52 protein-coding genes and 11 pseudogenes (1 of these 63 running past the window's edge) are annotated in these 56646 nt (G+C 63.8%); 32 read left to right on the top strand and 31 right to left on the bottom strand.

What is annotated here, in order from left to right; all coding sequences use genetic code 11:
* From G6N07_RS05955 to G6N07_RS05945, 3 genes are all read right to left on the bottom strand, one after another.
* Positions 1–285, bottom strand: partial view of a nucleoside/nucleotide kinase family protein gene (locus tag G6N07_RS05955; protein WP_085189159.1) — the 5' portion only. The gene continues 363 nt to the left of window position 1, outside the view; only the first 285 of its 648 coding nucleotides appear in the window; it begins with the start codon at positions 283–285; the stop codon falls past the left edge of the window.
* Positions 286–491: 206 nt separating this feature from the next.
* Positions 492–707 carry a hypothetical protein gene (locus G6N07_RS05950; RefSeq protein WP_085189094.1) on the bottom strand — a complete coding sequence of 72 codons (216 nt, stop codon included), beginning with the start codon at positions 705–707 and terminating at the stop codon, positions 492–494.
* Positions 708–1030: 323 nt separating this feature from the next.
* Entirely contained in the window at positions 1031–1369 is a 339-nt protein-coding gene (locus G6N07_RS05945) for a rhodanese-like domain-containing protein (protein ID WP_085189096.1), read from the bottom strand.
* 234 nt (positions 1370–1603) lie between these two features.
* On the opposite strand from G6N07_RS05945, the gene G6N07_RS05940 reads away from it, so the two are divergent.
* The gene (locus tag G6N07_RS05940) at positions 1604–2008 is read left to right on the top strand and encodes a hypothetical protein (protein WP_235849618.1); all 405 of its coding nucleotides are present in this window, start codon (positions 1604–1606) and stop codon (positions 2006–2008) included.
* Between the two features lie 50 nt (positions 2009–2058).
* On the opposite strand, the gene G6N07_RS05935 is transcribed toward G6N07_RS05940, so the two are convergent.
* From G6N07_RS05935 to G6N07_RS05920, 4 genes are all read right to left on the bottom strand, one after another.
* The gene (locus tag G6N07_RS05935) at positions 2059–2832 is read right to left on the bottom strand and encodes a M56 family metallopeptidase (protein ID WP_235849619.1); all 774 of its coding nucleotides are present in this window, start codon (positions 2830–2832) and stop codon (positions 2059–2061) included.
* A gap of 146 nt (positions 2833–2978) precedes the next feature.
* Positions 2979–3392 carry a BlaI/MecI/CopY family transcriptional regulator gene (locus G6N07_RS05930; RefSeq protein ID WP_263858028.1) on the bottom strand — a complete coding sequence of 138 codons (414 nt, stop codon included), beginning with the start codon at positions 3390–3392 and terminating at the stop codon, positions 2979–2981.
* Between the two features lie 60 nt (positions 3393–3452).
* The gene (locus tag G6N07_RS05925) at positions 3453–4334 is read right to left on the bottom strand and encodes a cytochrome c biogenesis CcdA family protein (protein WP_085189102.1); all 882 of its coding nucleotides are present in this window, start codon (positions 4332–4334) and stop codon (positions 3453–3455) included.
* On the bottom strand, positions 4331–5065 hold the full coding sequence (locus G6N07_RS05920; protein ID WP_085189104.1) for a DsbA family protein: 735 nt from the start codon (positions 5063–5065) through the stop codon (positions 4331–4333). Before G6N07_RS05920 ends, G6N07_RS05925 begins: the two co-directional genes overlap by 4 nt.
* A 263-nt stretch (positions 5066–5328) precedes the next feature.
* On the opposite strand from G6N07_RS05920, the gene G6N07_RS05915 reads away from it, so the two are divergent.
* Positions 5329–6312 carry an esterase family protein gene (locus tag G6N07_RS05915; protein ID WP_085189106.1) on the top strand — a complete coding sequence of 328 codons (984 nt, stop codon included), beginning with the start codon at positions 5329–5331 and terminating at the stop codon, positions 6310–6312.
* 37 nt (positions 6313–6349) lie between these two features.
* On the opposite strand, the pseudogene G6N07_RS05910 reads toward G6N07_RS05915, so the two are convergent.
* The 4 genes and pseudogenes from G6N07_RS05910 to G6N07_RS05895 all read right to left on the bottom strand — a co-directional run.
* Positions 6350–6789: pseudogene (locus tag G6N07_RS05910) on the bottom strand (NlpC/P60 family protein); the annotation flags it as partial.
* A gap of 245 nt (positions 6790–7034) precedes the next feature.
* The gene (locus G6N07_RS05905; protein ID WP_085189108.1) at positions 7035–7868 is read right to left on the bottom strand and encodes a cytochrome c oxidase assembly protein; all 834 of its coding nucleotides are present in this window, start codon (positions 7866–7868) and stop codon (positions 7035–7037) included.
* Positions 7861–8430: a DUF2243 domain-containing protein gene (locus G6N07_RS05900; RefSeq protein ID WP_085189110.1), complete on the bottom strand. Its 570-nt coding sequence runs from the start codon at positions 8428–8430 to the stop codon at positions 7861–7863. Before G6N07_RS05900 ends, G6N07_RS05905 begins: the two co-directional genes overlap by 8 nt.
* Positions 8431–8528: 98 nt before the next feature.
* Positions 8529–9706 (bottom strand): annotated as a pseudogene (locus G6N07_RS05895) (IS3 family transposase).
* A gap of 300 nt (positions 9707–10006) precedes the next feature.
* On the opposite strand from G6N07_RS05895, the gene istA (G6N07_RS05890) reads away from it, so the two are divergent.
* From istA (G6N07_RS05890) to G6N07_RS05880, 4 genes and pseudogenes are all read left to right on the top strand, one after another.
* On the top strand, positions 10007–10978 hold the full coding sequence (gene istA / locus G6N07_RS05890) for an IS21 family transposase (protein ID WP_163784122.1): 972 nt from the start codon (positions 10007–10009) through the stop codon (positions 10976–10978).
* A pseudogene (locus G6N07_RS20930) lies at positions 10963–11100 on the top strand (Mu transposase domain-containing protein); the annotation flags it as partial. The gene istA (G6N07_RS05890) and the pseudogene G6N07_RS20930, both read left to right, overlap by 16 nt.
* 445 nt (positions 11101–11545) lie before the next feature.
* Positions 11546–12289: an ATP-binding protein gene (locus tag G6N07_RS05885; RefSeq protein ID WP_085192476.1), complete on the top strand. Its 744-nt coding sequence runs from the start codon at positions 11546–11548 to the stop codon at positions 12287–12289.
* A 183-nt stretch (positions 12290–12472) separates the two neighbouring features.
* Positions 12473–12985 (top strand): hypothetical protein, encoded by a 513-nt coding sequence (locus G6N07_RS05880; RefSeq protein ID WP_085192628.1) that lies wholly within the window; start codon positions 12473–12475, stop codon positions 12983–12985.
* On the opposite strand, the gene G6N07_RS05875 is transcribed toward G6N07_RS05880, so the two are convergent.
* Positions 12978–13733 (bottom strand): GntR family transcriptional regulator, encoded by a 756-nt coding sequence (locus tag G6N07_RS05875; protein WP_235849933.1) that lies wholly within the window; start codon positions 13731–13733, stop codon positions 12978–12980. The two genes, G6N07_RS05880 and G6N07_RS05875, sit on opposite strands and share 8 nt — an antisense overlap.
* Before the next feature lie 271 nt (positions 13734–14004).
* Between G6N07_RS05875 and G6N07_RS05870 the strand changes: the two genes are divergently transcribed.
* The 8 genes from G6N07_RS05870 (at position 14005) to G6N07_RS05835 (ending at position 23740) form a co-directional block, all read left to right on the top strand.
* Positions 14005–15204 carry an NAD(P)/FAD-dependent oxidoreductase gene (locus tag G6N07_RS05870; protein WP_197913017.1) on the top strand — a complete coding sequence of 400 codons (1200 nt, stop codon included), beginning with the start codon at positions 14005–14007 and terminating at the stop codon, positions 15202–15204.
* A gap of 264 nt (positions 15205–15468) precedes the next feature.
* Positions 15469–17193: an aa3-type cytochrome oxidase subunit I gene (gene ctaD, locus G6N07_RS05865; protein WP_085192643.1), complete on the top strand. Its 1725-nt coding sequence runs from the start codon at positions 15469–15471 to the stop codon at positions 17191–17193.
* A 293-nt stretch (positions 17194–17486) separates the two neighbouring features.
* Positions 17487–17666, top strand: coding sequence for a hypothetical protein (locus tag G6N07_RS05860; protein ID WP_085192631.1), 180 nt, complete (start codon positions 17487–17489; stop codon positions 17664–17666).
* A gap of 104 nt (positions 17667–17770) precedes the next feature.
* A complete protein-coding gene (locus G6N07_RS05855) occupies positions 17771–18544 on the top strand; it encodes a sulfite exporter TauE/SafE family protein (protein WP_085192632.1) in 774 nt (257 codons plus the stop codon).
* A gap of 49 nt (positions 18545–18593) precedes the next feature.
* Positions 18594–19940: an MBL fold metallo-hydrolase gene (locus G6N07_RS05850; RefSeq protein ID WP_085192633.1), complete on the top strand. Its 1347-nt coding sequence runs from the start codon at positions 18594–18596 to the stop codon at positions 19938–19940.
* A 42-nt stretch (positions 19941–19982) separates the two neighbouring features.
* Positions 19983–21221 (top strand): L,D-transpeptidase, encoded by a 1239-nt coding sequence (locus tag G6N07_RS05845; RefSeq protein WP_235849934.1) that lies wholly within the window; start codon positions 19983–19985, stop codon positions 21219–21221.
* Positions 21222–21353: 132 nt separating this feature from the next.
* The gene (locus G6N07_RS05840; protein WP_085192635.1) at positions 21354–22742 is read left to right on the top strand and encodes a cytochrome ubiquinol oxidase subunit I; all 1389 of its coding nucleotides are present in this window, start codon (positions 21354–21356) and stop codon (positions 22740–22742) included.
* Positions 22739–23740 carry a cytochrome d ubiquinol oxidase subunit II gene (locus G6N07_RS05835; protein WP_085192636.1) on the top strand — a complete coding sequence of 334 codons (1002 nt, stop codon included), beginning with the start codon at positions 22739–22741 and terminating at the stop codon, positions 23738–23740. Before G6N07_RS05840 ends, G6N07_RS05835 begins: the two co-directional genes overlap by 4 nt.
* Before the next feature lie 52 nt (positions 23741–23792).
* On the opposite strand, the gene G6N07_RS05830 is transcribed toward G6N07_RS05835, so the two are convergent.
* Both G6N07_RS05830 and G6N07_RS05825 read right to left on the bottom strand, forming a co-directional pair.
* Entirely contained in the window at positions 23793–24116 is a 324-nt protein-coding gene (locus G6N07_RS05830) for a hypothetical protein (RefSeq protein ID WP_099050299.1), read from the bottom strand.
* A 430-nt stretch (positions 24117–24546) separates the two neighbouring features.
* Positions 24547–25203: a peroxiredoxin gene (locus tag G6N07_RS05825; protein ID WP_085192637.1), complete on the bottom strand. Its 657-nt coding sequence runs from the start codon at positions 25201–25203 to the stop codon at positions 24547–24549.
* A 49-nt stretch (positions 25204–25252) separates the two neighbouring features.
* Between G6N07_RS05825 and G6N07_RS05820 the strand changes: the two genes are divergently transcribed.
* Together G6N07_RS05820 and G6N07_RS05815 are read left to right on the top strand one after the other, a co-directional pair.
* Positions 25253–25939, top strand: a complete 687-nt coding sequence (locus G6N07_RS05820; RefSeq protein WP_133055580.1) for a GntR family transcriptional regulator — start codon at positions 25253–25255, stop codon at positions 25937–25939.
* Positions 25940–26501: 562 nt separating this feature from the next.
* Positions 26502–27710, top strand: coding sequence for a Fic family protein (locus G6N07_RS05815; protein WP_085192639.1), 1209 nt, complete (start codon positions 26502–26504; stop codon positions 27708–27710).
* Positions 27711–28191: 481 nt separating this feature from the next.
* Here G6N07_RS05815 and G6N07_RS05810 read toward each other — a convergent pair whose 3' ends face one another.
* The 3 genes and pseudogenes from G6N07_RS05810 to G6N07_RS05800 form a co-directional block, all read right to left on the bottom strand.
* Complete coding sequence (locus G6N07_RS05810) at positions 28192–28524, bottom strand: hypothetical protein (protein ID WP_085192640.1); 333 nt, start codon at positions 28522–28524, stop codon at positions 28192–28194.
* Positions 28521–29198 (bottom strand): LppA family lipoprotein, encoded by a 678-nt coding sequence (locus tag G6N07_RS05805; protein WP_085192641.1) that lies wholly within the window; start codon positions 29196–29198, stop codon positions 28521–28523. Before G6N07_RS05805 ends, G6N07_RS05810 begins: the two co-directional genes overlap by 4 nt.
* Positions 29195–29971, bottom strand: a pseudogene (locus tag G6N07_RS05800) (alpha/beta hydrolase); the annotation flags it as partial. The gene G6N07_RS05805 and the pseudogene G6N07_RS05800, both read right to left, overlap by 4 nt.
* A 191-nt stretch (positions 29972–30162) precedes the next feature.
* Between G6N07_RS05800 and istA (G6N07_RS05795) the strand changes: the two are divergent.
* From istA (G6N07_RS05795) to G6N07_RS05780, 4 genes and pseudogenes are all read left to right on the top strand, one after another.
* Positions 30163–31785 (top strand): annotated as a pseudogene (gene istA, locus G6N07_RS05795) (IS21 family transposase).
* A gap of 1 nt (position 31786) precedes the next feature.
* A pseudogene (locus G6N07_RS05790) lies at positions 31787–32446 on the top strand (ATP-binding protein); the annotation flags it as partial.
* 57 nt (positions 32447–32503) lie between these two features.
* Positions 32504–33690, top strand: a protein-coding gene (locus G6N07_RS05785; RefSeq protein ID WP_372507551.1) for an IS3 family transposase whose coding sequence is annotated in 2 segments (ribosomal slippage) — positions 32504–32756 and positions 32756–33690 — 1188 coding nt in all. Because the reading frame shifts where the segments join, the coding sequence is not laid out codon by codon here.
* A 42-nt stretch (positions 33691–33732) separates the two neighbouring features.
* Positions 33733–33882, top strand: a pseudogene (locus tag G6N07_RS05780) (ATP-binding protein); the annotation flags it as partial.
* Between the two features lie 226 nt (positions 33883–34108).
* On the opposite strand, the gene G6N07_RS19875 reads toward G6N07_RS05780, so the two are convergent.
* Complete coding sequence (locus G6N07_RS19875; protein WP_085189708.1) at positions 34109–34684, bottom strand: CGNR zinc finger domain-containing protein; 576 nt, start codon at positions 34682–34684, stop codon at positions 34109–34111.
* 133 nt (positions 34685–34817) lie between these two features.
* On the opposite strand from G6N07_RS19875, the gene G6N07_RS05770 reads away from it, so the two are divergent.
* Positions 34818–35375: an HPP family protein gene (locus G6N07_RS05770; RefSeq protein WP_085189707.1), complete on the top strand. Its 558-nt coding sequence runs from the start codon at positions 34818–34820 to the stop codon at positions 35373–35375.
* 1197 nt (positions 35376–36572) lie between these two features.
* Here G6N07_RS05770 and G6N07_RS05765 read toward each other — a convergent pair.
* Together G6N07_RS05765 and G6N07_RS05760 are read right to left on the bottom strand one after the other, a co-directional pair.
* On the bottom strand, positions 36573–36884 hold the full coding sequence (locus G6N07_RS05765) for a hypothetical protein (RefSeq protein WP_085189705.1): 312 nt from the start codon (positions 36882–36884) through the stop codon (positions 36573–36575).
* Entirely contained in the window at positions 36881–37192 is a 312-nt protein-coding gene (locus tag G6N07_RS05760) for an AbrB/MazE/SpoVT family DNA-binding domain-containing protein (RefSeq protein WP_085189714.1), read from the bottom strand. Before G6N07_RS05760 ends, G6N07_RS05765 begins: the two co-directional genes overlap by 4 nt.
* Before the next feature lie 47 nt (positions 37193–37239).
* Between G6N07_RS05760 and vapB the strand changes: the two genes are divergently transcribed.
* From vapB to G6N07_RS05735, 6 genes are read left to right on the top strand one after another with little or no spacing between them, the layout of a single operon-like run.
* Positions 37240–37458 carry a type II toxin-antitoxin system VapB family antitoxin gene (gene vapB / locus G6N07_RS05755; protein ID WP_179959952.1) on the top strand — a complete coding sequence of 73 codons (219 nt, stop codon included), beginning with the start codon at positions 37240–37242 and terminating at the stop codon, positions 37456–37458.
* Positions 37449–37859, top strand: a complete 411-nt coding sequence (locus tag G6N07_RS05750; protein ID WP_085189703.1) for a PIN domain-containing protein — start codon at positions 37449–37451, stop codon at positions 37857–37859. Before vapB ends, G6N07_RS05750 begins: the two co-directional genes overlap by 10 nt.
* 57 nt (positions 37860–37916) lie before the next feature.
* Positions 37917–38450, top strand: coding sequence for a protein kinase domain-containing protein (locus G6N07_RS20775; RefSeq protein ID WP_275990277.1), 534 nt, complete (start codon positions 37917–37919; stop codon positions 38448–38450).
* Positions 38447–39133 (top strand): protein kinase domain-containing protein, encoded by a 687-nt coding sequence (locus tag G6N07_RS05745; protein WP_263858027.1) that lies wholly within the window; start codon positions 38447–38449, stop codon positions 39131–39133. Before G6N07_RS20775 ends, G6N07_RS05745 begins: the two co-directional genes overlap by 4 nt.
* Positions 39087–39380: a hypothetical protein gene (locus G6N07_RS05740; RefSeq protein ID WP_133055526.1), complete on the top strand. Its 294-nt coding sequence runs from the start codon at positions 39087–39089 to the stop codon at positions 39378–39380. The genes G6N07_RS05745 and G6N07_RS05740 overlap by 47 nt, the downstream gene beginning before the upstream one ends.
* 6 nt (positions 39381–39386) lie before the next feature.
* On the top strand, positions 39387–39779 hold the full coding sequence (locus tag G6N07_RS05735) for a transposase (protein ID WP_085189699.1): 393 nt from the start codon (positions 39387–39389) through the stop codon (positions 39777–39779).
* Between the two features lie 545 nt (positions 39780–40324).
* Here the strand turns inward: G6N07_RS05735 and G6N07_RS05730 are convergent.
* The 6 genes from G6N07_RS05730 to G6N07_RS05705 all read right to left on the bottom strand — a co-directional run bounded on the left by G6N07_RS05730 (position 40325) and on the right by G6N07_RS05705 (position 46885).
* A complete protein-coding gene (locus tag G6N07_RS05730) occupies positions 40325–41584 on the bottom strand; it encodes an ATP-grasp domain-containing protein (RefSeq protein ID WP_133055525.1) in 1260 nt (419 codons plus the stop codon).
* Entirely contained in the window at positions 41581–41886 is a 306-nt protein-coding gene (locus tag G6N07_RS20925) for a Rieske (2Fe-2S) protein (RefSeq protein ID WP_085189695.1), read from the bottom strand. The genes G6N07_RS05730 and G6N07_RS20925 overlap by 4 nt, the downstream gene beginning before the upstream one ends.
* The gene (locus tag G6N07_RS05720) at positions 41877–43247 is read right to left on the bottom strand and encodes an iron-containing redox enzyme family protein (protein ID WP_085189693.1); all 1371 of its coding nucleotides are present in this window, start codon (positions 43245–43247) and stop codon (positions 41877–41879) included. Before G6N07_RS05720 ends, G6N07_RS20925 begins: the two co-directional genes overlap by 10 nt.
* Before the next feature lie 12 nt (positions 43248–43259).
* Positions 43260–44183, bottom strand: coding sequence for a 50S ribosomal protein L11 methyltransferase (locus tag G6N07_RS05715; RefSeq protein WP_085189691.1), 924 nt, complete (start codon positions 44181–44183; stop codon positions 43260–43262).
* Entirely contained in the window at positions 44143–45426 is a 1284-nt protein-coding gene (locus tag G6N07_RS05710) for an MFS transporter (RefSeq protein WP_085189689.1), read from the bottom strand. Before G6N07_RS05710 ends, G6N07_RS05715 begins: the two co-directional genes overlap by 41 nt.
* A 373-nt stretch (positions 45427–45799) precedes the next feature.
* Positions 45800–46885, bottom strand: coding sequence for an integrase core domain-containing protein (locus tag G6N07_RS05705; RefSeq protein WP_244949047.1), 1086 nt, complete (start codon positions 46883–46885; stop codon positions 45800–45802).
* Between the two features lie 162 nt (positions 46886–47047).
* On the opposite strand from G6N07_RS05705, the pseudogene G6N07_RS05700 reads away from it, so the two are divergent.
* Positions 47048–48232, top strand: a pseudogene (locus G6N07_RS05700) (IS3 family transposase).
* Here G6N07_RS05700 and G6N07_RS05695 read toward each other — a convergent pair.
* The 5 genes and pseudogenes from G6N07_RS05695 to G6N07_RS20185 form a co-directional block, all read right to left on the bottom strand.
* Positions 48175–48516, bottom strand: coding sequence for a helix-turn-helix domain-containing protein (locus tag G6N07_RS05695; protein WP_179959951.1), 342 nt, complete (start codon positions 48514–48516; stop codon positions 48175–48177). The pseudogene G6N07_RS05700 and the gene G6N07_RS05695 sit on opposite strands and share 58 nt — an antisense overlap.
* An 86-nt stretch (positions 48517–48602) precedes the next feature.
* Positions 48603–49559, bottom strand: a pseudogene (locus G6N07_RS05690) (IS1380 family transposase); the annotation flags it as partial.
* 219 nt (positions 49560–49778) lie between these two features.
* On the bottom strand, positions 49779–51152 hold the full coding sequence (gene ltrA / locus G6N07_RS05685) for a group II intron reverse transcriptase/maturase (protein ID WP_085191955.1): 1374 nt from the start codon (positions 51150–51152) through the stop codon (positions 49779–49781).
* Between the two features lie 755 nt (positions 51153–51907).
* A complete protein-coding gene (locus G6N07_RS05680) occupies positions 51908–52696 on the bottom strand; it encodes an alpha/beta fold hydrolase (protein WP_085191956.1) in 789 nt (262 codons plus the stop codon).
* 53 nt (positions 52697–52749) lie between these two features.
* Positions 52750–53165, bottom strand: a pseudogene (locus G6N07_RS20185) (excinuclease ABC subunit UvrA); the annotation flags it as partial.
* Between the two features lie 520 nt (positions 53166–53685).
* Here G6N07_RS20185 and G6N07_RS21175 point away from each other — a divergent pair.
* The 4 genes and pseudogenes from G6N07_RS21175 to G6N07_RS05660 all read left to right on the top strand — a co-directional run.
* Positions 53686–53910: pseudogene (locus G6N07_RS21175) on the top strand (IS982 family transposase); the annotation flags it as partial.
* 402 nt (positions 53911–54312) lie between these two features.
* Complete coding sequence (locus G6N07_RS05670) at positions 54313–55287, top strand: fatty acid desaturase (protein WP_085191957.1); 975 nt, start codon at positions 54313–54315, stop codon at positions 55285–55287.
* Between the two features lie 17 nt (positions 55288–55304).
* Entirely contained in the window at positions 55305–55985 is a 681-nt protein-coding gene (locus G6N07_RS05665; RefSeq protein WP_085191958.1) for a B3/B4 domain-containing protein, read from the top strand.
* Positions 55982–56602, top strand: a complete 621-nt coding sequence (locus G6N07_RS05660) for a LysE/ArgO family amino acid transporter (RefSeq protein ID WP_085191959.1) — start codon at positions 55982–55984, stop codon at positions 56600–56602. Before G6N07_RS05665 ends, G6N07_RS05660 begins: the two co-directional genes overlap by 4 nt.
* Positions 56603–56646: the final 44 nt, after the last annotated feature.

Below are 56646 nucleotides of genomic sequence, written 5' to 3'. Positions count from 1 at the left end.
GATGATGCGGCGCAACGTCGCGCGGTAGCCGTCCACGTCGAAGGTGTCCGGCGCGCCCTTGCGCGCGCGCCGCGCCAGGCGGTCCAGTTGCGTGCTCGCCAAGTGGAAGCCGTCCATCGGAACGTAGCTCGCGACGGGACCCACCTGCTGGACGATCCGCCGGGCGAACGTGGATTTCCCTGTGCCGGGTGGGCCGGTGATCCCGACGATCACCCGCCCCGGCCCGGCGTCGAGCAGCGCGTGCGTCTCTTCGGTGACCATGTGCAGCGCCTCGTCAGCGGTCATCGCCTCCGGCGACGCGCCGCCGATGTGATCCGGGACACCCACCCCCGCGACTATAAGGGACTATAAGGGTTTGAAGAGACCAGAGCCTACTGCTGTCGGTCAGGCTTTGGGCCACACGGATATTGCTACCCGCCGCCGGGCATACCCGGGCCCGCGGACACGTCGTTGGGCAGCGCGTCATCGGGGAGCGCGCAGAGCGAAGTGACCTAGCCCGGCCACTGCTCGATGATGCGGCCGTCGCAGCGAAGCTGAACGGCGGTGTGGCGTTGAACACCGGCGGCCTGCAGCTTTTCGGCGTACATCTGCCGGGCGTCGGCCTCGTCTGCCCCGTCGATGGTGGTGGACTGCAGATCCTCGTCCGAAGGACGCTCGATGCCCTGCTCGAAGGGGGCCACGACCACGACATCCCATTTCGCTGTCATGTGACCAGTATCCGCCGCGCTCGAGCCATGCCGTTCGGGCATCCACGTGGAGATGACATCGCCAAAGCTGACCGACGACGCCAAGACCTTGAATCCGGGAACCGGACCGGTTGGTCCCTTCTCCGGCGCGGGTCTCCGCTGATGGTCGAGGTCAGTGTGCTGATCCAGACGATGATGGGCGCTGCAAAGGTGGCGGCGTGCGGGGTGAGATGGAGGGTGACACCAGCACAGGCACGGTCAGGATGGATCGCCGCCGCCGAGGGACACCCAGGAAGACTCCGATGGCGGCGCCGCCTGCCAGCGCGGTCAGCAGTGATGTCACGTCAGGCAACCGTGCCGGGGGCTCCGTCATCGCGCACGAGAGGGTGACCAGCCTCGGCCCAGGCCTTCATGCCGCCGTCGAGGTTTACCGCGTCGATGCCGGCGTTGGCCAGGAGAGCAGCAGCCTTCCGTGATCGGTTTCCGGAGCGGCACGTCACGACTACCGTCCCGGACCCGGCGAACGCGCTCGGGTCGAGGTCGCCCACCGGCATGTGCCGCGCGTTGGCGGCATGCCCGGCCGCCCACTCGTCGTCCTCCCGGACGTCCAGGAGCGTCACGTCGCCACGGGACAGCATGACGACTGCCCGGGCCACGTCGACGTCGGGAGCTTTGGGAGACATTGGACTTCCTTTGCGCTAGAGCCTTCTAAGCCGTTGGCACCCACGTCGGATCGCCGAGCCCCAACACCAGTAAATGTACGTACATCCGGGTGCCCAGGCAACAAGTGGACAGCGACTTTCCTACGTAGTAGATACGTAGGTATGACTGAGCCGCTCCCGCCTACCCCACCGCCGACACGAGCCAGCGCTACGGTCAGCGCTGCCAACCGCTATTGGTGTGCCGCAGTCTTGGGTGTGCTCACGGTTGTGACGATGGCAATTCCTACCGATGTGATCGATACGCCGTGGTTCGGTCGCGAGCTTCCGGTCCGATGGTGGGAGTACCCCACGCTGGTCGCCGTCGGCATATTGACCACCCTGTGGTTCGCCGTCGCGGCCCCTTGGCGCGGGTCTGGTACCGCCGTTGGCGGCGTTACCCTGGCGACGCTGGCGATTGGTTGCCCCCTGTGCAACAAGGTGGTGTTGGCTGCGATCGGCACCACTGGCGCTCTGGGGGTGTGGGCACCGGCGCAACCGGTGCTCGCGGTTGTGTCGGTGGCGTTGATGGGGGGTTTGGTGCTGTGGCGGTGGCGCAATCGTCCCTGCAGCGCGGACAGCTGCGCAACCGCCACCGGCCGAACGGCCGAGCCGACATCGTAAACAAGCCGCTGACAACCCGGGAAGCTGAACAGCCTCCGAGGCAGCGGGACTCAGATGCAGAACAGGAAGGCCAGTGCCGGCGCTGCGCAGACGGCAGCGACGGCGCATGCGCCGGCGCGTGTGCGCCAGATCCGCGGCGGCGTCGATTGCGACAGACGCGTAAGCCGCTCAAGGACTGCGGTCCCCGCCGCGGCAAGTGATCCTCGAGGTAGGCGATACCCGGTGCTGAGCAACACCAGACTGGTGACCAAGGGCATGCGGCCGTGCGCCCGGATGGCGGCGTCGTCGGCGCACATCTCCAGCAGTGGCGGGACGGATTGGGTGGCGCAGCGCATCAGCGGTAGCCACTTCAGCGCCACCGCGAGTGCGGTGAGCGCCGCGACGATACGGTGGTGGCCGCCCCTTAGGTGGGCCCGCTCGTGGGCGAGGACAGCCGTCAGGCCTTCACCGTCGAGTAGCTCTAATGCCGCCGTGGTTGTGACGATGGCTCGCCGACCGCCTCCTGCTACGCAGTACACTGCCGGCTTGTCGGACTGGATCGACACCACCCCGGGGTGGGGTGTGGGCCGACCAACAATCTGCACGGCCTCGGCATGGTGCCGATTGCATCGCCGGGTACGGACCGCGGCCGACGCAACCCTTCGAATGGTATGCATCGCGACCGCGGCGGTGAGGCCCAGCAGAGCCGCCGTCAGCGCGGTTGCCACCGAGGTCGACAGGTGCACGGCATCGGTAAGGCCCAGCGTCTGAACGCAGAACGTTGGGGTCGACCGGGTGATCAATGCGTGAATCGCGCCGAACATCAGGATCACCAGGGCGCCCATCCACGCGGTGATCGCGGTGCCGACCGCGGCCAGCCAAGCGGCCACCGCAAGCCTGGGATGGCCCCCGCGTGTTGTGGTAGGGGTCAGCACCACCGGCGCCAGCCAGCTCAGGGTCGCTGCATAAAGCAGGAGAAATGTCACCGAGTTCATGACGACTCACCGCTGGCAAGGCGGTCGATCACCTTGCGCAATTCCGCCGACTCGTTGTCGTCGATCTGGTCGAAGAAGAAATTCAAGATCAATGCGCTGTCACCGCCGGATCTGAACACCGTTCGCATCAGATTCGCCGAGTGCTCTTCGCGACTGAGCGTCGGACGGTAGTGATAGGCCAAACCGACTTTCTCCCGTTGCAGCCAACCCTTGCGAAACAAGTTATCCATCGTCGACATCGCCGTGGTGTACGCAATCTGACGCGTAGCACTCAATTCTTCATGCACGCTGCGCACCGTCGCTGGGTCGTTGCGCGACCAGAGCAAATCCATGACGACGGCCTCCAGCTCGCCGAATTGCCGCAGCTTTGCCGCCGGCTCGGGCGGTGAGCCCTGCCCCTGCTCTCCCACAGCACCTACCTTCCAACCTACTGTCACGCTACCTACGTAGAAAGATAGTATCCTGTCGGGTCACGGGCCGCGCTTCGCGCCGGCGATCGGGGCGTCAGCAGTAGTGCCGTCGACGGAACGCTCTGCAGAATTGCGCCGGCAGAGCCGGGCGCCACGCCAGGTCAGCAGCGCGACCACAGTAACGAGTGCCACCGCTGCCGCGTTCACCTGCGACGCGATGCGCCCCAGCCAAACCTGCAAGTCAAATTGTGCATCGACGCCGAGCACCCCGCCCAGGTTGGCGGTCCCGTCGGTGAGCACGAACAGCAGGCCGATCGCGATCATGATCAGGCCGGACAGCAATGCCGTGCTGTGTGTGTTCACCGGCCCAATCCGCAGGGCCCGGCCGCGCAGCCACCCGCGATGCGCAAGATCGAAGCGGTCCCACAGGATCGCCAGGACGAACAGCGGTAATGCCATGCCGAGGGCGAAGACCGCCATCAACAGTGCCCCGTAGGCCGGATTGGCGCCCATCGCCGACGTGGTGAGCACGGCACCCAGAAGTGGGCCGGCGCAGAATCCGGCAAGCCCGTACACCGCGCCCAGGGCAATCACCGACAGGGTCGTCGAGATGGTGATGCGGGCGGTCAGCCGTTGAGCACCGGGTATCCCAAACCCCTTGCCCAGCAACGTCATCATCCCGAATCCGATGATGACGATGCCACCGACGATCGTGACCTCACTCCGATAGCGCGTCACCGCGCTGCCTACAGCGCCCACCCCCGCGCCGAGAGGTACCAACACCAGACACAAGCCCAGCCAGAACGCGACGGTGCGGCCGATCAGCCGGTGCATGCGGTCAAACGCGTAGGCGAAGAACGACGGGAGCAACAGCGCGGAGCATGGACTCAGTAGTGAGGCCACACCGGCCAGCAGAGCACCGACGAACCCCACGCTGCTCACGGTCGCTTGGCCGCATCCTCGATGGCGCGCACGAACATCTCGGTGGGTTGAGCGCCCAACATCGGGACACCATTGACAACGAATGCCGGCGTGCTCGGAACCCCGATACTGTTGCCCTGAGCCAGATCAGCGTCGATCGCGGCGTTGAACGTACCGTCCCTCATTCCCGCGGTGAACGCAGCGATATCTCCCACACCGGCCTGCTGGGCGAACTCGATCAGCGCGTCTTCGGTGAGGTCGGCGTGGCCGCGCTCCGGCGCGACGGCGAAGACCGCGTGGTTGAACTCCCAGAATTTTCCTTGCTCTGCGGCAGCACGGCCGGCCCGGGCCGCCAGCATCGATTGCTCGCCAAAGATGGGCAAGTCGCGCCATTCCAAGCGTAGTGTTCCGCTCTCCACGAATCGTTGCACCAGCTCAGGTTCGGTCTCGCGGCTGAACTTGGCACAGAAGGGGCACCGATAGTCAGCGAACATCACCATGACCACCGGCGCCTCACGATCCCCCATCGCCAACGGGTCCGCCTCGACGCGCCGCTCCACCGACAACGGCGACTGTCGCTCCGCAGCCGGCACGGAAGGCTCGACAGCCTGCAGCGTGGCCGGCGGCCCGGCCGTCGGTGCCGCGGCGTCCGGGGAAGACATGAGTAAGTACAGGATCAGTGCGACGGCGATCACGACCAGTCCGCCGATGAATGCCACTTCCTTGCCGACAGCGCTGCGCTGGCTGGCCATCCGAATACCTCCATTCGATCCTATGCACCTACGGCGTAGGTACGTAGGAAGGTCTACCACATCACCAGGGGGTCCGCGACGACAAGACCGGCGGCGCCGCTGGGCTCAGTCGCAGTCCCACCGAGCACCGCGGCTGGCACTTCAATGTCCGCGAGCCGTGAGACTTGCGATAGCGGACCGGCTCGCGTAGGAATGCTAATCACATACGCACCTACTACGTAGCTGCGTAGGAGCGGGTCTCGCCGCCGAACGAAGGGAAGTCCATGTCCTGTTTGAGGCGCATCGCGATCGCGTTGTGTGGTGCTTTAGCACTATGTGCCGTGGGCGCAGGCCCGGGATCACCGGGGCTGGCTTCGGCGTTCTCCCCTCCCGGGTTGCCAGTGGAGTATCTGATGGTGCCGTCGGCGGCGATGGGACGCGAGGTGAAGGTCCAATTTCAAAGCGGCGGAACAGGTTCACCGGCGTTGTATCTGCTCGACGGCCTTCGAGCCCGAGACGACTTCAACGGCTGGGACATCGAGACGAATGCCTTTGGGATGTACTACCAGTCCGGGCTCTCCGTGGTGATGCCCGTCGGCGGGCAGTCGAGCTTCTATTCCGACTGGTACCAGCCGGCATGCGGCACCGCCGGCTGTAGCACCTACAAATGGGAGACCTTTCTCACACAAGAACTTCCAGCATTCCTTTCCACGCACAGGCAGGTGAAGCCAACGGGAAGTGCGGCCGTAGGACTGTCCATGGCGGGGTCGGCGGCGCTGACACTCGCCATTCACCATCCTGACCAGTTCCCCTACGCGGCTTCGCTGTCGGGCTTCCTGAATCTCTCGGAAGGCTGGTGGCCCACACTGGTGGGGATATCGATGAAAGACGCTGGCGGCTACCGCGCCGATGACATGTGGGGCCCCTCCTCGGATCCCGCTTGGCAGCGCAATGACCCGATGGTCAACATCGGCAGTCTGGTCGCCCACAACACCCGTATCTGGGTCTTCGCCGGCAATGGCAAACCCGCAGACCTCGGCGCCGGCGCCCTTGAAGGCGACGATCTGCCGGCGAAGTTCTTGGAAAGCTTCACATTGCGGACCAACAAGACCTTCCAGGACAAATATCTGGCCGAAGGCGGCCGCAACGGTGTCTTCAATTTTCCGGACAGCGGCACGCACAGTTGGGGCTACTGGGCCCAACAGCTTGAGCTCATGAAACCCGACATGCAGCGCAGCCTCGGGGCCATTCCGCAAGGGATTTCGTAGTCGACCCCGGTGCGGGCCCAGTGTCGTTGCCGGCCACTCAGGGGGCGATGACACGAGTCACGTAGGGGGTCGTCCCCGCGAGGCGGACCAGGGACACCTTGACAGGAACACCGGATTGTTCCCCAGGCCGGGCTCGCAAGCGGGGCAACTGATGTCCGGCGGTGTACTGGTCGCCCGACCACCGAGGAAGCAAGACCCCGACCCCGGCAAAGTCAAAGCGCGTCAAACCCGAGCAGTCGAAACCAAACGTGCCGGCACGCCACCGCTATCCACTCCCGCGCTAGGCCCCCGAAGGTCCCCTCCTCCCCACGAATAGGGCACTCCCAGCTGCGAACCAGCCCGCTGCACAACATATTCGACGGCTTGCGGCCCCACGACACGAGTCGCCCGCGACGCGCCGCCATGGGGCAGCGCTGGTGTGGGCACACTCATACGCTCAAGGAACCTTCGGCCGAGATCAAGTGTCGTCTCGGTGGCACCCGGCCACGGATTCATCGTCCAGCCACGACGCTGGGTGGCCGAACCCACCAACGGCTGGATCAACCACCGCCGCCGCCTCGACCACCACCACGAAACCACGCTCAGAAACCACGCTCACCGCCCACGAAGGCTTTCCCTACCTCAACCAAACCGCCCTACAACTCCGCAGATCGACCACAACCAGTTGTTCGACACGCTTTCGAGAGCGCTCACGACTTCGCGTGGCGAAAAGCAATGTCGCATTAGGCGGCAACCGCGGCCGCCGAAGACATCCGGGTGGCTCGTACACGCTGGCGGTACCACCAGGAAAACAGTGCGGCAGCGAGAAGCAGTTCGGCGGGTTCGCCGCCGTAGTACATCCATTGCGCAGCCTTCTCCAGTGCGGCAACTGTGTCGGTGTTGTTGGGCGGCAGCTGCGGAGCCCGCGCGTAGAGCAGCTTTGCCAAGTATCCGTGGGCGGCGATGGCGACCATGAGAACGCTGAGCCGCATCGCCATCCCCGGGCGGCGTGGGGCGGGATCAGGACCGGCGATCGACCAGGCGAACAGGTAGCCCGCGGCCAGGAAGTGGAACTGCAGCAACACATGGAATACGGGGTGATGCATGGTCGCGGCATATAGCGGAGTCATGTAGAGCACGTACAGTCCGCCGATGTTGAGTACCGCGGCGGTGATCGGGTGCGAAACCACAAACAGGACGGGGTTGTGGAGGGCTCTGCCGATCCGGCGGCCAACCGGCGGCGGTACGGCAGCCAGCAGGGCCGACACCGGCGCCCCGAGCATCAACAACACTGGGGCATACATTCCCAGCAGGAGATGCTGCACCATATGCCCACCGGCGTCGCGGTGAGCGAAGTCCTGCATCGGTGGACAGATCGCCACTGCGACCACGCTCACCCCGGTCACCCAGCTGGCCAGCCGAACCCGACTCCACGCCTGCCCCAGCCGGTTCTGGGCGCGCGCCATCACCAAGAGGTAACCGCCGACGGCGACCGCGATGATTACTGCCGTGATCAGCCAGCCCCAGGGAATGTCGCCGGCTCCGCCGTGGCCGGCGTGACTGTGACCGCTATCCACGCTGGTCGCTGTGGTCGACACGCTGATCGCCCCGGAAGACCTGTGAGGTACCCACCCGCAGCGACGCACCGCCGCGTAGGGCGATCCGCAGCAGGACCCCGCCAACCAATAGCGCTGTGACAATGCACAATCCGGCGCCGATGTCGTACTTCCAAACTTCCGGCCCGTAGTGGATCTGGTGCCAGTTCAGGATCTTGTGCACCAGCACCTCGTCGACGAGGCCGATGACCCCGAGCCCTAGTGCCAGGCCGGTGGCCAACCAGACAGGCCGCCACACCTGGCGTCGGCGCAGGTCCGCGATGAGGTAGCCGCTGGACACCAACGCGATGATGCCGACGGCTTGAAAAATCCCGTCACTGGTCAGGGCGAAGCCCGGGCTGGCGCGGTCGTAGAAGTGGTGCCAATGCAGCAGCAAATGCAGGATCGTCTCGTCGATGATCGTGAACACCGCCGCAGCGAGCAACACTCCGGCCCACAGCGATCCCTGCGCCCCCGGCACCCGCCAGCCACTCTGCTCGGCGGGCGCCTCGGAGCCGCCGACGTCCTCGCGCCCCTCGCTCATTTCGCTGCCTCCAAATCGCACCGCGCCTCCCGTACCCGGTGAGCCGCGAGTCAAACTGGGCTGCCCTGCGTTTTCCGGACTGCGGATTTCGCATCCATTTACGCTGCGAGCTGTGAATTCATGTACTCGATGCGGACCTCGTGCGGTGTCCGATAGCCGAGTGCGGAATGAATTCTGCGTCGATTGTAGAACAATTCGATGTAGCGTGCAATATCTTCCTTCGCCGCCTTCCGGGTCGGGTACACCATGTGGTGGACCCGCTCATTCTTCAAACTCGCGAAAAACGATTCCGCGAGCGCATTATCCCAACATACCCCGGTGCGGCCCACCGATTGCCGCAGCCCGAACTCCTTAAGCGTGGCGGAATACTCGGCAGACATATATTGGGTGCCGCGATCGGAATGCATAATGCAATCTTGCTCCAGCTGGTGGTTGCGGGCCGCCATATCCAGCGCGTCGGTGACCAGCTCAGTGCGCATGTGCTCGGCCATGGCATAGCCGATCACCTCTTTGTTGAAGCAGTCGATGACTGTCGCCACATACAGCCAGCCTTCCCACGTCTTGATGTAGGTGATGTCGCCGACGCACTTAACCCCGGCTTATCGGCGGTGAAATCGCGGGCCACCAGGTCGGCCACCGCCTGCTCGGGCTTACCCGGGATTGTGGTGCGTTTGTACGGTTTCGGTTGCACCGCAACAAGGTTCAGCTCACGCATCAGCTTTCGCACCAACTCTTCCCCGACGTGTTCGCCGGCGCGGACCAACTCGGCGTGGATGCGCCGATACCCATAGGCGCCGTCGAATGAGTCGAACAACGTGGCGATCTTGATCTTGAGTTCCTCCCGGCGCTTCTCGGCCGTACTGGGCGGGCGCGGCCCACTCGTAATAGCCGCTCTTGGACACGCCCAGCCAGCGGGTCATCTGGGCGACGGTGGGAGCCTCGGCGACGTGCGCGGCGTGCTCCGCGGCGATGAGCGCGTATTTCTCGCTCACCGCTGCTCCCTCGCGAAGTACGCTGCCGCTTTTTTCAGGAAGGCGAGTTCCATCGCCATTTCCCGGTTCTCTCGTTCCAACTCGCGTAGCCGCGCGTTCTGACAATTGCAGCGGCGGCTCGTCCCCGGCGCGCTCTCTCGGTATTTGCGCACCCAATTGCCGACAGTCGTCTCACTCAGCCCATGTTCACGAGCGACCTTAGCGATAGGCTGTTGCCCCTCCACCACGAGTTTGACGACTTCCTCACGAAACTCTGGAGAGAATTTCTGGTATTTCTTCGCCAATTCCCTTCATTCCTTTCCGGCTCGGACCCTATTTGGTCCGCAGTCCGGAAAGTGGGAGGCACGCCAAACGCCGGTTGCGTGGTGCGGTGAGGCGCTCGAGGTCAGTTTGTTTCCGAGGCGGCGGGTGGATATTACGGCTGGTTAGGGCCATTGTTCCGGGGTTGGGTGAGCCATCGTTCCGTTGCGGGGTGAGCCACTATGCCGGTGGCGGATGAGCCGTGGTGCCGCTGATGTTGTGGGTGCGACCGTTCGTCGGTCCGCGTCATTGGGACGCGGACGTGACGAAAGGGGTCGCCTTCGATGGTCGACTACAAACAGATCCTGCGGCTACGTGCAGAAGGGGTGAGTCAGCGCGGTATCGCCGATGTGCTGGGCTGCTCGCGCAACACCGTGGCGTCGGTGTTCGCAGCCGCAACTGCGGCCGGCGTGGGCTTCGGGGAGGTGGCGGACCTCGCTGCTGACGAGGTCCGCCACCGGTTGTTGCCCGCACCGATCAGGCCGGACTCAGACCGTGTGGCGCCGGATTTCGAGCATGTGCACCGCGAACTCGGGCGCCCGTCGGTGACGCTGTTGCTGTTGTGGAATGAGTACGTCGCGGCGTGCCGGGCCAGCGGTGGAGTGCCGTATCGGTACTCGTTCTTCAACGAACAGTACCGCCGCTGGGTGGCCGCGACGGGGGCATCGATGCGCATCGTGCGCACCCCGGGCGAATCCATCGAGGTCGACTGGGCCGGTGATGCGATGAGCTTCGCCGACCCGCTGACCGGTGCGGCGACCGAGGCGTGGCTGTTCGTGGCCGCGCTGTCGTTTTCGGCTTTCACGTATGTGGAGGCGTTCACCGATATGACGCTGGTGTCGTGGATCGATGCGCATGTGCACGCATTCGAGGCTTTTGGCGGCACGGCCCGACTGCTGGTCCCGGACAACCTTCGCACCGGCGTATCGCGGGCCGACCGCTACGAACCGGCGCTGAACCCGGCTTATGCCGGGCTGGCCGAGCATTACGGCACCGCGATCATCCCGGCCAGGGTCAAGCGGCCGCGCGACAAGCCGGTCGTGGAAGGCAGCGTGCGGTTCGTCGCCAACCAGGTCGCCGCGGTGCTGCGTGATCGCAGGTTCGTGGGCCTGGCCGAGTTGAACGAGGCCCTCTTCGATGTGGTCGAGGCGATCAATGCGCGGCCATTTCAGAAGCGGGAGGACTCCAGGCAGATCGTATTCCTACGAGACGAGCAGCCACTGCTGCATCCCTGCCGCCGGTGCGGTTCGAGTTAGCGGATCTACGAAAAGCCAAGGCAGGACCGAACTATCACATTCAAGTGGACCGCAATTTCTACTCAGTGCCATCGACGCTGATCGGGCAGAGTCTGGATGTGCGCCTGACCTCAGGCACCGTGGAGGTCTTCGTCGGCACCGAACGCGTGGCCTGCCATGTCCGGTTCAAAGGTGTTCGCGGCCGGTATGCCACCGTGGCCGAGCACATGCCTGCCGGGCATCGACACCGACTGGCCGACTGGAGCCCGGCCCGCTTCGAGCAGTGGGCGGCAACCATCGGCCCGAACACCATGGCGTCGATCCAGGCGATCCTGGCCTCCCGCACGATCGTCGAGCAGTCCTACCGGTCGTGTTTGGGGGTGATGGCATTGGCCAAACGCCAAGGCGGTGCGGCTCGGCTCGAAGACACCTGTGGCCGGGCGCTGGGCGCGACACCGGCACCGTCCTACACGCTGATCAAGAAGCTATGGGCCACGTGGGAACCTGCCGATCCACCACCGGTGGCGTCCCTCGGTGACGCCGGCTTCGTGCGCGGCGCCGACTACTACGGCCAGGGCGGGGCCAATCATGATCGACGTGCAGACCTTGGACAGGCTCAAGGCGATGCGCCTGTCAGGCATGGCCGAGTACTTCGAGAACCTCGCCGCCGTCACCGGTGCGCAACCGCCCACCGGCCCGGAGATGGTCAAGATGGCCGTCGACTGGGAATACGAACGCCGCCGCAACAGCAAGCTGCACCGACTGCGCCGACACGCAGCACTGGCCCAACCCGCCGCCGACATCGCTGACATCAAAGCCATGCCCGGCCGCAACGTGGATGCCGAGCTGATCGCCCGCCTCGCCGTCGGCAACTACCTGCAAAACCGTCAGGACGTCATCCTGCAGGGCCCGACCGGCGCCGGGAAGACCTATGTAGCCTGCGCGCTGGGCAACAAGGCCTGCCAGCAATACCGCAGTGTGCTGTACTTGCCGGCCGGTGAACTGTTCGACCGGCTCACCATCGCCGAACGCACCGGGGAGCGCAAACGCTGCCTGGACACCCTGGTCAAGGTGGAGTTGTTGATCATCGATGACTGGTTCCTCACCACGCCGAGCCGCCAGCAGATTCAGCAGCTGCACACCTTGATCGATCGACGGCATAAGACGGCATCGACGATCTACTGCACCCAGCTGCCGCCCGGCCAGTGGCACGACCGCATGGAGGAGAAGATCCTCGCCGACGCGATTATCGATCGCATCACCACCAACGCCCATGCCACCGTGCTGACCTGCGACGAATCAATGCGCAAGCACTTCGGCCTGCCCGGCTGACCAGCCGCCGGTGGGGCGGACCACCAGCTGGCCCGTCCCACCGGCACTACCCAAAGCCCAAGACGCACGCGGCTCGCACCACACCGGAGCAGCGGCCCACCAATCAGCGGCGCGATGGCTCACCGACCAACGGAACAGTGGCCTTCACTGAGCGTGATATCCAGCGGGGTACCGACTTCGGCCATGTGGCGACATACGGTGACCGAGGGATTGATTGCAGGCTCGATGGGCGTGGCGGTGATGACCGTCGCGGAAAAGATCGAACAGCGGCTCACCGGCCGGCCGAACTCCTACGTGCCGGCAGATGTGTGGTCGCGCCTCAGCGGGGCGCGGGACATGTCACCGCGTGCGCGGCTGGCGGCGAACTGGGGCATGCACTACGGGCAAGGGGCCTTACTGGGCGTGCTGCGGTCGGTGATGTCTGAAGCAGGTCTGCGCGGACCGCTGGCGTCGGGCAAGTTCACCGTGCTGCGCCTGACCACCGACCAGATCTTGGAGAACGCCACCGGTATCGGCGCTCCGCCCGCGACCTGGCCACGGCGCGAGCAGGTCATCGACGTACTCCACAAAGGCGTCTACGCCTTCGCCACCGGCGCAGTCACCGACGCGCTCGCCGCCCGCCGCGGACCCTCACCAGGTCAACGTCACGCCCACCAACTGCCCGGCCGGCACGCCGACGTCGGACCCGTCACATAGGCCCCACGGGCGGCGCTGACCACTGATGGTGCGGCCGACAGGGCCCGGCAGCAACGAAGGTATAGCCCTCGGTCGGTGAGAAACGCGCACTGACGGTGAAGCGATCGGCTCGAATCAGGGTATGGCGCAACTCGACAGGGCGCGGCCCCACGTGGCTGAGCCGTCTAATCGCCAGTGCGGCGCTACATTCGGCAAGGCCAAGCAGCTCGGCGTCGGAACGTTCGGGCACCACGGCGGTGATGTCCTCACGTCCACCGGTCAGCCGCACCCCACATCGATTGTCGAGCTCGATGTAGAGCGCAGTATGGGTGAAATCGGCCTGCAGAAGTGGCTCGGCCACATCGGCAGGCAACCACGCGAAGTCCAGTGCCAGCGGAACCTCGCCGGCCATACGAAGCCGCTCCAGATACACCAGCGGCACATCAGCGGCCACTTCGAGAATGTCGGCGACCGTCGGGTCGCGGCGGGTCTCCAGCACCCGCACCACGCTGTGCTGAGACACCCCGGTGGCTTCCACCGCCGCGAATAGGCTGTACAAAGCGCCCAGCGGCTGTTGGATCACCGGCATCCCGGCAACCCGGGTCGCCCGACCACGTTCAGCGATCAACACCCCTGCATGGCGCAGATGGCGCAGCGCCTCGCGGATGGTGTGACGACTGACGCCATAACTCGATGTCAAGGCGTGCTCCCCGGGAAAGTCGCCGACGAATTCACCGGACTCGATCCGCGCCAGCAGGTCGGCGTGCACCTGAGCCCACAGCGGCAACGCGCTACTGCGGTCGATGCGAGACGACAGATCACCGTCGCTCAATCGGCACACCTCCTCACGTGACAATCGCCTAGGAATCCATTGTCCCTCGCACTAGTGCATTCCCGAGTCTCACACGCTAACGTAGACGGATGTACGTACATCCATACATGTGCGGTTCGGTTGGGCAATCCGCTTTGGGAGTGCGCTCGATGAGCCTCGGGTTGGCGGGGCAACGTGCACCCGCGGCGAGGCTTCAGGAGGTAAATCAGTGAGTGCAGTGCGACATCAAATCGTCGTTGTCGGTGGAGGCAATGCGGGTGTGTCGCTCGCCGCGCGTCTTCGCCGCGCGGGCATGATCGACATCGGGATCGTCGAGCCGTCGGACACGCACTACTACCAGCCGCTGTGGACGCTCGTCGGCGGCGGATGCGTGAAGGCGACGGCAAGCGCACGGCCGCAAGCCTCGGTGATGCCCCAAGGTGTTGGGTGGATCAAGGACCACGCGTGTGAGATCGACCCGGAAAAGCAGCGGGTCAGCACCGAAGGTGGAATTACCGTGGGCTACGACCACCTCGTGGTCTGCCCCGGCATCCAGCTCGACTGGACCGCCGTGCCCGGTATGGCCGAATCACTGGACTCGCCAGCCGTGTCGAGCAACTATCGCTACGACCTGGCCCCCAAGACGTGGGAGCTGATCAGGTCGATGCGTTCGGGCACGGCTATCTTCACCATGCCGTCGGGGCCGATCAAATGTGCCGGGGCGCCGCAGAAGATTGCCTACCTGGCTGCTGACTACTGGCGGCGCCAAGGCGTGCTGTCCAAGATTCGTATCGTCATGGTGTTGCCGACGCCCGGCATGTTCGGCGTGAAGGAATTCTCTGACGAACTTGAACGGGTCGTCGCACGCTACGGCATCGAGGTGCGCTTCAACAGCGAAGTGACCACGGTGAACCCCGACACCCGCACCGTTACCGTCACCGACAACGCCGCGCAGACGACTACCGAAGTGGGCTACGACCTGCTGCACGTCGTCCCGCGCCAGTCCGCGCCGGACTGGATCAAGGCCGGCCCCCTGGCCGCCCCCGACAATCCCGGAGGCTACGTCGACGTGGACAAACACACCATGCGGCACAACGCATTCGACAACATCTTTGCACTCGGCGATGCCGGATCGACACCGAACTCCAAGACCGGTGCAGCCATCCGCAAACAAGCCCCGGTGGTGGCCGCCAACCTGGCCGACAGCATGGCCGGCCGCCCGCTGTCGGCGTCCTACGGCGGATACGCGTCGTGTCCGTTGACCACCGCGCGCGACAAGATGCTGCTCGCCGAATTCGACTACACGATGCGGCCTGCGCCGTCGATCCCGTTCATCGACACCACCCACGAACGCCGAGACATGTGGCTGCTCAAACGCTACGGGCTGCCGGCGATGTACTGGAACCTGATCCTCAAAGGGCGCGCCTGAGCTCGTGGTATCGATGCGCACACCGCAAACCTCCAAAGAGCCGGTTACGGGGTCCGGGTGTCGGGCCCTGCCGGCGGCCGTACGGCATCGAAAAACTGTCGGATCGCAATGTTTGGCGTGGAACGGAGCGGGTAGCACGGCCTCGCGGCGCCAGTGGTTCACCGGCGGGTGGCGTGTCGGGTGCCCGGTCCGCATGTGGTAGCCCCTCGGGGCCAGTTTCAACGGTGGGGGGCACCTGCCGCTGTCGCACTGATGGGAGCACCGATGACGCAGACCGTGACCCGGGAACTGACGGTAACCCGACCGTTTCCGCCGAGATACAAGCTCAAGGGCGGCCTGATCTACCGGCTGATCACCACCACCGATCACAAGCTGATCGGCCAGATGTACTTCGCCGGCGCCTTCGGGTTCTTCCTCGCCGGTGGCCTGATGGCACTGTTCATGCGCACCGAGTTGGCCACTCCTGGTCTGCAGTTTCTGTCCAACGAGCAGTACAACCAGTTGTTCACGATGCACGGCACGCTGATGCTGTTGCTGTTCGCCACCCCGATGGTGTTCGCGTTCGCCAACCTGATACTGCCGTTCCAGATTGGGGCGCCCGATGTGGCGTTCCCGCGACTGAACGCCTTCTCGTTCTGGCTCTTCCTGTTCGGTGGTCTCATTGTGCTGTCAGGGTTCATCACCCCCGGTGGTGCGGCGGACTTCGGGTGGACGGCGTATACCCCGCTGTCGACCGCGGTGAGCTCGCCAGGTGCCGGCGCGGATCTGTGGATCATGGGCCTGATCGTCTCTGGACTCGGCACGATTCTCGGTGCGGTCAACATGATCACCACCGTGGTCACCTTGCGCGCCCCCGGCATGACGATGTTCCGGATGCCGGTCTTCACCTGGGACATCTTCGTCACCAGCATCCTGGTGCTGGTGGCGTTCCCGATTCTGACTGCCGCCTTGTTCGGGCTGGCCGCCGACCGCCACCTCGGCGCCCACATCTACGACCCCGCCAACGGCGGCGTGCTGCTGTGGCAGCACCTGTTCTGGTTTTTCGGCCATCCCGAGGTCTACATCGTGGCCTTGCCGTTCTTCGGCGTTATCACCGAGATCATCCCGGTTTTCTCCCGCAAACCCATCTTCGGCTACACCACCATCGTCTACGCCACCATCGGGATCGCGGCGCTGTCGGTGGCGGTGTGGGCGCACCACATGTATGCCACCGGTGCTGTGCTGCTGCCGTTCTTCGCGTTCATGTCCTACCTGATCGCCGTGCCCACCGGCATCAAGTTCGTCAATTGGATCGGCACGATGTGGAAAGGCCAGCTGACATTCGAGACGCCCATGCTGTGGGCCGTCGGTTTTTTGCTGACGTTCCTGCTGGGTGGTCTGTCGGGAGTCATCTTGGCCAGTCCGCCGTTGGACTTCCACGTCACCGACAGCTATTTCCTGATCGCCCACTTCCACTATGTGCTGTTCGGCACGATCGTGTTCGCGATGTTCGGCGGCTTCTATTTCTGGTTCCCGAAGATCACCGGCCGGCTGATGGACGAGCGATTGGGCAAACGGCACTTCTGGCTGACGTTCATCGGCTTCCACACCACCTTCCTGGTCCAGCACTGGCTGGGCGACGAAGGTATGCCGCGCCGCTACGCCGACTACCTACCCGGCGACGGCTTCACCACGCTCAACGTCGTCTCCACCATCGGATCGTTCATTCTGGGCGTGTCCACCCTCGTCTTCATCTGGAACGCATTCAAGAGCTACCGCTACGGCGAACCGGTCACCGTCGACGATCCGTGGGGATACGGAAACTCCCTGGAGTGGGCGACCAGCTGCCCTCCGCCGCGGCACAACTTCACCGAGCTGCCCCGCATCCGTTCGGAACGACCCGCCTTCGAACTCCACTATCCCCACATGGTCGAGCGGATGCGCGCCGAAGCGCATATCGGGCGCGAGCGTCATCGGTCGGACGCGCAACCCGTCGACCAGTCGAGCTGACAGCCGCGACTTGGGGTCTCCGGTCCGAACCGCACCGAAGCGGCGAACAATTGCATTCTGAAAATTCAGGGCAGCGTTGCCGAACATATACCCCGCCGGGTATAGTTCTGGGAGCGAACCCGAGCGGACGATAAGAGCAGTAATGCCACGGGACCCTGATGCGACAGCGATTGGTGCTCAACCGGTTAACGCGCCCAAGGTGAAGTCGCCGGGGGATCGTGATGATCGCGCCGGGTTAAAGACTGTCGCCAGCGGGGCTCGCCAGTGCTAGACCATCGACGGTGTTGAGCCCGATGGCCAAGACGGACTCCGGCGAAAAGATTTTTTGTGGCGTCGGCGTACAACCACTGGCCGGTAAGACGAAGGTGCACAGGCCAAGGAGGAGAACTCATGACGATGGCGATATCGACGACGTTGCGGACATCATCGACGACGTTGCGGACATCGTTCCAACATGCAGTTTCACCTGCTGACGCCGCAGCCAGGCTGCGCCTCGCTACGGATGCGTTGACCACCACGGCCGACGCGCCGCGGTGACACCGGTCGCCCCGCCGCGTCGTGACTGCCACGTGCTGTCATGACCATCGCCTTCGCCCTGCTGTTCGGCGCGCTGATCGGGGTGCTGCTGGGTTTGTTGGGCGGCGGCGGTTCGATCCTGGCCGTGCCGGCGCTGGTGTATGGCCTCGGCATGGACATGCGCCAGGCGATCCCGGTGTCACTCCTGGTCATCGGTGTCGCGTCGGCAGTGGGAGCGGCACCGAAGGTGCGGGCCGGGCAGGTGCAGTGGTGCCTCGCGGGGATCTTCGCCGTGGTCGGGATACCCGCCACCTTCGCCGGCGCGGCCATCGGATCACACTTGCCCCAGTCCGCACTGCTGATCGGGTTCGCGGCGGTGATGGTGCTCGCCGGTATCCGGATGCTCTCCGGTAGTGGACACACCGGCACCGCCTGCGCGGCTGGCGACGGCGGCGTCAACTGGCGCCGCTGCGCGCCCCGCTCCGTTCCCGCCGGCCTCGCCGTGGGTGTACTCACCGGCTTGTTCGGAGTGGGCGGCGGCTTCCTGATCATCCCCGCGCTGGTGTTGATGCTCGGCGTCGACATGCCGATCGCGGTAGGCACCTCACTGCTCGTGATCGTCGCCAACTCCGCGGCCGGTTTCCTGTCGCACCTGCAGGGCTTCACCGTCGACTGGGCGGTGGCTGGGGCGTTCACGGCGACCGCAACAGTCACGTCCTTGATCGCCGGCCAGCTCGGGACCCGTATGAACACCGACCGATTGCAGCGTTGGTTCGCCTATCTGGTCTTCGTCGTCGCAGCGTCCGTCCTCGTCGACGCCATCTGGCTGCGTTGACGCCACCACACCAACCGAACAGCCCCGTAGTAGCGAAAGGAATCAACTCATGGACGTCACCATCATCGAAACCTCAGGTCTGGGTGATCGGAGTTATCTGGTCAGCGCCGACGGTGTGGCCGCCGTCATCGACCCGCAACGCGACATCGACCGGGTGCTCGGCGTGGCCGCCGAGCACGGGGTGCGGATCACCCACGTGCTGGAAACCCACATCCACAACGACTACGTGACCGGCGGCCTGGGACTGGCGCGCACAGTACAGGCGCAGTACGTCGTCGCCGCCGGCGACGACGTTGCCTTCGACCGTCGCGCCGTGACCGACGGCGACCTCATCGACGTCGGACCGTTCCGCTTCCAGGTGGTGCACACCCCTGGTCACACCCACCACCACGTCAGCTACGTGTTGCAGGACGCGACGGGCACCGCGGTCGGCGTGTTCTCCGGTGGATCGATGCTGCACGGCACCACCGGCCGCACCGATCTGGTCGGCCCCCAATACACCGAAGAGCTGACCCACGCCCAGTTTCACTCCGTGCGGCGACTCGCGGCAGAACTGGCCGACGACGTCGAGGTCTACCCCACCCACGGCTTCGGCAGCTTCTGCTCGGCTAGCCCGGCCAGCGGGAATTCTTCGACCATCGCCGATCAGCGAACCACGAACCCCGCGCTGACCACTGACGAACAGCACTACGTCGACGATCTGATCGCCGGTCTGCACGCCTACCCCGCCTACTACGCGCACATGGGGGTGATCAACGCCGCCGGACCCACCGCCGCCGATCTGTCGCTGCCCGAACCGGTCGACGCCGCCGAATTACGTCGCCGCATCGACGCCGGCGAGTGGGTTGTCGATCTCCGCAGCCGAACGGCGTTCGCCGCCGGACATCTGGCCGGCACCAAGGGTTTCGAACTGTCCACCCAGTTCGTCACCTACCTCGGCTGGCTCTACGCCTGGGGCGCCCCGCTGACACTCGTCGGTGACGACACCGACCAGATCCTGGAAGCGCGTCGGGAACTGTCGCGCATCGGCGTCGACAACATCACTGGTTCGGCCGCCGGGGACCTCCGCGCCTACGCCGACGGGGCCGCACTGGACAGTTACCGCGTCGCCGACTTCGCCGACCTCGCCGAAGCGATCCACGACGGCGACCTCACGGTGCTCGATGTGCGTCAACGCTACGAGTACGACGACAGCCACATCGGCAAGGCCGTCAACATTCCCCTGCACGAACTGCTCTCCCGCCTCGATGAGGTCCCGGCGGGACAGGTCTGGGTGCACTGCGGATCGGGATACCGCGCCTCCATCGCAGCCTCGCTCATCGACTCACCGGAGCGCACCGTGGTGCTCATCGACGACCAATTCGACAACGCCGCCAAGCGTCACCTGACCGACTAGCACCCACTTCGCGTTACGCCGAGTCTGGAGGAGAGTTCTGCCGTGGTCATCAATCGCCGGTCACTGCTCGTGTGGACCGTCTGCGCGGTCGTGGCTAGCGTGGCCGTCGCGTCGTTCGGGTGGTGGGTGCTGTCCCGGCCTGCCCCGGCGGCGCCGGCGGCCGCCCCGCCCTCGCCGGCTCCGGCACGAGTCACCATCGAACCGGGGGCGCACGCCACTGGCGTCGACCCCCTCGGCGTCGTGCGGATATCGGCGACCGACGGCACCCTCACCGATGTCCGCATGACCAACGACGGAGGGCAGTCCGTGCCCGGCGTCCTGACCCCTGACGCTCAGGTGTGGAAACCCAGCGTCCCACTCGGCTATGGCCGCACCTACACCCTCGCGGTGTCCAGCCAAGGTGTCGGCGGCGTGCCGGCGAACCACACCTCGGTGTTCACCACCTTGACGCCGAGCAAGCAAACCAAAGTGGCGCTGACCACCACGTCAGGGGCAACGCTGACGGACGGCAGCACCTTCGGGGTTGGGACCGTGGTCGTCGCCCACTTCGACGAGCCCATCACCGACCGCGCCGCGGCCCAACGCCGACTCACCGTCACCACCCGACCCTCGGTCGAGGGATCCTGGTACTGGATGGACGACCAGAACGCACACTGGCGACCCGAGCACTACTACACCCCCGGAACCACGGTCACCGTGTCAGCCAACGTCTACGGCGCCGACCTCGGCGGCGGACTCTACGGCCAAGAAGACACCACCGCGTCGTTCACCGTCGGCGACTCGCATGTCTCCATCGCCGACGACACCACCAAAACCATCAGCGTCTACGACAACGGGCAACTCGTGCGCACCATCCCCACCTCGATGGGTATGGGCGGCACGGAAACCGTTGGTGGGCAAACGCTGTCGTTTTGGACCCAGACCGGCACCTACACCGTCATGGACAAGGCCAACCCCGTCATCATGGACTCCTCCACCTACGGCCTGCCCATCAACTCGCGCCTCGGATACAAGGAAACCATCCCCTATGCGGTGCGATTGAGCAACGACGGAATCTATGTCCACCAGCTCGAGAGCACCGTATGGGCCCAAGGCAACACCAACGTCTCCCACGGCTGCCTCAACGTCAACGCCGACAACGCGCAGTGGTTCTACGACTTCTCCCAACCCGGAGATGTCTTCGAGGTTCGCAACACCGGCGGCCAACCCCTGCAGGTCTGGCAAAACGGCGACTGGAGCGTGCCCTGGGACAAGTGGCTCGCCGGCAGCGCACTGCCATGACGATCTGTTGCAGCCATCGCCGCACAGCAGAGCAGATCTTCCTAAAGACATTGCGAATCAAGGCAAGTGGGCGGTGACATGGATTCGTCGTCCACCTCGATTAGCCGACCCCCGCATGGGTAAGGTCACACCATGTACCTGACCGAGGCCGTGCTGCTGCTCGCCGCCAGCGGGGAGCCCCCGGGTCTGTTGCCGGCCCGTCAGCAGATGGCCGTCTCGCTGGGCTGGCATATCGTGTTGGCGAGCTTCGGGGTGGCGTTCCCGACCATCATCTTTGTCGTCCACCGCCGCGGCCTCGTCCGCGATGACGCGGTGGCGCTGGGACTGGCGCGGCGCTGGGCCAAGGTATCGGCAGTGCTGTTCGCCATCGGGGCGGTGTCCGGGACGGTACTCAGCTTCGAGATGGGGCTGCTGTGGCCGGGCCTGATGGGCCGCTTCGGGGACGTACTGGGCTTACCGTTCGCGTTCGAAGGGCTGTCGTTCTTCGTTGAGGCAATCTTTTTGGGCATCTACCTCTACGGCTGGGACCGTATGCCACCGCGGCGGCACCTGATGATGCTCATCCCGATGGGCATCGCCGGCATCGTCGGCACCTTCTGCGTCATCTCCGTCAACGCCTGGATGAACCATCCCGCCGGATTCAGTATCCGCAACGGCGACGTCGTCGACATCAACCCCTGGGCGGCAATGTTCAACGAGGGCGTCTGGCTGCAATTCCTCCACATGTGGGTCGCGGCGTTCATGGTGGTCGGGCTGACTGTCTCGGGGGTGTACGCCGTCGGAATGCTGCGCGGCCGCATCGACCATCACCACAAGCTCGGCTTCACTGTGCCATTCGCGTTCGCCTCGGTCGCCGCAGTCGCCCAACCGTTCATCGGGCACGTGTTGGGCATGCTGATCCACGACGCCCAACCGGCCAAACTCGCCGCTTTCGAACTGGCCCAGACCACCGAGGGTCCTGCCCCGCTGCGCTTGGGCGGTGTGCTCATCGACGGTGAGGTGCGCTGGGCGCTGACCATCCCGAGGCTCGGATCGATCATCGCGCGCAACTCGTGGGACGCCCCCGTGCCCGGACTGGAAGACATTCCTGAATCGGAGTGGCCGCCGGTCAACATCACGCACCTGGCGTTTCAGTCGATGGTCGGGATCGGCACCCTGCTGGCCGGGGTGGCGTTGGTGTACTGGCTGGCGCGCTGGCGCGGACACGATCTTCTCGGCAATCGATGGTTCCTTCGCTGGTCGGCCATCACCGGGCCACTGGCCATCGTGGCCGTGGAATCCGGATGGATCGCTACCGAGGTGGGGCGCCAACCATGGACGGTATGGCAGGTCCTGACGACCGTCGACGCCGCCAGCGAAAGCAGTGGACTGTGGTGGAGCTACATCGCGGTTCTCGTCGGCTACACCGCGATGACTGTTGGGGCGGTCGTGGTGCTCCGCTCGATGGCCAAACGGTGGCGTGCCGGCGACACCGATCTGCCCAGCCCCTACGGACCGCCACGCGCGGAGACAGTGCCATGACCCTGGCCACGGTCGTCGCGATGGCCATGTTCCTGGGCGTGATCCTCTACGCGCTGCTGGGCGGGGCCGACTTCGGCTCCGGGTTCTACGACCTCACCGCAGGCAACGCACGCAGCGGCGCAAAGATCCGCACTCTCGTCGACCACAGCATCGGACCGGTGTGGGAAGCCAACCACGTCTGGCTGGTCTACATACTGGTCATCTGGTGGACCGGCTTCCCTGAGACGTTCGCCGCCGCCACCACCACCTTGTTCATCCCCCTGGCCCTTGCACTGGCCGGAATTGTGCTCCGGGGCGCCAGCTTTGCGTTCCGTAAGTACTCGGCCACCCTGTCGCAGGCCCGACTCTTCGGGGCAATCTTCGCCGGATCGTCGCTGATCGCACCGTTCTTCCTCGGCACCGTCGCAGGAGCGATCGCCTCAGGCCGCGTCCCCGCCGACGGCTACGGCGACCGAATAACCTCCTGGCTCAACCCGACCTCCCTGGTGGGCGGCTGCCTGGCCGTGGCCACCTGCGTGTTCCTCGCCGGGGTGTTCCTGACCGCCGACGCCGCCCGCGCCGGCGACACCGACCTGGCCGACAACCTGCGACTGCGCACCCTCGTCGTCGGAATCCTCACCGGTGCGATCGTCTTCGCCGGGCTCTACCCCGTCGCCCACGACGCACCAACCCTTGCCGCCGGGCTGCGCACCCACGCCCTCCCGCTGCTGGGTGCGGCGCTACTGGCCGGGGTGGCCGCCGTCGTGCTGGTGTTCCGGCGCCGCTACGCAATCGCCCGCATCCCCGCTGCCGCGGCGGTCGGGTCGGTGATCACCGGATGGGGCGTCGGGCAATACCCCTGGCTGCTCGTCGATGAAGTCACCATCAACGACGCCGCCGGCGCCGACGCCACACTCGCAGGACTGCTGATCGTCGTCGCCCTCGCAGCCGTGATCGTCCTCCCCGCGCTCGGATATCTGCTCTGGCTCACCCAAACCGACGAATGGTCGCGCACCTGAAACTGTTGGTCTTACGCGGGCGATATCCGGCTACACCACAGTGCGGTACCAGCTACGGTGCGGTCAGTGCGGTACCAGCTACAGGGAGACTGACAAGAAACAGCGCGAACAGAAACCAGCCCGCGCCTTGCCAGATCGGCCATGTCCCTTCCGCCCGCCACACCTGATACGTACGGATGAACGCGCCCAAACCGCCCGCAAACAAGATCCCCGGGACCAGAACAGCGGCCAACACGCCTTTCGAGACTGCATAGACGACCAAGGCCACACCCGCCGCGGCGACGACGGCGACAGCGTAGCGCACCGCCGCCCGGAAGGCGCCAGGATCGCGCCACCGCTTCTCGACGTCATTTGTCACAACCCCGGCCTTACCCATTGAGTCGACGCTGAAACCATGTCACCCAGATAACCATGTCAGGTCACCCAGATAACGCTGAAACGGTGTTGTCAATGGGCGCCCTGGTTCTTGCAGCGCTGTTCGGGGACTGCAGCACTGGACATGAGGGTGTCTAAGCGTGGTCGGACGTCAAGCACCACGACGGCGCCATGCGCTGACCGCGCAGCGAGCTCGGCAAGGTCGATCGCATCGAACCGACTGCCCCACCCGGACGCCCACCGCCGCACCGACCAGCGCAGCGCACAGCTCGACGCCATCAAGAGACGCACCCTGCGTGTCCTGGTCGGCGCCCGATCTTCAGCCGGCGCAGCTAGACCTGGCCGCCAGCATCATCGCGGCTCTTCGCCGACGAAATCAGCATCGATACGAGTTCCGATGGCGGAACTATGCGAACGCGGGAACACGCCCCTCAATGGGCCTCGGCACCAACATTGGCCGGGCTGGGTTGCTCGGTCAGGCGCAGGTAGGGCTTGACCGCGCGATAGCCGGGAAAGCGGGCCGCCGCCTCGTCGTCAGAGACACCCAGTCCGATGATGACGTCTTGACCGGGCTGCCAGTCTGCGGGCGTCGCGACGGGGTATGCCGCGGTTAGTTGCAGGCTGTCAATCGCCCGCAAGATCTCGGCGAAATTGCGTCCTGTCGACATCGGATAGGTCAGGATCAGCTGCACCGTCTTGTCGGGTGCGATCACGAACACCGAGCGGACCGTGGATGCTGCACTTGCATTTGGGTGGATCATGTCGTAGAGCTCGGACACCTTGCGATCGGCGTCGGCGACGATCGGGAAATTCACCGCACAGCCCTGCGTTTCGCCGACATCGCCTTCCCACGCCAAATGGGACTCCACCGGGTCCACCGACAGCCCCAGCAGCTTGACATTGCGCCTGTCGAACTCTCCCTTCAGCCGAGCGACCGCGCCCAACTCGGTGGTGCACACAGGGGTGAAGTCGCCGGGGTGCGAGAACAGCATCCCCCAGGAGTCGCCCAGCCACTCATGAAACGAAATTCGGCCGGCGGTGGTGTCAGCGGTGAAGTCAGGGGCGACATCGCCCAGTCGCAGACTCATAGCAGTGTCCTTTCATCGAGGAGGATCCTCAATCATTTATGATCCTAGCGTGGAATCTTCCCTGAGTGTTGTGACAACGACCACGCCGTCCGCTGACTCGGGGATGCTTCGCGTCTCGCTGCCCGATCAGATCAAGGACCTGTTGCTGGGGCGCATCGTGGACGGCTCTTATCCGCCTGGACGTCGTTTGGTCGAGACGGCCATCGCCCGCCAGCTCGGCGTCAGCCAGGGTCCCGTCCGTGAGGCGCTGCGCCAGCTTGCCGGGATGGGCCTGGTCCAGTTCGAAGCCAACCGGGGTTGCCGCGTCAAACAAGTCGACCAGCGAGAGATCGACGAAGTGTCGGAGGTCCGGGCGAGCCTGGAGGAAACCGCCGCGCGACTGGCCGCCGCCCGCCGCCCCGATCCCACTCCGCTTACCGCCGAGGTGGTCGGTATGGCGGCCGCGGCAGCAACTGAGAACCGCCAGGCCTACGTCCGTCATGCGATGCGCTTCCACCGGCTGATCGTGGTGGCTTCCGGCAATCGGGTACTGCTATCGACCTGGGACTCCCTGGCCATCGAAGGCCGCACCGCCCAACTTGTCCTCATGCCCGGGTTCGACATGGTCGGCGGCGTCGAGGAACACCGCCACATTCTCGACGCCGTCGCGGCCGCCGACCCTGCGGCCGCCGCCCAGCTCTCCCGTGAGCACGAAGAGGCGTTCATCCGAGATCACCCCGCAGCCCCTGAGCCCTGATCCCCCGACAAGACCGCCTCATTCGGCCAATACAGCGGCGGCACGAGGGCGAACCGGACCGAAGATATCCGCAGGGCGCAGCATCGATAGGCAACCGTGCCGGGGGCTCCGTCATCGCGCACGAGAGGGTGACCAGCCTCGGCCCAGGCCTTCATGCCGCACGTCGAGGTTTACCGCGTCGACGCCGGCGTTGGCCAGGAGAGCAGCGGCCTTCCGTGATCGGTTTCCCGAGCGGCACGTCACGACTACCGCCCCGGACCCCGAACGCGCTGCGGTCGAGGTCGCCCACCGGCATGTGCCGCGCGTTGGCGGCATGCCCGGTCGTCGACCGGACAGACGAACTCGTCAAGAACGCCTACCGCACATCGCGAGGGACGCGCTAGAGGACGAGAGGCATGCGATCTTCCAATACACCGACGCTTGGACCGCAATGGTCGCGGTAGGCGTCAGCCCTTCCACGGGTCACAGGAGGCGAAGAGGTCCGCGGACAGCCAGCCGATACATGATGCTCGCGGCGCCCGATGGCATCACTTAAGGCATGAAGTGATGCTACCTTCGATGCGTGGCATCAGCTGGGGAGAGCACCGCGCTCACGTACGAGACGCTGACGTGGGACGCGCCCGTCGAAGCCGGTTACGGACTTGCGGACCTGCGGGCGGCGCAGCGACAAGCCGGAGAGTACGAGGCCGCGATCCCGGCTTCCATCGCCGAACTCGCGGTGTCGCTTCCTGCGGCGGTCCTGGCCGACGCTGACGAAGCGAGCAATGAGATCACACGTTTCGACGCTGAGCTCGGCGACGAGATCGCGCCCTTCGCCGCCGTCTTGCTGCGATCGGAGTCCGCGGCGAGTTCGAACATCGAGAACTTGACCGCCTCCGCGCGCGCGATCGCTGAAGCCGAAGCCCTCGGCGACACCAGCCGGCGCAATGCCGCCCTGATCGTGAGCAACACCGAAGCCATGAAGGCTGCAGTCGCGCTGGCCGACCGACTCGACGACAAAGCGATCCTGGCTATGCACGCCGCCCTGATGCACCACAGCGACCCTGTCTCCGCCGGAAACTGGCGCACTGAGCAGGTTTGGATCGGCGGTGGAAATTTCGGCCCCCGCGGCGCCGACTACATCGCACCTCATCACACCCGCGTCCCCGGCGCGATCGAGGATCTCCTCGCCTTCACCCGTCGCGCCGATGTGCCCAGCCTCCCCCAGATCGCCGTCGCCCACGCACAGTTCGAGACCATCCATCCCTTCACCGACGGCAACGGCCGGACCGGCCGCGCACTTATCCAAGCGATGCTGCGCCAAAAGCGACTCACTCGCCAGATCACCGTCCCCGTCTCGGCCGGGCTCCTCACCGACACCGATGCCTACTTCGGCGCCCTCGGCTCCTATCGCGACGGTGATCCCGCACCCATGGTCGAGCGGCTCTCCGAAGCGTCGCTGCTCGCGGTCGCGAACGGACGCCGATTGGTCACCGACCTCAGATCAATTCGCGAAGAGTGGGATACAAGGATCGGTGCCCGGCGAGACTCAGCTGTTCATCGCGTCGCCGACCTGCTCATCCAGCACCCGGTCTTCAACGCGCAACTTCTTCAGCGTGAACTTGGCATAACGACCGGGAACGCTCGCCGATATGTCGACCCGTTGACCGCCGCCGGAATAATCGCCGAGTTCACCGACCGCGCCCGCAATAGAGCATGGCGCGCACCAGAAGTCCTCAGCGCGCTCGACGCGTTCGCCGCGCGAGCCGGGCGACGCAGCCGGTCCTGTTAGGCCGGTCAACCTGCGAACAATGGATTATGAAATGACTGGCATATTTTGAGAAGGATCGGATTCGCCCTCAGGGTTTGACAACGACCGGGAACGGGATTCCGTCGGTCGCGATGTCACCGGAAAAGCACGGAGTCGAACCGCTCAGAGTCGGCGCGTAACCCGGCCGCCCGGCCGTCACGATCTGCAGCCGGTAGCCGTTTGTGATCTCCCCGAGCGACCTCCCACCAAGTGGGACGGATGGTTGCCAGCGACGAAATGCCGCTGGACTCTTCGCTACACCGGGACCAATGTCTGCTCCTGCTGGATGTGCCACGGTGGCCCTCAGCACCGGCAGGAGAATCCCAATGCGCGACACCGCGACCGCGTGGCGCTGCACGCCGCGCTCGGCCGCTGGCGCAAGCGCGACGAATCCGCTTTCGACGATCTCGCTCCGCCTTCGCGCGTGTACTACTGGTAGCCGATCTCTGGTTGGGGCACCTGGTCACCAATGGCCCAAACCAAACCCCAGCCGGGTCCTGAACTCTTGCACCTCGGAGTACCTGGGCGGCTTGATCTTCGGCTGACGGATCGGCTTCGTGAAGGGGTCGCGTTTCGCCATGTACTGGTTGCACCACTCCAGCCACTCGACCGCCGCGGCTCGTTCCTCGTCGTCGGTGATGTGTTCAATGCGTTCAGCCATATCAGCGAGGTAGTGACGCAACCTGCCGACCAGCTCCCAGTCTTTGAGGTCGGCAACCAGCCGTTCGCCGAGCGCATGCTGGACCCCACCGACCGTGGCTTGGGGCTGGCCGGCTGGCTCCGCATCGGCGGTCACGGTGTCGGCGTGGGTGTCGTCGGCAGAATGGGTGGCTTCGGGGGAAGCTCGCCGGGTGGCAGGTCCAGCACTCTCTGTCGAAGGAAACAATCTCCCTTGATATTGAGCGTGGCGTTGTTGATCTGGCCGAGGTCGAATTCATATCCGTTGCCCTGCAGATTGAAGTCACGCTTGGACGGCTCGTCGAACAGTGATGAGTCGCCGGTGGCCCCATACTGGGCGGCTTCTTGTCGCACGATATCGGCGGCGACTGGAAACTCTTGTGCGGTAAACGTTCTGCCGAACTCAACGGTATAGGACAGGGGGCGCAGCGCGATATCACCGGTGAGCTTGTCGCACGATAACCCTTGCTCCTTGACTCTTCGCACGTTCGGGTCGTCCGTGAACCTCCACGTTTGGCCCGGGATAGCTGCGACAACGCGTTCGCCGATCACGCGGGAGGTGTCGTTGAGCCGTTGGCGGGCGTCTTCGAAAGATCCCTTGTCGCGCATACTGTCGATCAGCTGGATCTTTTGCTCGTCGCTGAGTGGCTCTGGTTGATAAGGGCCATTCAAGTCGTCGATCGTATCTTTCGCTTTGTCGAACATGGTGCAGCCACCTATCAGAGTCACTGAAATGGCTAGCGCGAATGCAGCTATGCGTGTCCGCGCGCGGTTGTGGTGTCGATCGGTCATGAGATGGGTGTCTTCGCTACAGAGAGGTCTGGGCGGTCGAGCAGGATCGTCGCAAGGTTGTAGCCGGTCATCCGCTCCCCGGCATCGCCTCCGTACTCTGAATGTCCAGAAGCGCCAGTCTTGTACTCGTAGTCGGGTATCGGCGTCAAGCCGGCATCGGTCTGCAGATGCGGGAAACGATACCGGGGCACCGCGGAGTCGAGGTCACTAATGATCTCGTTAGGATTCGATTCCCAACCATGCAGTGGCGCCGCCTCGCCGATGTAATTGCTGATGTGGTCGTTGGGTGTCGTCATGACGAAGAAGTTATCGTCCGTCATCCCGAGCTGAGCAGTTGAGGACGCCTGAAATCCTGGCGATCCGTACATCACCGCGTTGTCCACCGCCGAACTGGCTCCATCCTGTAGGGCGATACCCGACACCAACGAACCGTAGGAATGCCCGAACAAGGCTGTTGTGTGGTCCGGGTTGTGTGAGGCGGCATCCAAATTCTGTAGGAACGAAGTCAGTTTCGGTGCGCCCGCCTGCGCCAAGTCGTCACTGGGTGTGTCCCACGAGACGATATCCGGCGGGGGTTGATACCCCGTCCACGCAACGGTGGAAATGTTTGTGCCTTCGTTCACGCGCGTCGCGATGTCCACAGCTTCATTTCGTAGTTCACCCGCTTCGCGGGTCATATTGGCTAGCGCGCTGCGCGTTGTGCTCGACACCCCGGGCAGGTCACCGCCAGCCATAGGTGAAGTCGAGCCGGTGGACGGCCTCCCTACGCGCGTCGTTTATCTTCGGGACAGCCAGGAGACCGATTGTCGTTTGCCAGGAGCTTGGGACCAGTGTGACCTGATTTTGCCAGGGTGATGGGACCACCTGGATTGCCAGTTATGGGACCACCGGCGCGTCGCGTCGGTGGTCTCTTCGTTTGTTCGTTCGATCGCTGTGACAGCTCAAGTCACGGAGGGCGGCGGGCATGGTTTTTCGGGAGGTCAGTGTGAACGAGATCAGGGAAGTGCTGCGGGTGTGGCTGGGGGTGGCGGGGCTACCGCCGGAGCCGGGGTACCGCACGATCGCCGCGCATTGCGGCGTGGACCGCAAAACGGTGCGCCGCTACGTGGAGGCCGCGCAGGCAGCCGGGCTGCGCCGCGACGGCGATGTCAGCGCCCTCGATGACGGGTTGATCGGGGGTGGTCGCCGACGCGGTGCGTCCTGCCCGCCCAGATGGTCACGGCGCCGCCTGGGAGCAGCTGTTGGGGTTCGAGGAGCAGATCAAAGTTTGGGTGGCCGGCGATGGTGAGCAGCGGCCGTTGACGATCACCAAGATTGAGACGTTGCTGGCCCGGCAGGGGTGTGTGGTTCCGTATCGGACGTTGCACCGATTCGCCAGTGAGCGTTGCGGTTTCGGCCGCAGGGCACCACGGTGCGGGTCGCTGATGGTGATCCGGGGGTGGAATGCCAGATCGATTTCGGCTATCTGGGGATGCTCACCGATGCTGCTGATGGGCGGCGCCGCAAGGTGCACGCGTTGATCTTCACCGCCGTCTATTCCCGGCACATGTTCGTGTGGTTGTCGTATTCGCAGACCCTGGCGGCGGTGATCGCCGGGTGCCAGGCGGCGTGGGGATTCTTCGGCGGCGTGTTCGCGGTGCTGATCCCCGACAATCTCAAGCCGGTGATCGCCGCCGCCGATGCGGTCAACCCGCAGTTCACCCGCGGGTGGCTCGACTACGCCGGTCATGCCGGATTCCTCACCGACCCGGCCCGGGTTCGCTCCCCCAAAGACAAGCCGCGGGTGGAGCGGACTGTGCAGTATGTGCGCCGAAACTTCTGGGACGGTGAAACATTCACCAGTCTCGAACAGGCGCAGCAGGCTGTGATGACTTGGTGTGCGCGCACTGCCGGTACCCGCATCCACGGCACCACCTGCGCACGTCCCCTGGAGGTGTTCACCGCCGAAGAACAACCGACGCTACTCACGGTGCCGGGGACCTATGACGTGCCGATGTTCAAAGCGGTCAAGGTACACCGCGATTTCCACGCCGAAGTCGCCAAAGCCCTGTATTCGCTGCCCGAGTGCTGGATCGGGCACACGTTGGACGTACGCGCCGACAGTGAGCTGGTGAAGTTCTATCACCGCGCCACGCTGGTGAAAGTCCATCCTCGCCAGCCGGCCGGTGGCCGCAGCACCGACCGTGCTGACCTGCCCGAACACAAAGCGGGTTACGCGCTGCGGGACCTGGCGGCGTTGCTGGCCGCGTGCGCGGCGCACGGCCCCAATATCGGGATCTACGCCGAACGCATCCTCGATGACCCGCTGCCCTGGACCCGGATGCGCACCGTCTACCGGCTCCAAGGCCTGGTGCGCTACGGCGCGCAGCGCGTCGAACAAGCATGCTCCTTATCGCTGGACCTCGACGTCGTCTCGGTCAACAAGATCGCCTCCATGCTGCAACGCGCCACCGAGAACACCGCCCCGACACTACCGCAAGCAGTCGGCCAAACAGCCACCCGGTTCACCCGCAACCCATCCGAATTCAACGTCACCACAACATCATTGACCGTAGTGCCCGTTATCGATTCCGAGGAGACCTGCTGACATGACCACCCACCGTGCCCCCGCCGACCCGGTCGGCGCTGACCTGACCCGACTGCTCAAAACCCTCAAACTCGGCGCGCTGGCCGACACCCTGCCCGAACGCGCCGCCCTGGCCCGCCAACACAAACTCAGCCACATCGGATTCCTCGAAACACTGCTCGCCGACGAAGTGTCCCGCCGCGAATCCCGTTCAGCAGCACTACGAGCCACCAAAGCCGGACTCGACCCGGGCATGCGTTTGGACACCTGGACCGCACAACACGACCTGCGCTATGACCGCACCCTACTCGGCGACCTCACCTCACTGAGATTCCTCGACGCCGGCCAGTCAGCGATCATCCTCGGACCCGTCGGCGTCGGCAAGACACACCTAGCAACAGCCCTGGGACACATAGCAATCCGCCGCAAACACACCGTCCTGTTCGGCCGTGCCGACAAGCTGTTCACCAGGCTGCGCGCCGCCCGCCTCGACAACACCGTCGACACCGAAATCCGCCGACTGGCCGCCACCGACGTCCTCATCATCGACGACTTCGCGCTGCGGCCCCTCGACGCCACCGAGACCAGCGACTTCTACGAAATCGTCGTCGAACGCCACCGCACCAAAACCACCATCGTGACCTCCAACCGCGAACCCGCCGAATGGCTGACCTGGCGTGCCTCCCACTTTCCGGACTGCGGACCAAATAGGGTCCGAGCCGGAAAGGAATGAAGGGAATTGGCGAAGAAATACCAGAAATTCTCTCCAGAGTTTCGTGAGGAAGTCGTCAAACTCGTGGTGGAGGGGCAACAGCCTATCGCTAAGGTCGCTCGTGAACATGGGCTGAGTGAGACGACTGTCGGCAATTGGGTGCGCAAATACCGAGAGGAGCGCGCCGGGGACGAGCCGCCGCTGCAATTGTCAGAACGCGCGCGGCTACGCGAGTTGGAACGAGAGAACCGGGAAATGGCGATGGAACTCGCCTTCCTGAAAAAAGCGGCAGCGTACTTCGCGAGGGAGCAGCGGTGAGCGAGAAATACGCGCTCATCGCCGCGGAGCACGCCGCCGCGCACGTCGCCGAGGCTCCCACCGTCGCCCAGATGACCCGCTGGCTGGGCGTGTCCAAGAGCGGCTATTACGAGTGGGCCGCGCGCCCGCCTAGTACGGCCGAGAAGCGCCGGGAGGAACTCAAGATCAAGATCGCCACGTTGTTCGACTCATTCGACGGCGCCTATGGGTATCGGCGCATCCACGCCGAGTTGGTCCGCGCCGGCGAACACGTCGGGGAAGAGTTGGTGCGAAAGCTGATGCGTGAGCTGAACCTTGTTGCGGTGCAACCGAAACCGTACAAACGCACCACAATCCCGGGTAAGCCCGAGCAGGCGGTGGCCGACCTGGTGGCCCGCGATTTCACCGCCGATAAGCCGGGGGTTAAGTGCGTCGGCGACATCACCTACATCAAGACGTGGGAAGGCTGGCTGTATGTGGCGACAGTCATCGACTGCTTCAACAAAGAGGTGATCGGCTATGCCATGGCCGAGCACATGCGCACTGAGCTGGTCACCGACGCGCTGGATATGGCGGCCCGCAACCACCAGCTGGAGCAAGATTGCATTATGCATTCCGATCGCGGCACCCAATATATGTCTGCCGAGTATTCCGCCACGCTTAAGGAGTTCGGGCTGCGGCAATCGGTGGGCCGCACCGGGGTATGTTGGGATAATGCGCTCGCGGAATCGTTTTTCGCGAGTTTGAAGAATGAGCGGGTCCACCACATGGTGTACCCGACCCGGAAGGCGGCGAAGGAAGATATTGCACGCTACATCGAATTGTTCTACAATCGACGCAGAATTCATTCCGCACTCGGCTATCGGACACCGCACGAGGTCCGCATCGAGTACATGAATTCACAGCTCGCAGCGTAAATGGATGCGAAATCCGCAGTCCGGAAAACGCAGGGCAGCCCAACCATGACCGCCGACACCCTGCTGGCCCAATCGGCGATCGACCGGCTGACCGCCACCGCCCACACCCTCGTCATCGAAGGACCGTCCTACCGCCAACGGACCCGCGGCGGCCGGCTTGACCCAGACCACCCCGACGAGCATCCTCAATAACGCGCCACGGTGGTCCCATCCCACTGGCAACCAGGTGGTCCCATCACCCTGGCAAGCGACACGTGGGCCATACCCCGGCCTCCCCATAGCACCTTGCTTGGCGGTGCCGGTTTGGTCTCGTCTGTGAATTAAAGGTCGAGTCGTACTTCGCCAGTACTTCGCCGGGAGATCCACACATTGTCGTCGTCAAAGTCGCGACCGGTGCGTTGTCGGTATCGGGGCTTGCCTACCTGGATTTGCTGGCTCGCGCGACGCGGACCCGGTTGCCGCAGACGTCGCTGCACCAGTGTTGGCGGGAGTTGTGCTGCGTGTAGTAGAGGACGCATCGGGGTGCTTGGCATTTGCGCAGTTGAGTGGCTGCTTGGTCGGTGACCGAGAGCGCGGCGGTCACGGCGATCTGCGCGATGAGTTCGCTGTAGGGATCTTCGGGTGTCGTCGACCAGGTCGCGGCGATCCCGCTGGCTGCGTGTGCCATTCCAATGTGGATGTCGGCGTGGTCGAGTACCCGGCTGAGGTGGTCGGCCACAGCGGTCGCGTCACCGTCGACGCAGGCACGGTAGGTGGCCTCGACCGCGCCACGAAGGGTGCGCAGCGTCGCCAGTTGTCGTTCGTGGGGTGTGAATGGCGTCCGGGGGAACTGGATCGCGCGGTGCAGTGTCGTCATCCAGGAATGTGCGCTGTTGGTGGTGCCGAGGAGGTCGTTAATCCTTCGGCCATCGTAGAAGCGGCTGCTGAGGAAGTTGGTGGCCGCTGTTTCAAGGGGGCGCACCAAGATTCCGTGCTCGATGTATTGGGTGCGCACCAGTACCGCACCTCCTCTCGGGCTCCTTTGCCGGTTGCTCGCTGCGTCTCGTTGCAGCGGTTGCGTTAGGTCGAGGATAGACCTAGGTTAATGGCTAATGCCTTAGCCATTAGTAACATTAGTAAGGAGTCTGATGTCCGCCTCGAACACCGCATCCGCTGCCTCATCGCCCGACGGGGTCGCACCGGCATCGAAACGCAAGCCGTGGTGGGTTTCGGCGGCTCCACCGCGACCGCCGGTCAAGACCATCGCCATCGCCCTGTTCGCCGCGGCCGTCGGACTGCTGGTGCTGGCCGCGTTGACCGTGGGTACAGGGATTCCGTGGCTGATCCCCCCCATGGCGGCGAGTATGGCCCTTGTCGTCGGCGCGCCAAAACTGCCGCTTTCTCAGCCCCGAAATGTGATTGGCGGTCAGATGGTCTCGGCTGCCGTGGGTGCGGTGGTCGGACTGATGGGGCACTCGTTGTGGCTGGGCGCCCTTGCCGGTGCACTGGCACTGGCGGCAATGCTGCTGTGCCGCGTGCCGCATTCACCGGCGGCGGCGACCGCGGTCATCGGGACGATGTCGGCGACCGTGCCGGGCTGGGAGTTCGTGCTGTTGGCCGGCGCGGCAGCCCTGGTGCTCGTGCTGGCAGGGGTGCTCGGTAATCGGTTCAACGGTGCCCGCGACTATCCGATCTATGTGTGGTGAGTGCGCACCAGGAGCGCTCGCTGGACCTTGCCGTTGATCGAACGGGGCAGAGCGTTGATCACCGCCGTGACGCTACCGCGCCGACATCGGGCACTTCTTGTCCGGCTCACGCACCCTGTTGGCAACTCTGGCTGCTACTTAAGGACGCAGCAGTGAATAGTGCTGCGCCACAACGCATTTCGCCGAAAATAGCGATTATGACATTTCCTAATTCGCCTGTGCACCAACATGACTCGCGCAGATAATTGTCCGGTCTCAGTCTAGCTGGCGGACTTCGCGATAGTTCTGGCGGTCTCGGATGCGAGCCGAAGTGTCAATCAACCTGGCGGGCGAATCGGTCGGACGCTGCGATGTAGAGAACGTCACCGAAGGCGGTGGTGCTCAGCCACCTGTCCCTGCTACTCAGGCTGAGGCCCACGGACGGCGCGCACGGCCGCCTCGCGACGGGTGGCTTCCCGCGCGGCCTCTTCGGCGCGCCGTTGGGCAGCACGTTGAGCCACCCGTCGCACTTCAGCGAGCGCAGCTTCGCGGCCGGTGACAGCCTGTCCTAGTCGACCCGTAGCAGTTGCGGTGGTGGATTCGGAGCCAGTTTGCACGACACCAGGCTGCTCACGTTTGACAGGTCCCGCCTGGGACGTGTGACGACGAGGATGTAGTCCGGCGTGCTCTGCGAGCACATCACCGATGTAGGGCGATACCCGGCCTGGAGGGTAGCCGGCTTCCAACGCCATGTGCGCCAGTCGGTCAGACACCTGGCGTTCGGGCCGAATCATCAGGCGATTGCCACGCGGCGGGGTGAGCGCTCGCCTCGCGGTATCCGCAATCGCAGCTCTGTTGAGCTCTCGCACGAGATTGGGCAGGCCAACATGAATCGCCAATAGATCAGCGACGTATTGCGACAGTGATGACACCCCTGTCTCTGCGACCCTGTCGGCGAGATGCCGCGCGAGGCCGTCTCGCGCTCTGACCATGTACGCCGCGCGGTCACCTTTGCTCGGTCGAGCCACATATCGGAGGATATCTGCAATCGACGGCGTTGTTTCTGAAACGGTGCGCGAAGGGTGCGGGCAGCCGCTACGGTGTTTCAGAAACAGCGCCATCGACCAAGTCGGCGGACCGCAACCAGCGGCCCCGCTCGGTGCGGTTTTGTCACCGTGACGGTTTATCGGTTCAGGATTGGACCCCCGTTGGGGAGCGCTACGGATTCTTGAAGACGTCGTGGTCGCCGATGCGTCGCCAGCGGCAGCGCAACTCGTCGTCGACGGTCACCAATTCGAAAGTCGCGCGGCCGTCGGGACTGGCGAACGACCACGTCATCTCCAGTATGCCCGGGGCTCCCTGTACGGATTTCACTCGCAGCGACTTCGGCCACGCCACCGCTGCGTCGGCCGCAAGGGCCGAGCACGCGGGAATGAATTTTGCTCGGAGGACTTCACGAAAAGCCGCGCGGTGTTCGGGTTTGAGGCGCTTGAAGTCTGCGTCGAAGGCGGGCGTCGTCTCGTACTTCACGGTTCGCCAGCGTCGGCGTCCAGGTGGTCGAGATGCTTGAGTAGCGCATCGCCATCCGGATGCACCGTCACTTCGCCGGCGGCCACGTAGGCGTCGACCTCGCGCTCACGCCGCTGCCGTTCCTCGATCCAGAACCATTGCTGATCGGCCGGTACCGGCAGCGACGGCCGCAGCTCGAGCACTCCGTCGTCGCGTTCGGTGATCTCGACCTGCGCGCCCGGTTCGTCGAGGCGCAGCCGCCGACGTACCTCGGCCGGCAATGCGACGACGCCACGGGACTGGACGGCTACATAGCCATGAAACGTCATGCATCCATTCTGCCACCGCAACCGTATTACGGCAATGCGGTAATGATGTGCTGATCCGCGGGCTGTCCGACGCGGCGATCGCGCGTATCGACGCCGACGCCGCCGCACGCGGTCTCTCGCGCCAAGAGTATCTGCGAACCAGATTCGAGACCGAAGGTTCAGTGAGCGCCTCCACGCGGACCATGACCGTCGACGATCTACGACGCGCCGCCGCCGCGGCGACCGACCTCGACGATCCCGACGTTATGGACGCCGCGTGGCGGTGACCAACTGGCTCATCGACAAATCGGCCTACACGCGACTGGTCGCATCCCCAGATGCTCAGGCCTGGGTTGAGCGCATCGAACGTGGCCTCGTGCGCATGAGCACTGTCACCCGCCTGCAAATTGGCTACTCGTTCCGGAACGGACCGCAGGCCCGCAGCGAATCAGGCGCACCGCCGCTGGCATTGATGCCGCTCGAGTACCTGACCCCGGCCGCCGAGGACCGTGCCGTGGACGTGCAGCTCCAGCTGGCCGACCGTGGGCTGCACCGCGCCCCCGCGATCCCGGATCTGCTCGTGGCTGCTGTCGCTGAGATGGCCGGCCTGACCGTGCTCGCCCTCGACACGGACTTCGACCTGATCGCGCAAGTCACTGGGCAAGCAGTCGAACGGCTGCGCCGGTGAGCACGCACGGCCTCAGCCTCCACCGTTCGGCAGGGAAGGCGTCGACATGACCCACACCTGAGGGCCTGCCCCCGCCGCCCGCTCACATCGCCGGATACCGCGTCGAGCGGGTCCTGGCCGTCACGGCGATGGCGACCGTCTACCTGGTACACAGTCCCACCCTGCCGCGCCGGGAAGTGCTCAAGGTGCTTCAAGCCGACCCAGGCAGCGGCGACCACGTACGCACGCAGTTTTCTCCACGAGGCTGACATCACTGCCGGGCTCGAACATCCCAACATCGTGCGCGTGTTCAGCCGCGGCGAGACCGACACCGGCCAACTGTGGATCGCCATGGAGTACGTCGGGGGGACCGACGCCGAGACTGCGCTGCGCGACCGACAGATGACGCCTGCGCGGGCAGTCCACATCGTCACCGAGGTCGCGCGCGCCCTGGACTACGCGCACTCCCGCGGTGTCGTGCACCAAGACATCAAGCCCTCGAATTTCCTCATCGCCGCCCAGAAGCTGCCCGGCGGTCTCGACCGCGTCGTGCTCACCGACTTCGGTGCCGCCCTGCCCCCCACAGCCGCGGTGCTGGCGACGGGCCCATGAGCGCCACCCTCGCTTACAGCGCGCCCGAAGTCATCACCGGGGCAGAACTGGACGGACGCGCCGACGTCTACGCCCTCGCGTGCACGCTCTTTCGGCTGCTGACCGGAGAACACCCCTACCCGACAGACGCCGGGGTCGGCGCCCCAGTGAAAGCCCATCTGGACACCACCCCGCCCCGAGTGTCCGACCGGCTCACCTGGGCCTCACCACAACTGGACAGCGTGATCGCCAAGGCGCTGGCCAAGACGCCCGCTGACCGCTACCCCACCGCCGGCGACTTCGCCGCCGCTGCCGCCGCAGCACTCACCCTCCCCGCCCCTCGGCGCCAGCATCGGCTCCCGCCGATCGGGACGCACCGCCACCCCACACTGAGCTCGGCGGGGCCGAGTCCCACGGCGCCGCAGCTGATTTCATCAGCCTGCTCCCGCACACCCGTGCCGTCTCGCAACGGCGCCGGCTGCTCGCGGCGCTCGCAGTCGCCGCCGTGCTCATCGTCGCCCTGTCGGTGTGGCTTATCGGCCGCGGCTCCGACCCGCCCGAAACCGCACCCACGGCGGCGCCATCGACGACCACCGCGGCCCCGCCGGCAGCGCTGGAAGATCTCCGGCTGCTCCCGTCCGGCTACCCCGCCGGAGCATGCACCCCAGCACCCTCCCCCAACAGGACGTGATCGAGGCCGCTGAACGCCACGGCGCGGACTTCTCGGTCACCGCCAAGCAGTACCGGCCGGTGGCCGCGCTCATCCACGCGTTGGCCGTCGACCCGCACACCATATGGGTGCCGGCGCTGGGCGCCGAAACCGAGAAGGGCAGCCAGATCGCCGAGACCACCACGACGTTGCTCGGGCGCAGGGTGCGGCTGATCGTGCGCCGCCAACCCAAACACTCCGGTGACCAGTTGGCCTTCGACGATCTGGACGGCTGGCGGTGACACGCGATCATCACCAACGTCGACGCCGAGCGGCTCAGCGCGGTCCAGGTCGAGGCGCATCACCGGCTGCGCGGCGGCATCCCCGAAGACAGCATCCGGGCGCTGAAAAACGACTTCGGGATGATCCACCCCCCCGTGCAGTCGTTCTTCGGCAACTGGCTGTACTGGCAGGCCGCCGCCCTGGCGCACAACGTCGGGCTGTGGCTGCGCACCCTGGCGCTGCCCCGCGCAGTCCGCCGCGCCCGCGGCAAACGACTGCGCCTGGCCTTCCTCAACGTCGCCGCCCGCCTGGTGCGCCACGGCCGGCGCCTGCACCTGCGCTTTGCCGCCGCCTACCCCCACGTCGAGGCGTTCGCCACCGCGCTACGACACATCCGGGCGTTACCGGCCTTCGGTTGACCGCGGCGAACCGGCCCTTCAACGCAAACCCCGCACCGCATCTCCAACCCTCCACCGCCACACCGCGATCGACTCATGCCTAAAACCGGTCACCGTGCCGCCGCAGCCGCGTCTACGCCCAATTACACCATCGCCCAACGGCTTCCGACCCCCATCAGCGCATCCCAACCGCGCCGCCACCACCAACCGGGCCGCCGAAAACACGATCATCGCAAGCCGGCTGAAAAATCAGGGTCAGAAGAGGTGGGCCCAACGCCGACCCGTCACCGCCGACCGCCCACCGCAGACACGCCAATGACAACGGGCTACCCCCGCGCCACCAGCATCTGCAGCAGTGCACTCTCCATGGCACCACAATAGCTCCGATTCGGTGCCAGCCACGAGCCCGTGCGACCCGTACCGGAAGGGGATGACGCGCTAGGCGCGACCACCCACTTGCGCGCCTCCGGCGGACATCTCCGTAACCCCTCACCTTTAGCCGACCTTTAGCCGAGGTGGGTTCCGGAGTATGCGCGACGGGCGAACAAATGCAACCGGGAGCCTGTTCAAACTGCGGCGCTGAAGCAGCCCGCAAACAGCGCACGCACGTTCACCTCCCTTGTCTCAAGTTCGTCCCAAGTATCGCCAGTGATCACTGCGAATCCCAACGCAAATGTGTCGAAGAGCGACTTCGGCGGCGTCACCGCGTCTCCAGGGCTTACCGCGATGTGAGATTCCAGGACATAGGGAGCCGAACCGATGCGTTCCCGCGGATCTGAGATGACGGTCGACTGTTGGTCAACCGCAAAGAACACGACGCGGCCACGAATGCCGAGCCGGGGTAATCCGTCGATGGCGACTTCACCGCCAAGACACGTCGCGAGTTCAACTGAAACTTGTGAGATTCCGCCCGTCAGGGTTTCGGTGTACAAGGGGTGGCCGCCCCCATGCGGGCGCAGGCCAACCTCCATCATGGTCCATTCGGACCCTCGATCGAAGGCCTCGAAATGAAAGCATCCGACCCGTACGCCCAATGCTCCCAGGCATTCCCGCAGATACTCGATAAGTTCGCCATATCGTGGAACTTCGTGTTCAGTGAGCCAGGTCAACGACTTGTACACCGGAAAACCTTGCGACCACGTCTTGCGATATACGCCCACCGAGATTGCGGTCGGGATTCCGTTCACCACAGCGCCGTCAACCACATACTCGTCGCCCTGCACCACTTCCTGAATCACCAGGGACGATATGTCTCGGCACATGGCATTCGTCGACCCCAAAGCCGCGGTGACATACTCCGACAACTCGGCATGGCCGTTCACAAGGCACACACCGTCGGTGCCGGCGCTGTCGACTGGCTTCACGATAACTGGATACTCTTCCACCGTCTGGACGTCGTTGGGTGAAACGACCAGCCTGGACTTGACGTGCGAAAGTCCCCTTGACTCCAGCGTTTTCTGCGCAGCAAATTTGTCATACCGTGCCTGACGGACCGAGAAGTCATTTCTCGGGTGAAGGCCCAGGAGCTCTCTGGCATGGTCGGCCGCGGCTATCCCGCTTTCTGCCCCGGCGACTACGTATCCCCATGCGCCACGGATTACTGCTTCGCAATCCGAGTCTGTCCAGTCGCCCGGCCGCATATCAACAAATCGGCACCGTGCGTCACCAACGACTTCGCGCACCTCCTTCGCACCTGCGACGAACGGTTCTGGAATCGGGGTGGTGAAGAGTACATCGACGTCGTACCCATGCGCTATCAGCCGCTCCGCGAACAGTTTTCCGCTGCTTGTCGGATCGACAACCAAAGTGCGATGGCCGTCGTTCACAGCACACTCATCCTCATGGTTCGTGAAACGAGCGGCCCGACAACGTACGTCCCGGCAGGCCCCTTCGCGAACACGAAGGGCATGCGCTTCGTGCCGGCACGCGGTATCCGGGTCCGGTTCTTGTGCCACGGACAGGTGACGAACCCCTCGCAGATGGTACCGAGGTTCAGCGGGCCGCCACGGTGGCGACAGACGACACTGTGAGCCGCCACAGAATTGTCGTCGTACTGTCGCAGCACCCACACGGAGGCATTCTCGAATGCCACGACATTCTTGTCTTTCGGGATCCAGGTCACAGCCATCGATCCACGTCCCCGATGCTGTGGATCTGATACTGACAGGAATCAGACAGGATGTCCGCTCCGTGCTGTCGGCGGTTCTTGATCACCACACCGTCACCCGGCCCCAAGATGAGCTTGGAATCCAAGCCTGAAAAGAAATACATTGTGCCGCTGATGATGTGGCACAGCTCGTCCTGGTTGTGGCAATGGGAGTTCGAAAGGTCATTGAACGGCTCATCGAGGTCGGCCACAGGGACGTTCGAAGCGCTCAGGATTCGCTGCGCAATCTTCTTGTGCAAATCGAACATCTCCGGTTGCGCGTCCATCCACTCGATCTGAATCCTGAACTGGGTGTCGAATTGAGACATCAGGTGCTCGTATGCCAACATTCCCCACACCATCTCCGGAATGATCGCTTCACCGAATTTGTCCACGAGCGGTAGGCAGACATCCTCCAGCGCCATCCGGCCATGGTGATCATCGATATGGCAGTGTTCGGTGAAGTACTCGACGTCACACTGTTCCGGGAAAACAGAGGCCAGCACTTCTGCGGCCTGTTCACAGAAATGTACGAGCGACGACTCGGTCAATGCCAGGGCTCCCACGTAGCGGAAGAAGTTTCGGTGTTCCGATCCCATGTAGTGGAAGAAGTTGTTGGCGGACAGCGCCGAAGACAGGTAGTACTGCCAGTAGTAGTGCGGACGTGAGTCCAGCCCCACGCTCTCCAGAGTCTTCTCGTACAGCGTCGAGTGCTTTTTGTCGTGGACGCCGTAGCCATACTCGTCAATGACGATCTTGAACCACTCGGATTGCACGGGGCCGAAGTTGCCCAGAACGTTCTTGATCATCGGAGAGGATTCCGAGAGGAAGTCCGGCGCCAATTGCACCAACCACATGCGTGCTGCCCTCTGGGGATCGCGGCTGGATCGTATGGTTTGGTTCCAGTCCATGGCCCCCTCCGGTTCCTTGTCCCGGTCGCTCAGGAACTCGCAGAACCGCTCCTTTGTCCAGCCGTCGGAGACGGCGACGTCCCGCTCCAGATGGCCGTACAGGAATTGCTCGAGAGTGCCCCGAAACTGGTTGGCCAGGTCCCGCAGCTCCTGCGAGTAGAATTCGTCGAAATCTTCCTTCCACCCGTCGTATCGGTCTCGTGGAAGGAATACCAGGTCTTGCTCGTACACGGTGGTCAAAATCCGTTGGGCCGCAAGAGCTTCGTAATTCATGAAGTCATCCGCGGACAACGGCGACTCGACGTCCACGGCGCCAAGTGCTTGATGGCGCAGCGACCGCTGATACGGAGGGCGGGTCATCTCCCAGGTGTCCGAGTCGCGGAAGAGTTGGTTGTCGGCGTACCTCTTGAGTAGTTCATTCGTCGTAGGCATCGTTGATTCCTGTCAGACTTGGAAAATTCGGGTTGCCAATGCGGGATGTCTGCGTTCGGCTGTGTGATGTGACGGACCCAGATGGTCGGCGACGAATTTGGTGTCGTCGACGATCCGGAACTTGAAATCCACCTCGGAGCCTTGGTCGACGTAGACCGGTGCCGGTAGCGGGATGAACGCCTGCATCCAGTGACTGTCGGTCCCCGGACTGTTTGTCAGAATGGCGCCTGCGCCGAGATCCATGTCGAACCATGCAAGGACCCCATCGACGTATGACGACCGGTCGGCACGGAATCTGGCATTCAGTCCGGTCGTATTGTCAGGCTCTGAATGGAGATCCAGTCGGTAGAGCAGTTCGGCATCACTGACGAATTCGTGAGGCCAGGTGTGGAGGCGTACCGGAAAGTGGCCCACCGTCTGCAACCTGTTCATGGGATCGACCTTTATCCCGACGGCGTCCGATACCTCGTTGAGGGCGCGAAGGCGCGGCGCCGATATCAACCGACCGCTCAGCGATACTTCGGCGGGGAGTGCGTCGTAGGCGGTCTGAAGCAGTTCGCGGCGGGCGTGCCGCAGCGTCGGCAAGATTCCTTCCCCGATAACGGCGCAGTCGAACGTCTCCGTCAACAGAAAGTTCTTCCGTGCCGTCGTACGCAGACTCGCCCTCGTCGAATGAATGGCGAAGAGGTTGACCTCCCGAGCGCCGTGCGTGGAGAGGACCTGTCTGGCTACCCTCGCGATGTCCGGATCTGCCTCGAATGCGTCGACCGATCGCGCGCCTGAGGCGAGGGCGAGTACCGACAGCAAGCCGGTTCCGGCGCCGATGTCGAGGACGGTGTGCTTGTTGTTGACTCGTTCATTGATTGCTTCTGCGAAAGCGCGGTTTCTTTCCGCGTCATTGAGCATCGCGAAGTGCCATTTCGGGATCCCGCTCATGTGCTTCTCCTGACGACGTTAACGTGAAATTCCTTCGGTAAAGAATTGGAAGAGTTCCCCAGACACAGACCCCCGTGAGTATAAGTGCTATTTCGGGGCCGCCCAAGAACGTCGCGGCGGCGGCGACGAGGCCGCCCAACGACATTCCGCCCCAGATGAAGAACCGATGAACGGCAGTGACTCGCGCCATTAGATCGGGTGGCGTCGATATTTGCCGCACCGACAGCGCTGTAGGCGCGAACATTCCGTCGCCAACGCCGTGGAGTGCCAAGAAGACGCCAGAGACCCATACGGCGGAGGAATCAATGAATGTCGTCGCCATCGCCGCGCCGGCGATGCCGATCGTGGCGAGAATAGCGCCGAGTTGAAGCGTGGTACGCGCCCCTATGGCGGTCGCCATCTTTTTGCCGATGGCGCTGCCGAGAGCGTATCCCGCTGCTATGATAGCGATCAGAATTCCGGCTTGAGCGGCGCTTGCTTTGCCTGACTCGACGAGATAGAGCGGTATCGTAACTTTGATTGCAGTTACCGAGACGATGTAATACGCACCGCAGAAGATGATCGGATTCAGCCATTTGTGGGACGAAACAAAATTCAGCCCTTCGAGCAGCAGTGTACGAGTCCTGACGTCTCGCTTGATGGAGTTGGCTTCGGCCGGACCGGCTGAGCGTACTGGAAGGAATGCCAGCGTCCCGAGCAGCGCCAGAAGCAGAACCAACGTGGTGCTCGACCCTGGCTGTAGCCAACCGACGAGAATCCCGGCAGATGCGGGCCCGATGATGCGCATCAGCGCGTCTGACAGAGCCAGTCGGGAATTGGCGCCATACAGTTTCGGTCTTTCGTTGAAGATCGCAGGCAGGATGCTTTGGAAAGAAACCTGGAAGAATACCGCTGCGGTACCGGCCGCCAAGGTGAACGCCACATACGGAAAGGGAGAATCGCTGCCTGACAATAGTGGAATCAACAGCAGCGCGATCAATATCGCCTGAACTGCGGAACTCAGTATGAGCGAGCGCTTGTGCGACCGCCCTTCGAGCCATACACCGGCATTGAGGCCAAAGGCGAGATACGGCACGAAAAATAGAAAGGTGACGAACTGTCCCAACTCGACCGACGTGCCGGTTCGAGATACCAAAAGCAGGGGGATTGCGAATGAGATGTACTGCTCTATGTAGAGATTGAGTGTGCTGCCGGCCCATAGCCAGCGAAATGACAGTTCTTCGGATGTTGCGGAACTCAACACATTTCACTTTCCGGGGGACATCGGTCTCTTTTTCGGCGGCGGACCTTCTCTGCCGACAATCGGCGAACCCCCCAATCAACGATTGATGATACGGCTGTGACATGCCTGTGCGTTTGCCACCGTACAGGCTGTCACGTATTGATAGGCGAACGATGACGGTCATGAAGATGAATGGTCTGAACATCGCGATGATCACGTAGTTACACGACGCCTTTGGGATCTACTGACCGTGATTTTTCACGTGGGTACGGCTCAGCGCGTGAGCTGGGCTGAGTGGTCGTTTTGGGTGTGGGTTCCGGGGTGGCGGGTCGGCGCGGTTGCCGCATGTCGTGCGTGAGGTGTTTCTGACTTCGTGATAGACATTCGCGTTTGATCAGTCAACATCGTCGGGGCCCTGGATGGGTTCAGTGTGCCTTTGCTGGCGGTGCCAGGCAAGGCGGCGTTTTCGGGCTTGTTCGAGTCCGGCTTGTCGTGCTTTGCGAATGGCCTCTCCTCGTCCTTCGTGTTCGTCGTTGGGTGTCACATATCCGATGCCGGCATGCAGTCGGACCGAATTCCAGAGCTCGCGGGTGACGGCCAGTTCGGCGCGCAGGGTGGCGGGGTCCTCGATGGCGAGCAGGTGCGGGAACTCGGCTTTGAGGTGCCCGTTGAAGCTCTCGATCCAGGCCTGATCGGTCGGCGTTGCGGGCCGCCCGAAGTGCTGGGCGATCGCGCACAGCGCCATGAACTCCCGGGTGGACCCCGACGTCATCTGCGGGCCGTTATCGGACACCGCAAGCAGGATCGGCCGAGCCTCGTCGTCGGCAGCAATGTCGACGAGCCCGTCTTGGCGTCGCTCGATGGCTTCCAGCAGTCCCTCGGCGTCGAGTGCGTCGGTGAACCCGACCTCGACCTGGGTGGAGGTTTCCTCGACGGAGACGACCTCGGTGATCCACTTGCGCGAGACGAGGTCCTGGATGATCAGCACCGCCATCCCCGCCCTGGTGAAATGGGTCGTGTCGTAGATCCAGATCGAGTTGGGCTTGTAATCCACCCAGTCCGGAAACGGTTTGCGCTGCGAGCGGCCCGGTCTGGGCAGCGGCCGGAAATGCTTGTCGGCCAGGAACAGAACACGGCGCACACTCGACGGCGACACCCACACCCGGTGCAGGTAGGAGCCGCGGTGGGCCAGCTTACGATGGCTGCGGTCGGTCTGGCCCCACTCGTCGAACAGGGCCAGGATCTCGGCGGCTTCGGCGTCGAGCAACCCGTGCATGGGTGATCCGCCCGGTGTCTTGTCGGCCAACTGCCCCAGCGCGCGCCGCGCGATCCAGCGGTGCGCGCGGACCTCGCCGAGTTCCAGCTCCTGGCAGGCGCGGCGCAATGTCCAGCCGGCGCCGGTCGCGTGGTCGAGCAGGCCCAGCAGTGCCGTCTTGGTGGCCGCGTCGACCCGGTGCGGGACCCGGCCACTTAGCCCCAACTCCCTTTTCCCTCGACCAACGTCAGCCGCACCGCCATCTCCTTGAGCGCCTCGGACAGCCGCGCGTTGTCGGCCTTGGCTGCCTCCAGCTCGTAGTGGCGTGCCTCCCACTTTCCGGACTGCGGACCAAATAGGGTCCGAGCCGGAAAGGAATGAAGGGAATTGGCGAAGAAATACCAGAAATTCTCTCCAGAGTTTCGTGAGGAAGTCGTCAAACTCGTGGTGGAGGGGCAACAGCCTATCGCTAAGGTCGCTCGTGAACATGGGCTGAGTGAGACGACTGTCGGCAATTGGGTGCGCAAATACCGAGAGGAGCGCGCCGGGGACGAGCCGCCGCTGCAATTGTCAGAACGCGCGCGGCTCCGCGAGTTGGAACGAGAGAACCGGGAAATGGCGATGGAACTCGCCTTCCTGAAAAAAGCGGCAGCGTACTTCGCGAGGGAGCAGCGGTGAGCGAGAAATACGCGCTCATCGCCGCGGAGCACGCCGCCGCGCACGTCGCCGAGGCTCCCACCGTCGCCCAGATGACCCGCTGGCTGGGCGTGTCCAAGAGCGGCTATTACGAGTGGCCGCGCGCCCGCCTAGTACGGCCGAGAAGCGCCGGGAGGAACTCAAGATCAAGATCGCCACGTTGTTCGACTCATTCGACGGCGCCTATGGGTATCGGCGCATCCACGCCGAGTTGGTCCGCGCCGGCGAACACGTCGGGGAAGAGTTGGTGCGAAAGCTGATGCGTGAGCTGAACCTTGTTGCGGTGCAACCGAAACCGTACAAACGCACCACAATCCCGGGTAAGCCCGAGCAGGCGGTGGCCGACCTGGTGGCCCGCGATTTCACCGCCGATAAGCCGGGGTTAAGTGCGTCGGCGACATCACCTACATCAAGACGTGGGAAGGCTGGCTGTATGTGGCGACAGTCATTGACTGCTTCAACAAAGAGGTGATCGGCTATGCCATGGCCGAGCACATGCGCACTGAGCTGGTCACCGACGCGCTGGATATGGCGGCCCGCAACCACCAGCTGGAGCAAGATTGCATTATGCATTCCGATCGCGGCACCCAATATATGTCTGCCGAGTATTCCGCCACGCTTAAGGAGTTCGGGCTGCGGCAATCGGTGGGCCGCACCGGGGTATGTTGGGATAATGCGCTCGCGGAATCGTTTTTCGCGAGTTTGAAGAATGAGCGGGTCCACCACATGGTGTACCCGACCCGGAAGGCGGCGAAGGAAGATATTGCACGCTACATCGAATTGTTCTACAATCGACGCAGAATTCATTCCGCACTCGGCTATCGGACACCGCACGAGGTCCGCATCGAGTACATGAATTCACAGCTCGCAGCGTAAATGGATGCGAAATCCGCAGTCCGGAAAACGCAGGGCAGCCCATAGTCGCGCTGCCGGGCCGCCACGCCGGGTTTGGAGGCGGCCAGCGCCGCCAGCGCACCCTCCTTGGCGATCGTGCGGATGCGCATGATCGTCGTGCGGTCCACCTGATGCTCGGCGGCGGCCTCGGCGATGGTGACCTCCTGGCGGACCAGCTGCAACCAGATCTCGTACTTCTGCGACGGCGACAAAAATCGTTTCGGACGGCGGCTCGACCGGTCGCCACCAGAGTTTGCTTCGAACATGATCAGATCCTCCGTAAAAGCTCGGAGAACCCGTCGGATGTTGTCTGATCGACACGCCGATGTCTATCGCGAAGTCAGGCGCAAAACAGCACCAGCCGGGCGGTGATCCTTTTGCCGCGGCCCAGCTGCAGCGTGTAGGGGGTTTCGGCGACCTCGGCATCAGAGAACAGCGCCCCGGTGTCGGGGTCGGTGACCGCGCCTGGGTAGTGCACCGGGGAGTAGGCGGACTCGTCGATGGCCTCGATCGCGGTGGTGATGGCCCGGTTTCGGGCCATCGATAGCGAGAACTCCACGCTTTCGCCTACGCAGGCGGCGATCACCTTCTTGCTGCCGAACGCCGAGTCGCCGCGCAGCATGATCTTGCCGCTGGCTCCGCAGGCGCGCACGGTGGTGATGGCCTGTTTGACCTGGGAGGCGGCCGCTCGCCCGGAACCGGACTTGCCGCTGCGCAGCCGCGCCTCGGCGATCACCGGCGCGGTGGTGGCGGTGGAGATAGTGGTGATTTGCGGCGAGAGCCCCTTGCGCAGCAGCGCGCGGCCGGCGATCTTGGCGTGTCCGAACGAGGCGCCCTGTTTGGCGTGTCCGAAGACCGGGCGCAGCAGCGAGTCGATGTCGACAAACGCGCGCTGCTCGATGCCGGGCAGCAGCGGCACCCGGGCCGCCAGCGCCACCAGATGTGCGCGGGCCACCGCGGCCAGCTGGTTGGCGTGTCCGAAGGTGAACTCGCGCAGGAAGATCCCCAGCGTCGAGGGCGCGTACACCTCGTCAAACACCCGCGGGGTGCCACCGGCGCGCAGCACGTCGACAGCATCAATGCACTCCGCGCCGCACGCCATGCCGGCGATGATCGAGGTCAGCTTCCCGGCCGGGTTGACCGCCCCGGAGCGCACCCGCGTCGACGGCAGGTCCACATGCTCGCCGATCAACTCCGAAAGCCCTGTCTGCTCAGCCAGTTCCAGCACCGGCACCAATCCCGCAGCCGACACCAGATTCCGTTCGTCAAACACCGCCGACTCGACGGTGAACGTATAGCATGAGTGCACCGAAAATGCCTTCCCGAACGCTGGACAACATCGACTTCGCTACTCGTATTGTCCCAGTTCAGAAGGCATTTTCGCTGTTCACACGCCGATCAGCCACTCACTCATCCATTGGTAGTCAGGGGCGCGGTGTCCGCAGTGCGGACCCGTTTCCCCATCCCCCTCTCAATCCGTGCGTGCGGTTTTCCCGCACACGGCTTACCGATGATCTTCTTGACATGGTTACGCAGCCTTCGGGTAGCGGATGGTGCCGCGCAGGCGGTGCAGGCCGTGCCCGTTGAACCACTCCTCAGTCCACTGACCGGCTTGACCAGCACGCAGATTGCGGCCCCGCTTCTTGACCATCAAGCGGAACAGCCGCCACACCACGTAACTGTCGACCTGGCGGAACTTGTCGGCGGCGTTGCCGGTACGAAAGTAGTTACCCCACCCACGCAGGATCGGATTCAACACCGCGATCACATCACGGATGTCGATTCCGACCCGGTTGCGGCCAGTCAGGTCACGGACTTTGTCCCGCAACCTGCGCATCGCAGACTGGCAGGGCCAACGGTGCAGTGTTTTGCGCACGATCCGCTTCTGTTCCCACAACCGCCCCGACATACGCGCCCGGAAGTGACAGCCTAGAAAGTCCAGGCCCTCGCGACCGTCGCGCAGGTCGACCACCTTCGTCTTGTCCGGATGCAGCCGCAACCCCAACGACGACAGGACTTCTCCCACCGCCGCCAAAGCCTGCTCGGCCTGTGCCGCGGTCCGGCACAACACCACACCGTCATCGGCGTAGCGCACCAACTCACCCACATTCCGTCGAGAGAGTTCGGTATCGAGCACGTGCAGATAGACGTTGGCCAACAGCGGCGAGATCACCCCGCCCTGCGGAGTGCCCGCAACCGTCCGCGACACCACCCCATCGACCAACACCCCTGCCTGCAGCCACAATCGCAGCAATTTGAGCACCCGCCGGTCCGAGACCCGCCTACCCACCTCGGCGAGCAGCCGGTCGTGGTCGATCTCGCCGAAGAAATTGGCGATGTCGAACTCAACCACAAACGAGTAGCCCTCGATGAAACCGACACGCAGTCGCTCCATCGCCTGGGTCGCCGACCGCTTCGGCCGAAACCCATACGAGCACGACAGAAAGTCCGCCTCGAAGATCGGTTCCAGCACGATCTTGGCCGCCGCTTGGGCCACCCGGTCTCGCACCGTGGGAATGCCCAACGGCCGCTTACCACCTCGTGGTTTCGGGATCTCCACCCGACGCGCCGGCGCCGGACGGTACACACCCCGGCGAAGGTCATCACGCAACTCACGCAACATGCGGTCCACGCCGTAGTCCTCCACCGCGACCAAGGTGACACGATCCACCCCGGCCGCACCCCTGTTCTTACGCACCCGCTCCCACGCCTCCCACAAGACGTCACCCCTGTGGATACGGTCATACAGGGCATGGAAACGCCGGCCCTCAGATTGCTTGGCCGCAGCCCATAGCGTGCGTTGCAGTTGTCGTACTTTCACCGGCGAGAAACACAGCGGCTCCTCCACGGCTACGACGGGCCGTGACCCGTCGGGGTAGTTGGACCGATCAAAACCGGTCATGCCCTCGCACTTACCCACTTTGCCCGCGTGATCAAAGTTGGGGCCCTTCCCTCCCGGCGCGTTATGTTGCACGCCGATCAGCGGTACTACGACCCCATCGGACTCCCGCTGCCCTCCAAAGGATTTCGCCATCGGCTTATACCCCTGGTCTTTGCCCGACGAGGCCAGGCAGACGGGTCTCTCCTGTTTCGAACCAGACTATGTGCACGTGCCGCCACCCGTACCCCGGAAGGACCCGACGAGCTAACCCCGGACCAGGGCTCGCCGGACATGGCCTTCGCCGTGACATGAGCGGCTCGGCTCCTCCATTGTGACTGTGACGAGGCTGCAGAGTTCGCTTAACGCTACGGCCCGCACACTTGCTCCCTCCGAAGAGGCTCTCGACACCCCGCTCAGCCCGCCGCGTCTCCACGACAAACCGGGGCCTGCTACCCGGCGTTCCGGTACCTACCGGGACGGGACTTTCACCCGCTAGTCCAATCCAACTTCCAGGACGCAACACGGATTCAGGCTAAGAGTCACGGATAGGACCACCGATACGAAAAGCGTTGCAGAACATCGATATTCACATCACCGAAACTATGGGCCAGGCGCGCATCCTGGCAAACGCAGCCTGAAAACTCAAGACAGCTCTTCAAGTCCTAGCGACCAAGGTTCGCTAGGTGTTGTCACACACCACGCCAGCCGCCGTGATGGTGATGGAGAGCGAGAAGCCGTCGAATCGGCGCATCAACGAATCCCTACGCGAGCGTTCGTCAATCGGAGCAGAAGCCGGTGAGCGTCTCGACGAAGGCGTCCGGCCGCTCGACCTGGGGCAGGTGGCCCGCGTCGGCGATCAACCGGAGATTGGAGCCGGGCAACGAATCGACGTACCGCCGTGCAGCCTTGACCGAGCTGCCCGCCAGTCGGTCGGCCGTCCCCCATATCACCAGCGTGCGGATGCTCGGTGGCCGCGCAGGCGGGTCGCCCGCGAGGACCACGTCCACGACGGTGCGCAATCGCTCAGGGTATGCACCTGCGCACACAGCGGCGATTGGGTCCGGGCAGTTCGCCGGATCCGCGAAGGCCCGGGCCAGCGTGGAGGGGTTATAGGCGTCGCGACGGAAGAACGCGGTGATGCCCGCCCGCACCGGTGCCAGCCGCAGGAGCGGCAGCGCCGGCTTGGGCAGCGACGGCGGCGGCAGGCCGTTCACCAAAACCAGGCCGTGGACGGGACTCTGCGAGGCCATGCGGACGGCGATACCCGCGCCGAAGCTGTTGCCGACGAGCCAAGCTCGTTCGACGCCGAGGATGGCGAGCGCCTCGGTGCACCATCGGACATACTCCTCGGCGCTGCGGAGACCCGCCGATCGGTCGTCACCGAGCCCGGGCAGATCGGGTGCGATGACCCGATAGCACTCGGCGAGGCGGTCCCATACATGCGACCAATGTGCAGCGGCGCCCGCCCAGGCGCCGTGCAGAAGCACGAGATCCTGACCGGCGCCTCCGATCCATACCCTGATACCTCCGCGGAGGCTCAGCTCAGTCGGTTCGACAACGGCCATGGGCCCAGCATGCCACACGTCAATCCTTGATCTACACCATGCGAATGCTCTTGTCAGGCGGTATATTCTGCGAGGCGATTGCCCGTCAGCGTGGAACGCGCCTTCACCAGATCGGCGGGTGGGCCCTCGAAGACGGCGTCATGGCCGGCGCCGGGCCCAAGGTCGATGATCCAGTCGGCGTGCGCCATGACCGCCTGGTGATCGTCGATGACGAGCACCGATTTCCCGGCGTCCACCAGTCGGTCGAGCAGCCCGAGAAGTTGCTCAACGTCGGCCAGGTGCAGGCCAGACGTGGGCTCGTAGATTCGCCCTTGTCAGCCAACTGGGCGGCCAGCTTTAGCCGCTGACGTTCGCCACTGGACAGCGTGGTCAACGGCTGGCCGGGACTGACATAACCGAGTCCGACGTCGGTGAGTCTGTCGAGAACCGTCTGTGCGGTAGGTACTTTCGCGTCACCACTGGCAAGGAACGCCAGGATACGCAGAACATGGCCTTCCGTGTGGCCGGTGCGATCGGGGAGACGATCAGCGGGCGAGCGGGATTCGAGTCGGCAGTACCCCCGCGCGGAACATCTCCGGGTACCGCGACTACATCGAGGGCGATCTCGCCGCCGCGGGGCGCATCAGGCAGCTCCTTGACGCCGGTCTGAACACCGCCACCATCGGCACCGTCCTGCCCTGCCTGACCGAACGCGCCGGACAACTCGCTCCCATTTGCTTAGAACTGGTAGAGGAACTGCGCCACGAACAGGCTCGCATCATAACCGCATCGACGCAGCGGCTCCGAGACCTAACGCCGATCCACGTCAGCGCGCCAGCTCTCGCCCCTACGCGCGGCCAGGTGGTTGGGCTTGAGCGGGGCCGGACTACGCCTAAGTCTAAATGAGTGATTCCCAGGGGACTGGTGTGTCTTGTGAGGTTTTTGAGGCGGGGGCGTCCAGTGTCCAGGACCGGCGTCGTAAACCGCACTCTCAAGCCTGGAGACTTGTCGTGGACGCTGATCTGGATGCCCTCGCTACCGCACTGTACGTCATCACCGATGACCTGCTGAGACAACACCCCGAGCGGGTACCGCCGCGCCCCAAGGTGGGATTCGTCCCACAAATCACTGACGCCGAACTGTTGACGCCGGCGGTCATGCAGGCGCTGCTGGGATTCACCAGCGAGCGCCATTGGCTGCGCCATGCCCGCTGCCATCTGCTCACGATGTTCCCGGTACAGGCAACCACTCTCCACCATCGACCTGGTCGCAGAGCCTGCCAGGCGTCGATGGCTCGGCCGAGGAGCGGGTCAACGGGTTTAGTGAAAGCGGTGCCGGTCTTGTGGGTGGGGATGTCGAGCAGACAGACCGCAGCGTCGGATCGGAGCACGGCGGGAGGCCAATTCGACTAATAGATGAACAATAGTAGACAAACGCAAAATTAGCTCTGGTGGCCGCGCCGATGTGGAAAACTTTACGTGTCATGAGTTCACTGTGTTCTTGCCGGTGAGAGGGATGCCCAATTCCTGAGCGCGGCGATTAATCCGAGCTGTCGCGTCTATTGGCGACCATGTCACGGGCACATTTCAGACGGCTTAGCCAGTTGAGCCATTTGCTTGTTCCGGGGAGATAAGAGGATGACTGCACTAGAGACGTCGAACGTTACTCGGCTTGCTTCTCATCGGGAGCTAAAACGCGGGTACTCCACACCTCCCTCGATTCGCGGGGCGTTGGCAGAGATGCACGAGACCTCTCTGCTGAAAAGCGTGGCGACTGTCGGCGCCGATCATGTCCTAGCTGCATGTTCTCTGGGTATAGCTGGACGTACCGGGAGCCAGAACGCGGTCATCCGTGCTTTCTGCATGGTAGCCGCCAGCACGGTATGTGCTCGCGCATTTCGTGGACTGGAGAACCTCGTCCATGAGGCTTCTCATTTCAACTGGTCACGGGACCGACGAGAGCTAAATGACAGGTTGTCCATTTTGCTGGCTGCGGCCCCTGTCGGCGTGAAGCTTTCAACCTACCGAGCTGAACACTTGCTGCACCACGGCAAATTCGGTTCCGAATCCGATCCAGATTTCATCCGCTACCGAGAACTGGGCATTGATGATCTGGATCGGACGAATGTCTGGCGGTTCACAGGGATGCTGGCCCGGAAGTTTGTTCGCTACCAACAAGGATGGTTCAAGTCGAGTTCAGGAAGTTTTATACGCAGTTTTGCGCTGCCTTCGGTGTACGCCTCAGCATTGATCCTGCCGCAAACGAGGTGGATCGGCAGCCGAGGAGTGATCCACGCACTTGTCTGCTGGATGCTCACAACCCGAGTCACGCTCCCGCTGATAAGGTTCGTAGCGGAAAGCAGCGAGCACAGATTCACGGGCAGGACCAGTGTCTTCGAGGCAACGATCTCCAACCTGGGATGGTTCCAGAAGGTTCTTTTTCATCCGCACGGAGACGGATACCACACGATTCATCATCTATGGCCAGGAATCCCCCACCACAAGGTGGCGGCCACTCACCGCTTGTTGATGAGCTTCCCAGAAGGTGACTATGCGCAAAAGTTGCGTTACCGTACGAAACTCTTTGAGTCTGACCGGTCGCAAACACAATAGGGAGTTCCGTTACCTCGATGTTGTTGGTGTCTCCAGACGTTCGTAAGCTGGCCCCGGACGTAGATATCGCTTTAGTCTGCGTCGAGGGAATCGACCAAAGCGTTATAGATGGCTGTCTGGACGAACGCGTGCAAAACCTCGACAAGCAACTTCAATCTGGAAAAATTGTCTACGACGAGCACAGCCCCCACATCGAGGCTTGGCACGAAATCTACCGGAAGTTCGGTATAAACCCGCGCCGACAACGACCAAGCTTCGATGCGCTCACGAAGAGAGCATGTAAGGCCGGTGCGCTCCCCCGCGTGTTTCCGGTAGTGGATGCGTACAACTATGTGTCAGTCCTGCATGGAATACCAGCCGGTGCATATGATTTCCATAAATTAGGCGATGAGATCGAACTACGTCTCTCACGAAACGGGGACGAATTCCTTGCCATCGGAACCGATACCCCAGAAGTGCTACCGGATGGTCAGGTCGTGTATTCGACCGGGAACACCGTCATGACTTCCTGCTGGAACTATCGCGATGCAAATCAGACGAAAGTAGACGAACGCACAACCAAAGCCGTGTTCATCTTCGAGTCCATACGCGGAGTCGGGGCAAACTTGCGCCGCCCTATAGCTGACTTAGCCGGAATACTTGATATCCCTCAAAACGACTTGGATGTGCAGCTCGTGAGCACCTCAACAGCGCTGTGACCGGCACTTATCTAGCGGGCATCGCATTAGGGCTCGCGCTGATCATCCCCATCGGTGCGCAAAACGTATTCGTGATCAACGAAGCACTGAAGCTCGGGATGCCGCGCGCACTCATCCCGGCCCTGACCGCCGCCGCCTGCGACACCCTTCTCATCGCGATTGGCGCGGTCGGAGCATCTGCCCTGCTATCCAAGGTTCCCGGAGTCAAAACGACGTTACTAGTATTCGGTGCAGGATTCTTACTCTACCTAGGCATCCAATCCCTGCGCTCACACCAACCCGACGACGATCAACAAGTCCTAGTCTTCAAACCAATCGCCCTGATAGCAAAGACAATTGCGGTCTCACTCCTTAATCCGCATGCAATCTTGGACACAGTCGGAGTCATAGGCACCAGCATCGCCGCCGTACCTGCCGCCACACGTCCGACGTTCGCAGCAGGAACGATGACCGGTTCCCTGCTTTGGTTCCTTGCCATATCGGCACTCGCGGCGACTCTATCTCAATGGCTCAACCCCAAACGGCGACGATACGTGGACATGGCCTCCGGAGTCATCTTGCTCGTCTTCGCTGCCATCTTGGCAATCGAAGCCATCCGAGTACTTACTGTGGGGTAGCGCGGCCGGGTCGGCCCCCCTCGCTGGGACTTCTCGGCGTAGGG

Origin of the sequence: Mycolicibacterium doricum, from assembly GCF_010728155.1 — a bacterium.
Classification (GTDB): Bacteria; Actinomycetota; Actinomycetes; order Mycobacteriales; family Mycobacteriaceae; genus Mycobacterium; species Mycobacterium doricum.
This window is presented reverse-complemented; position numbering and strand designations above follow the sequence as displayed.

What these genes read in the sequence shown, in the direction of transcription:
- G6N07_RS05825 (WP_085192637.1), bottom strand. Translation starts at nt 25,203, where the DNA reads ATGAGTCTGCGACTGGGCGATGTCGCCCCTGACTTCACCGCTGACACC.
- G6N07_RS05680 (WP_085191956.1), bottom strand. Translation starts at nt 52,696, where the DNA reads ATGGCCGTTGTCGAACCGACTGAGCTGAGCCTCCGCGGAGGTATCAGG.
- G6N07_RS05740 (WP_133055526.1), top strand. Translation starts at nt 39,087, where the DNA reads ATGCACCCCAGCACCCTCCCCCAACAGGACGTGATCGAGGCCGCTGAA.
- G6N07_RS05840 (WP_085192635.1), top strand. Translation starts at nt 21,354, where the DNA reads ATGTACCTGACCGAGGCCGTGCTGCTGCTCGCCGCCAGCGGGGAGCCC.
- G6N07_RS05880 (WP_085192628.1), top strand. Translation starts at nt 12,473, where the DNA reads ATGTGGCGACATACGGTGACCGAGGGATTGATTGCAGGCTCGATGGGC.
- G6N07_RS05835 (WP_085192636.1), top strand. Translation starts at nt 22,739, where the DNA reads ATGACCCTGGCCACGGTCGTCGCGATGGCCATGTTCCTGGGCGTGATC.
- G6N07_RS05720 (WP_085189693.1), bottom strand. Translation starts at nt 43,247, where the DNA reads ATGCCTACGACGAATGAACTACTCAAGAGGTACGCCGACAACCAACTC.
- G6N07_RS05695 (WP_179959951.1), bottom strand. Translation starts at nt 48,516, where the DNA reads ATGTTCGAAGCAAACTCTGGTGGCGACCGGTCGAGCCGCCGTCCGAAA.
- G6N07_RS05860 (WP_085192631.1), top strand. Translation starts at nt 17,487, where the DNA reads ATGGCCAAGACGGACTCCGGCGAAAAGATTTTTTGTGGCGTCGGCGTA.
- G6N07_RS05900 (WP_085189110.1), bottom strand. Translation starts at nt 8,430, where the DNA reads ATGAGCGAGGGGCGCGAGGACGTCGGCGGCTCCGAGGCGCCCGCCGAG.
- G6N07_RS20925 (WP_085189695.1), bottom strand. Translation starts at nt 41,886, where the DNA reads ATGGCTGTGACCTGGATCCCGAAAGACAAGAATGTCGTGGCATTCGAG.
- G6N07_RS05715 (WP_085189691.1), bottom strand. Translation starts at nt 44,183, where the DNA reads ATGAGCGGGATCCCGAAATGGCACTTCGCGATGCTCAATGACGCGGAA.
- G6N07_RS05770 (WP_085189707.1), top strand. Translation starts at nt 34,818, where the DNA reads ATGTCCGCCTCGAACACCGCATCCGCTGCCTCATCGCCCGACGGGGTC.
- G6N07_RS05670 (WP_085191957.1), top strand. Translation starts at nt 54,313, where the DNA reads ATGACTGCACTAGAGACGTCGAACGTTACTCGGCTTGCTTCTCATCGG.
- G6N07_RS05855 (WP_085192632.1), top strand. Translation starts at nt 17,771, where the DNA reads ATGACCATCGCCTTCGCCCTGCTGTTCGGCGCGCTGATCGGGGTGCTG.
- G6N07_RS05935 (WP_235849619.1), bottom strand. Translation starts at nt 2,832, where the DNA reads ATGGGCGCCCTGGTGATCCTGATGTTCGGCGCGATTCACGCATTGATC.
- G6N07_RS05915 (WP_085189106.1), top strand. Translation starts at nt 5,329, where the DNA reads ATGTCCTGTTTGAGGCGCATCGCGATCGCGTTGTGTGGTGCTTTAGCA.
- G6N07_RS05945 (WP_085189096.1), bottom strand. Translation starts at nt 1,369, where the DNA reads ATGTCTCCCAAAGCTCCCGACGTCGACGTGGCCCGGGCAGTCGTCATG.
- G6N07_RS05885 (WP_085192476.1), top strand. Translation starts at nt 11,546, where the DNA reads ATGATCGACGTGCAGACCTTGGACAGGCTCAAGGCGATGCGCCTGTCA.
- G6N07_RS05665 (WP_085191958.1), top strand. Translation starts at nt 55,305, where the DNA reads ATGTTGTTGGTGTCTCCAGACGTTCGTAAGCTGGCCCCGGACGTAGAT.
- G6N07_RS05745 (WP_263858027.1), top strand. Translation starts at nt 38,447, where the DNA reads ATGAGCGCCACCCTCGCTTACAGCGCGCCCGAAGTCATCACCGGGGCA.
- istA (WP_163784122.1), top strand. Translation starts at nt 10,007, where the DNA reads ATGGTCGACTACAAACAGATCCTGCGGCTACGTGCAGAAGGGGTGAGT.
- G6N07_RS05920 (WP_085189104.1), bottom strand. Translation starts at nt 5,065, where the DNA reads ATGGCCAGCCAGCGCAGCGCTGTCGGCAAGGAAGTGGCATTCATCGGC.
- G6N07_RS05760 (WP_085189714.1), bottom strand. Translation starts at nt 37,192, where the DNA reads ATGACGTTTCATGGCTATGTAGCCGTCCAGTCCCGTGGCGTCGTCGCA.
- G6N07_RS05850 (WP_085192633.1), top strand. Translation starts at nt 18,594, where the DNA reads ATGGACGTCACCATCATCGAAACCTCAGGTCTGGGTGATCGGAGTTAT.
- G6N07_RS05950 (WP_085189094.1), bottom strand. Translation starts at nt 707, where the DNA reads ATGACAGCGAAATGGGATGTCGTGGTCGTGGCCCCCTTCGAGCAGGGC.
- ctaD (WP_085192643.1), top strand. Translation starts at nt 15,469, where the DNA reads ATGACGCAGACCGTGACCCGGGAACTGACGGTAACCCGACCGTTTCCG.
- ltrA (WP_085191955.1), bottom strand. Translation starts at nt 51,152, where the DNA reads ATGACCGGTTTTGATCGGTCCAACTACCCCGACGGGTCACGGCCCGTC.
- G6N07_RS05830 (WP_099050299.1), bottom strand. Translation starts at nt 24,116, where the DNA reads ATGGGTAAGGCCGGGGTTGTGACAAATGACGTCGAGAAGCGGTGGCGC.
- G6N07_RS05805 (WP_085192641.1), bottom strand. Translation starts at nt 29,198, where the DNA reads ATGACCGATCGACACCACAACCGCGCGCGGACACGCATAGCTGCATTC.